Source organism: Micromonospora sp. WMMD714 (assembly GCF_029581315.1).
Classification (GTDB): domain Bacteria; phylum Actinomycetota; class Actinomycetes; order Mycobacteriales; family Micromonosporaceae; genus Micromonospora; species Micromonospora rifamycinica.
In genome coordinates this window covers 4,137,527-4,195,197 of the sequence record NZ_CP120744.1, presented here as the reverse complement: position 1 = coordinate 4,195,197, position 57,671 = coordinate 4,137,527, and the positions used below count along the sequence as shown (strand labels likewise).

Here is a 57,671-nt window from a genome sequence, read left to right as displayed (position 1 = left end):
AACCGAGCGGGTGACCCAACGCGATCGCCCCGCCGTTGACGTTCACCCGCTCCAGGTCGGTGTCGTGCTGCTGCGTCCAGTTGAGCACCACGCCCGCGAACGCCTCGTTGACCTCGACCAGGTCGAGGTCGGCCAGGGTCATGCCGGCGTGTGCCAGCGCCCGGCCGGTCGCCGCCACCGGCCCGTCGAGCAGGTAGTACGGGTCCGCTCCGGTGACCACCTGGGCGACCAGCCGCGCCCGGGGCCGCAGCCCCAGCGCGCGGGCGTGGGCGCGGGACATCCACAGGATCGCCGACGCGCCGTCGGAGACCTGCGAGGTGGTGCCGGCGGTGTGCACCCCGTCGGGCACGTTCGGCCTGAGCGCGGCCAACCCCTCCAGGGTGGTCGCGCGCAGCCCCTCGTCCCGGTCGACCCGGCGCGGGCCGGCGCGGTCGTCGTCGCCCGGCACCGGTGCGTCGATCCCGACCACCTCCCGGTCGAAGTGTCCGGCCGCCCAGGCCGCCGCCGCGCGGGCCTGGGAGAGCACCCCGTACGCGTCGACGTCGGCCCGGGTGAGGCCCTGCCGGGCGGCGATCCGCTCGGCACCCCCGAACTGCGCCTTCGGCGGGTCGTCCCACGGGTAGTCGGCGGTCTTGTAGTGACCGGGTCCGTTGTAGAGGTTGACACCGATCGGGACGCGGCTCATCGACTCGACCCCGCAGGCGATGCCGACGCTGATCGCGCCACTGCCGATCAGTGCGGCGACGAGGTGGTTGGCCTGCTGGGCGGAGCCGCACGAGGCGTCCACGGTGGTGCAGCCGACCGCGGGATCCCAGCCGGTGCTCAGCCAGGCGTTGCGGGTGACGTTCAGGCTCTGCTCGCCGGCCTGGGTGACGCAGCCGCCGATCACCTGCTCCACGGCGTCGGGCGGGATGCCCGCCTCGTCGACGACCGCCCGCAGCACGTGCCGGAGCAGCTCGACGCCCTTCAGCCCGGCCAGCGCGCCGCCGCGCCTGCCGATGGGGGTACGGACCGCGGCGACGACCACCGGTTCGCGGTCCGCAGGGGTCACCGCTCCTCCAGGGTGATGGCGAACTTCGGGCAGGCGTTGGCGGCCCGGGTCACCTCCGGCCACAGCTCCTGCGGTGGGTTCTCCTGGAGCACGTAGAGAAAGTCGTCGTCGCGTACCTCGAAGACCGTCGGCGCCTCGGCGGCGCAGAGGCCGTTGCTGTCACAGCTGTCAAAGTCCACACGTACCCGCATCGCGGCCGTCCTCTCCCGGTCCCGGCAACTTGCCTTCCACGGTAGTGCAGGGACTCGTATCTGGAAAATACGAGCATCGTCTTTGCGCAGACCCTTGTGTGTCTTCTGGAGCGTCGCTACGGTGCCTACGGATACCCCAGGTGATCGGCGTACGGGAGGCCCCGTGGCTGTTCGTGAAGGCTTCACCCCCTGGCCGGCGGAGTTCGTCGACCGATACCGCGAGGCCGGTTACTGGCGTGGCGAGGTCCTCGGCGACCTGTTCCGGCCGTGGGCCGACTGGGCCGGTGAGGCCCGTGACCCCGGCCGCGCCGCCGTGGTCACCCGGCACGGCCGGCACACCTACGGCGAACTCGACGCCCGCGCCGACGAGCTGGCGGCGGGCCTGTCCGAGCTGGGCGTACGCCCCGGCGACAGCGTGGTCGTGCAGCTGCCCAACACCGTCGAGTTCCTGGTCACCTGTGTGGCGCTGTTCCGGTTGGGCGCGTTGCCGGTGCTGGCCCTGCCGGCGCACCGCCGGGCCGAGCTGACCTACCTGACGCAGTACGTCGGGGCCGTCGCCCTGGTCACCGGCGACCGGGCGCCCGGAGTGGACCACCGCGCGGTGGCGCAGGAGGTCCGTGACGCCTGCCCCACCTTGCGACACGTGCTGGTGGTCGGTGACCCCGGGCCGTTCCTGGCCTGGTCGCAGGTGCGCGCCCCGGCCCGGGAGCTGCCCCGACCCGACCCGCAGGACGTGGCGTTCTTCCTGCTCTCCGGCGGGACGACCGGGCTGCCGAAGCTGATCCCCCGCACCCACGACGACTACGCCTTCCAGCTGCGCGCCACCGCCGAGGCGATGTCCTTCGACCACCGGCACGCCTACCTCGCGGCGGTGCCGGTCGCGCACAACGCCGCCCTGGGGTGCCCGGGGGTGTTCGGCGCGCTGCGGGTCGGCGGCCGGGCGGTGCTGGCGTCCAGCCCCAGCCCCGACGAGGTCTTCGCGCTGATGACCCAGGAACGGGTCACCCTCACCACCGTCATGCCGGCCGTGCTGTCGCTGTGGGTGGAGACCGCCCCGATCTTCGACGTGCACCTGCCCGAGCTGGTCATCGAGGTCGGCGGGGCGGTCCTGCACCCCGACCTCGCCCGCGCGGTCCGCCCGGCCCTGGGCGCCACGCTCACCCACTGGTTCGGCATGGCCGAGGGGGTGCTCTGCTTCACCCGCCCCGACGACGGCGACGAGGCCGCGGCGACCACCCAGGGCACCCCGATGTGCGCCGACGACGAGTTGCTCGTCGTCGACGCGACCGGCCGGCCCGTCGCGCCGGGCGAGGTCGGCGAGCTGCTGGCGCGCGGTCCGTGCACGCTGCGCGGCTACTTCGCCGTACCCGAGCACAACCGGACGACCTTCACCCCCGACGGCTTCCTGCGGACCGGCGACCTGGCCCGGATCGACCCCGAGGGCCGTCTGGTCATCTCCGGGCGGATCAAGGACGTCATCAACCGCGGCGGCGAGAAGGTGATGGCCGACGAGGTGGAGGGGCACCTGCTCACCCACGAGCGGGTCCGCGCGGCGGCGGTCGTCCCGGTCCCCGACCGGCAGCTCGGCGAGAAGACCTGCGCGGTCGTCGTCGCCGACGGTCCGCCGCCCAGCCTGGTGGAGCTGCGCAAGCTGCTGCGGGACCGCGGCCTGGCCGACTACAAGCTGCCGGACCGGTTGGCGGTGGTCGAGGCGCTGCCGCTGACCAACGTCGGCAAGGTCGACAAGCGGGCGCTGGCCGCGGCGGTCCTCGGCGACCTGACCACCGCCGCCGGTCGGTAACGGCGGCCCGGCATGACGCCCTCCCCCGACCAGGCCCGACCGGCGAGCCTCTGGCTGGACACCCTGCCCGCGTCCCTGCGGACGGTGCGCCCGGCCCTGGCCGGCGAGGCGCGGGCCGACGTGGTCGTGATCGGCGCCGGCTTCACCGGCCTGTGGACCGCCTACTACCTGACCGAGCTGGCGCCACAGCTGTCCGTGCTGGTGGTGGAGGCGGAGCACGTGGCGTACGGGGCCAGCGGACGCAACGGCGGCTGGTGCACCACGGAGATGCCCGCCCTGCTGGCCAACCTCGTACGGCGCTACGGCCCGATGGACGCCATGCGGTTCTACCGCGCCGGCCAGCGCACGCTCGACGAGATCGAACGGGTCCTCGCCGCCGAGGAGGTCGACTGCGGGTGGCGGCGGGACGGCTCGCTCTACGTGGCCCGTACCCCGCCGCAGGTGGCCCGGCTGCGCGCCTGGCAGGACATGCGCCACCAGCTCGGCATCACCGACATGACGCTGCTGTCGGCCGCCGAGACCGCCGAGCGGGTCGGCGTCGCCGGGGCGCTGCTGAGCGGCTTCACGCCGCAGTGCGCCGCGGTGCAGCCGGCGGTCATCGCGGCCGGGCTGGCGCAGGCGGTGGAGCGGCGCGGGGTCACCCTCGTCGAGGGCACCCGGGCGCTCGCCCTGCGCCCCGGTGTGGTGGTCACCGACCGGGGCACGATCCGCGCCCGCAGCGTGCTGTGCGCCACCGAGGCGTACACCGCCGGGCTGGCCGGGCACGCCCGCCGGGTGCTGCCGGTGATCTCCCGGCTGCTGGCCACCGAACCGCTGCCGGAGCAGCGCTGGCGCGCGGCCGGCTGGCGGGACCGGGTCACCGTCGCCGACTCCCGCCACCAGTTCGCCTACTTCCAGCGCACCGCCGACGACCGGCTGCTGGTGGGCGGTCGGGGGGCCGGTTACCGCCCCGGTTCCCGGCCGGACGCCGCCGACGGTTCCGGCGGGCGGGTCTTCGCCCGGCTGCGCGAGTCCCTGGCCGAGAGCTTCCCCGCCTTGGCCGACGTGCCCGTGAGTCACCGCTGGAGCGGGGCGTACGGGCTGCACCGCGACGGCGAGCCGGCGGTGGTGTACGACCGCGACAGCGGCCTCGGTCACGCCGGTGGTTACGGCGGCGAGGGCATCGCGCTGAGCAACCTCGCCGGCCGTACGCTCGCCGCCCTGGTGACCGGGGTGAAACGGCCCGAGACCCGGCTGTTCTGGACCGGGCACCGGTCGCGCCGCTGGGAGCCGGAACCGTTGCGGACCATCGGCGTGCGCGGGGTCAGCGCGCTGGCCACCGTCGCGGACCGGTACGAGGACCGGTTCCGGCGTACGGCGCCGCTGGCGGGGGCCGTCATGCGAACCGTCCTGTGACCGTCTTTCCCGAGAGGAACCCCGTGGCCAACGACGTCGCACCGCCGCTCAACGGCGGCACCCACATCAACCTGACCGTCCGTGACCTCGACCGCAGCACCGAGTGGTACTGCCGGGCGTTGGGGTTCACCGTCGTGCGCGACGCCCGGCCGGTCGAGTCGGGCTTCACCTTCCGCACGTTGCTGCACTCCCGGGCGCTGACCTCGATCGTCCTCGGGCAGGGCGACCGGCCGGTCGCCGAGCCGTTCGACGAGCGCCGGGTGGGGCTGCACCACCTGGCGTTCCACGTCCCCGAGCGGGAGGACCTGCACACCTGGGTGGCGCACCTCGACTCGGTGGGCGTCGAGCACGGCGGGGTGCAGGAGTTGTTCCTGGAGGCCGGGCACGGGGTGTGGCTGCGCGATCCGGACAACATCTGGCTGGAGCTGTACTGGCTCAACGCCGACTACTTCATGCAGCGGATGCGGGAGCACCACCGGGCCCGGCGGGCCGAGCGGGTCGGCGGGCAGCAGTGACGCTGCCCGATGCCGCCGCCCGGCCCCGGATCGCCGCGGTCGACCTGGCCTGCGCCGACGACCCCTATCCGGAGTACGAGCGGCTGCGTGCCCTGGGGCCGGTCCTGCGGGGCGAGTTCGGCCAGTGGCTGGTGGTCGACCACGCCGCGGTCAGCGCCCTGCTCCGCGACGGCCGGCTCGCCAGCCACTTCCCCCGGGAGTTCATCCGGTTGACCCTGGGGGACGGACCGGCCGCCGAGTTCCCCTCCCGCATCGTGCTCACCCAGGATCCGCCGGAGCACACCCACGCCCGCCGGATCCTCGGCCAGGCGTTCGGCACACCCCAGGTGCGGGCGATGACCCCGGCGGTGAGCGCGCTGGTCGACGGGTTGCTCGCCCCGGCCCGCGAGGCCGGTCGCCTCGATCTCGTCGCGGAGCTGGCGGTGCCGCTGCCGGTCACGGTGATCTGCCGGCTGATCGGCATCCCCGACGCTGACCGGGAGGAGGTGCTGCCCCGGGTGATCGACCTGGCCCGGGTCTTCGACGCGGCCAACCTCCGCCCCGACGAGCGCGACGGCGTGGACGCCGCCGTCGCCTGGCTGCGCGAGTACGTGACCGCGCTACTGCGTGACGCGCCGGCCGGCGAAACCACCCTGGCCGGTATGGTCGCGGCGACCCCGCCCGGACAGCGGGGCGACGTCGCGACGATCGTCGACAATCTGCTGTTCCTGTTCCACGCCGGGTTCGAGACGACCATGGGGCTGGTCTCCAACGGTTGCACGGCGTTGCTCAGGCACCCCGACCAGCTGGACCGGCTGCGCCGGGATCCGGCCCTGGTCCGCCCGGCGGTCGACGAGTTCCTCCGGTTCGACTCGCCGATCCAGAACGCGATCCGGGTGGCCCGGGAGCCGATCGAGATCGGCGGCCACAAGATCAGGGCGGGCCGGTCGGTGATGCTGCTGCTCGGCGCGGCCAACCGCGACCCGGCGGTCTTCGACCGGCCGGCGGAGCTGGACCTGTCCCGTGCCCCGAACCCGCACCTGGGCTTCGGCGGCGGCCTGCACCACTGCCTGGGCACCGCGCTGGCCCGGCTGATGGGCGAGCTGACGTTCACCGCGCTCGCCACCGGGTTCCGCGACATCGCGCTCGACGGCGACGCCCTGCGCCGCCAGCACGGAAGCCTGCGCTCCTTCGAGCGTCTTCCGCTGGCCGTCCGCCCCGCGTGACGCGTCACCCGCCAACCCCCGCGACAGCAGTTAAGGAGACCCGCATGGCGCAGTTGTCCACCGAGACGTACTGGCACTCCACCGAACCCACCGAGGTCGGCCCGCCGCTGGACGGCGACGCCTCCTGCGACGTGTGCGTCGTCGGCGCGGGCTACACCGGCCTGTGGGCGGCGCACTTCATCAAGCAGGCCGAACCGGGCATGTCGGTACGGGTGGTGGAGGCGAAGTTCGTCGGCGACGGGGCCTCCGGGATGAACGCCGGGTTCGTGCAGATGACCGCCGGCAAGGTGCTGCGCCGGATGCTCTGGTACTACGGGGCGGAGAAGGCCGGCGGGGTGTACCGGGCGGTCGCCCGGTCGATCCTGGAGATCGGCCGGTTCTGCCGGCAGAACGGCATCGACGCCCAGTACGAGAACACCGGCATCCTCCAGGTGGCCACCGACACCAAGCAGCTCGCCCGGCTGGAGCTGCAGATCAAGCGCGCCCAGCGGGCCGGGGTGACCTCGTTCCGCCTGCTCGACCGGGAACAGGCGCAGGAGCGGATCGGCTCGCCGTCCGTCCTCGGCGCGCTGAAGGTCAGCGGCGCGCTGCTCAACCCGTACCGGCTGGTGCGCGGGCTGGCCCGGGTGGTGCAGGAGCAGGGTGTGCTGCTGCACGAGCAGACCCCGGCGCAGACGGTCGAGAAGGTCGACGGGAAGTGGCGGATCACCACCCCGCACGGCACGATCACCGCCGACCAGGTGGTCGTGGCGACCGAGGCGATGCAGGGGGCGTTCCCCGAGTTGTACGCGCGCCAGATGCCGGTGTGGAACTACCTGCTGGTCACCGAGCCGTTGACGGACGAGCAGCTGGGCCGGGTCGCCTGGCCGGGGCGGGAGGGGGTGGCGAACTCGTTGTCGTTCTCCACCGCGGCCCGGCTGACGGCCGACAACCGGGTGCTCTGGGCCGGCGGCCTGTGGTACATGTTCGGCAACCGGGACACCGATCCCCGCCACCGCCGCAACGACGAGGCGTTCGACAAGCTGGGCGAGTCGTTCCGGGAGTTCTTCCCGCAGTGGCGCGACGTGCGGTTCAGCCACGGCAACGGCGGCCTGATCAGCTGGAGCCACAGCTTCATCCCGCAGTTCGGCCGGACCGACTCGGGCATGGTCTACGGCCACGGGTACACCGGCAGCGGGATCGCGGCCAGCCACACCGGCGGGAAGATCCTGCGTGACCTGGTGCTGCGTCGCCAGACGGAGTTCACGGAGCTGGCGTTCGTCACGGTCAACCAGCCCAAGTTCCTGCCCGCCCCGTTCGGCGACAAGGGCGGCGAGTTCTTCATCTGGCGGCAGCGGGTCGGCGACCGGCTCCCGCTGCTGCTGCCGTACCGGTCGGCGCTGGCACCGAAGCGGTTCTTCGCGCGTCGTGCCGCGTCCGCCGGGCGGGCCACCCCGGGACACGCCGGCGACTGACCGACCCGGCCGTCGACAGCGAACGGGTCGTCGACAGCGAACGGCCCGTGACGCCGACGGGTACGCCGCCCGGCGTCGCGGGCCGCCGGCCGTGCCGGCCGCCGCTCAGTCGGCGGCCGGCACGGCCGGGGTGCGGTGCAGGGTGCGGCTCTGGCCCACCGCCAGGTCCCACAGGTCCTCGGCGGCCCGCCCGCTGGCCTGCCACGCCTGCCGGGCCTGGTGCAGCGGCTCCAGCGGCGCCTCGGCGGAGAGCGCGAAGGTGCCCCAGTGCATGGTGGCCATCCGCTGGGCGGCCAGGTCGCCGCAGGCGCGTACCGCCTCCGCCGGGCTCATGTGCAGCGGCTTCATGAACCAGCGGGGCAGGTACGCGCCGACCGGCATCAGGGCGAGGTCCGGCGGGCCGCAGCGACGCCCGATCTCGGCGAAGTACGGTCCGTAGGCGGAGTCCCCGGCGAAGAAGACGCGCTGGGGCGCGGCGTCGACGGCCGGATCGGCGTCGGTCGTCAGCATCCACCCGCCCCACAGGCTGCGGCAGCCGTCGAAGAGGGTCCGGCGGCTCCAGTGGTGCACCGGGACGAACTGGAACTCCACCGCGCCGAGGCGGGCGCTCTCCCACCAGTCCAGCTCGGTGACGGCGGTGAACCCGAGCCGGCGGAACCACCAGCCCAGCCCGCCGGGGACCAGCATCAGGACGTGCCGCGGCAGCCGGCGGATGGTCGGCGCGTCGAGGTGGTCGAAGTGGTTGTGGCTGATGACCACGGCGTCCACCGGCGGGAGGGCCTCCCAGCGCAGGCCGGGCGGGGTGAACCGGGGCCGCACCCCGGGGATGCGCCGGGACCAGACCGGATCGGTGAGCACGACGAGGCCACCGATCTGGAGCACGTACGAGGCGTGCCCGACCCACGTCGCTACCACCTCGCCGGGGCCGGCGGGTGGCAGTTCGTCCACGCCGGGGTGAACGGGAATCTGGTCGACCTGGCTGAGATCGGGTCGCATCCCGCCCTCGGCGATCAGCTTGCGGACCGCCGGGGAACCGGGCACCGGATGGGTCAGCCGATCGGCGAAGCTGGCCGGCCAACTCCGTCTGCCACGCTTCTTGGCAAGTATCCTGTCAAAGACGTGATAAACACTCCGCGGATATCTCATCATGCACCCCGATGCTCTCGCCCGCAGACCCTGTACCTGGCAACACTCGCGCCATCAGTTAAGTCCGATCGAGGGTATGCCGAGGCTGGTATTTGCGCTAGCGTCTCTCGCATGTCGGCGACCACACACACCGACAGGCTACATTTGTCCTGTCTGGAGGATATGCCTCACGAGCTGTTCATCGGAGGCAAGTGGACGCCCGCTGACAACCACCGTCTGTTAACGTCGTTTCGTCCCTCTACCGGAGAGACACTAGCGACGGTTGCGCATGCCGGTGCCTCCGACGTGAGCCGTGCCGTCGCCGCGGCGGGGGTCGCCGGTCGGCCCGGCTCCCGATGGCACCGGATGTCTCCGGCCGCCCGGTCGCGCCTTTTGCACCGGATCGGCGACCTCATCCTCGACCACGCCGACCGGCTGGCCATGATCGACTGTCTCGACAACGGCAAGCCGCTGCGGGTGGCCCGGGCCGGCGACGTGCCGGCCGCCGCGGCGGTCTTCCACTACATGGCCGGTTGGCCCGGCCGGTTGAACGGTGAGCACGTCCCGCTCTACACCGGCAGCCCGGAGCGGCACCTCGCGCTGACCGTGCCGGAGCCGGTGGGTGTGGTGGCGGCCATCGTGCCGTGGAACTTCCCGCTCTACATGGCGGCGGCCAAGGTGGCACCCGCCCTGGCGGCGGGCTGCACCGTGGTGCTCAAGCCCGCCGAGCAGACGCCGCTGTCCGCGTTGGCGCTGGCCCGGCTCACCCAGGAGGCCGGCCTACCACCGGGGGTGCTGAACGTCGTCACCGGCGACGGCGGCACCGGTGCGGCGCTCGCCGCGCACCCCGGGGTCGACAAGGTCACCTTCACCGGATCGACCGAGGTCGGCCGCAGCATCGTCCGGGCCGCGGCGGTCGACTTCCGCCGGGTGACCCTGGAGCTGGGCGGCAAGTCACCGAACATCGTGTTCAGCGACGCCGACCTGCCACAGGCGGTGGCGGGCGCGGCCCACGCGATCTTCTACAACCAGGGCGAGACCTGCGTGGCCGGTTCCCGGCTGTACGTGCAGCGGCCGGTCTTCGACGAGGTCGTGGCGGGCATCCGGGAACGGGCCGCGGCGATCAGGCTCGGCGACGGTCTGGACCGGGACACCGACATGGGTCCGTTGATCTCCGCGGAGCACCGGGTGCGGGTGCTGTCCTACCTGCGCTCGGCCCGTGACGGCGGGGCACAGGTCACCGGCGGCCACCCGCCGGACTCGCCCGGTTACTTCCTCGCTCCGGCCGTGGTGACCGGTGCCGACCCGCAGGCGCCGGTGGTCCGCGAGGAGGTCTTCGGTCCGGTGCTGGTGGCAGAGCCGTTCGACACGGTGCAGGAGGCGGTGGCGATGGCCAACGACAGCCCGTACGGCCTCGCCGCCGGCGTCTTCACCCGCGATCTCGGCCTGGCGCACCAGGTCGGCCGCCGGCTGCGCGCCGGCACCGTGTGGATCAACAGTTGGCACGTGCTCGATCCGGCGTTGCCCTTCGGCGGGGTGCGGGCCTCGGGTTGGGGACGAGAAATGGGCAGAGCGGGCGTAGACGCCTTTCTCGAAACAAAAACACTGGTCAATGACCTCGGCAGCCACCAGTGGGGGCCGACACCTGCTTCGAGGTGAGCACCGGCCGCGCTCGGCGACCGGGCACGTTGTGGGGAGGCATCGTGACAAGCGAAGAGCAGATGCTCGACATCTGGAAGAACGTTTCCGGTCGCCCGGTGGGGCCGGACACCGACTTCTTCGACGATCTCGAAGGCGATTCGATGGCGGCTGCGGCCATCGTGCACTGGGTGAACATCGTCTTCGGCGTGCAACTACCGATGATCGAGGTTTTCGACCGGCCCACCCCGGCGGAGCTGGCCGGTGTGGTGGACGAACTGAGGGCCGCCGCCCGGTAGCCGGCGCACCGCTCTCCCTCGCCCGGCCACCAGGCCTCACTGGTCGGCCGTACTCCAGAGACTGTCCGGAGCGCACCTCCGGCGGGGCATTCGTACCGCTTCGTTCAACCCGCACCCAGAGGGAACGTCATGGACATCGCCAGATCGGAGCACCACCCCTCCTCCGCCAGCGCCCCACCGGCCCCGCCGCTGGCACCGTCCCGCGCGGACGCCGTGGGCGCCCGTTCGGCGCCGCTGAGCGACCTGCAGTACGCGTACCTGCTCGGCGAGCTGGGCAACTTCCAGCTCGGCGGCCCCGCCCTCTTCTTCGAGGAGTACGCCTGCCAGGAGCTGGACGTCCGGGCGTTCAGCGCGGCCCTGCACCAGCTCATGGCCCGGCACGAGATGCTCCGCGCGTCGTTCGACGAGGCGGGCCTGCTGCACGTCCAGGACGAGGTGCCGGTGCCGCTGACCTACCGGTCACTGCGTGGTCAGCCGGAACAGGTCTGCCGGCGGCTGCTCACCCGCAACCGCGAGCGCTGCTACGACGAGGGGCCACCACGACGCGTCGGGCACGCTCCGTTCGAGATCTTCGTCTTCGCGCTGGACACCCACGTCGTGGTGCAGGTGTGCGCGCGGCTGCTGGCCATCGACGGCTTCTCGGGTGAGATCTTCGCCCAGGAGCTGCGGGCGCTGCTCAACGGTGAGTCCCTGCCCCCGCTGCGGTACACCTTCCGGGAGTACCGCAACGAGTGCGAGCGACGCACCGAGAGCGACGCGCACGAGCAGGCCCGTCGGTACTGGCTGGACCGGCTGGACAGCCTGCCCGCCGCGCCGGAGCTGCCCCGCCGCCGGACGACCAGCGATCCCAGCCCCCGCCTGGTGCGTCGGGTCTTCAAGCTGACCCCGGAGCAGTGGGTCGGCCTGGCCGCGCGGATCAGGAAGAACCGGCTCACCGGCACGATGGTGCTCGGCACGGCCTTCTGCGAGGTGCTGCGGCACTGGTCCAAGAACGCCGACTTCACCATCAACATCATGTACGGCGACCGGCTGCCCTTCCACCCGGAGGTCGACAAGCTCATCGGCAACTTCAGCAGCACCCTGCTGATGGAGTGCCGGCAGAGTCCGGGCGACACCTTCCTCGACCGGGCCCGCACCTGGCGGCGGCAGCTGCTCCAGGACATGGCGCACTCGTCCTTCGGCGGGGTCTCCGTCATCCGGCAGCTCAACCAGCGGACGGGCAACGCCCGCAACGCGCTGATGCCGGTGGTCTTCACCAGCATGCTCGGCGTCGGGGAGCCGGACAGCGGGGTCTTCCTGGAGCACCTCGGCTGGCAGCGGCTGGAGGGCCGGGTGCGTACCCCCCAGGTCGCGCTGGACCACCAGGTGTTCGTGGCCGGCAACGCCCTCGTCACCACCTGGGACAGCGCTGACGACCTGTACCCGGCCGGCATGATCGACGACATGTTCGCGGCCTACCGGTCCCTGCTCGTCCGGCTGGCCACCGAGGACGCGGCGTGGGAGACGGAGTCGTTCGACCTCACCCCGGCGGCCCAGTTGAAGATCCGCGAGCAGGTCAACAACACCGCCGCCCCGGCCCGGGTGGCCACCATGCACCAGCTCTTCGCGGAGCAGGCGCAACGGCAGCCGGACCGGCCCGCGGTGATCGCCGAGGGCCGGGAGATCACCTACGCCCAGCTCTGCGACCGGGCCAACGCCCTCGCCGCGGAGCTGGTCGAGGCCGGGGTCCGGCCGGGCGAGCTGGTCGGCGTGCAGGCGCTCCGCGGGGCACACCAGATCATCGCCCTGCTCGGGGTGCTGATGGCCGGCGCGGCGTACGTGCCGGTCTCGCCCCAGTGGCCCCGGCGTCGGCGTGAGCAGGTGGTCGAGATCTGCGGACTGCGGGTGCTGCTGGCCGACCGCAGCGTCCAGGGTGAGGAACCGTACCCGGGCGCGCGGACCGTCGACATCGCCACCGCCGTCGCCCGGCAGGACGGCGCGGCGGCTCCGGCGGTGGAGGTCAGCCCGGACTCGCTGGCGTACGTCATCTTCACCTCCGGCACCTCGGGCACGCCGAAGGGCGTGATGATCTCGCACGGCAGTGTCGTCAACACCCTCGTCGACATCAACGAGCGGTTCGGGCTCAGCCCCCGCGACCGGGTGCTCGCCGTCTCCGACTACACGTTCGACCTGTCGGTGTGGGACGTGTTCGGGATGCTCGCCGCGGGCGGGGCGGTGGTCGTCCCGACCGCCGGGCAGGAACGGGAGGTCACCCACCTCTACGAGCTGTGTCAGGCCACCGGGGTGACGGTGTGGAACAGCGTGCCGGCCTACCTGGCGATGTTCGTGGAGTTCGTCCGCACCAGCGGTCGGCCCCCGCTCGGCGAGCTGCGGCTGGCGATGGTCAGCGGCGACTGGGTGCCGATCAACCTCGGCGCGGAGCTGGCCGAGATCGCCCCGCACGCGGCGTGCGCCAGTCTCGGGGGTGCGACCGAGGCGTCCATCTGGTCCAACTACCACCCGGTGCCGGTGCGGGTGCCGTCGCACTGGATCTCGATCCCGTACGGCCATCCGCTGCGCAACCAGCGTTTCCAGGTGCTCGACGCCCGGCTGCGGGACCGCCCCGACTGGGTGCCCGGCGAGCTGTTCATCGGCGGGCGCGGCCTCGCCGTGGGCTACCTGGGCGACGAGGAGCTGACCGCCGCGTCGTTCCTGGTGCACCCGCGGCAGCAGGAACGGATCTACCGCACGGGTGACTGGGCCCGCTACTGGCCCGACGGCACGCTGGAGTTCCTCGGCCGGGAGGACCCGCAGGTCAAGGTCAACGGCTTCCGGGTGGAGCTCGGCGAGATCGAGGCCGCGCTGCTGGCGCACCCGGCGGTCAGCGACGCGGCCGTGGTCACCCGTACCGACGGCCGGGCCGTGTCGCTCGTCGCCTTCGTGGCCTCGCCGGAACCGGCCGGCGAGTTGGTCCCGCAGCTGACCGAGCACCTGACGTCCCGCCTGCCGGGCTACATGGTGCCGCGCAGCATCGACGTGGGGCAGCGACTGCCGCTGACCGCCAACGGCAAGGTCGACCGGCGGGAGCTGACCGAGCGGGCGGCCGGCGTGGGGGCGGCCCCGCAGGTCGGCGACGACGCGCCCCGCACCGACACCGAGCGGAGCCTGGCCACGGTGTGGCAGGAGCTGTTGGAGGTGCCGGAGGTCGGCCGTTCCGTCGGCTTCTTCGCCTACGGCGGCAGCTCGCTGTTGGCGGCCCGCCTGATGAACCGCATCGAGCAGGAGTTCGGGCGGCGGTTGCCGCTGGCCACGCTCTACACCTCGGGCACCGTCGCCGAGCTCGCCGCCGTCCTCGACGCCGCCTGCCGCCCGGAGCCGACCCGCAGCCTGGTCGTCCTCTCCGACGACGGGCAGCGTCCGCTGGTCCTGGTCCATCCGGTCGGCGGTGACCTGCTGTGCTACCGCCCCCTGGTCGCCGAGCTGGGCGAGCGGTACCGGGTGCTGGGCCTGACCGCGCCGTCCCCGCCGCAGCCGGGGGTGACCATCGAGGAGCTGGCCACCCGCTACCTCGCGGAGCTCACCGCGGAGCTGGGCGACGAGCCGCCGGACCGGCCGCTCCGGTTGGCCGGCTGGTCGCTGGGCGGCGTGGTGGCGTACGAGATGGCCCGGCAGTTGCACCGGCAGGGCCGGCGGTGCGCGGTGCTGCTCATCGACCCGTGGGTGGGCTGCGGCGGCCACCGCACCGTCGACGACGCGTCCCTCGTCAAGGCGTTCCTGCACAACCTGGTCGGCACGCCGGTGGAGGTGGCCAGCGACCCGTGCGCCCCGAACGCCGCCCTGGAGACGCTCCGCCGGACGTGGGCGTCGCCGCCCCCGCAGCTCAAGGAGCTCACCGCCTGGTCGTACGCCGAGTTGCAGGCGATGTACGGGGTGTTCGAGGCCAACACCCGGGCGCTGCTGCGGTACTCCATCGTCGCCGAGGAGGGGGTGGAGGTGGACGTGGTGGAGGCGTCACGGGGGCTCGTCGGCCCGGCGTCGGGTTACCTGTCGCCGCTGCGGCACGCCGCCGCCCAGCTCCCGGTCCGGCTGCACATGCTGGAGGCCGACCACTTCACCGTGGTCGACGGGGAACACGCCGGGGCGGTGGCCCGGTTGATCGACGACATGCGGTGACCGGTCCGGGCCCGCGACGCCGGTCGTACGCGTCGCGGGCCCGGACCGCCGGTGCGGCGGCGGATCCGTCCGCCCGTAGCCCGGTCGGCGGGGTGCCGCCGGGGGTCAGGCGGTGGTCGTGAAGGCGGTGCGCAGGGCGTCGCGGATACCCGGCCGGGAGCCGAAGACCAGCAGGAAGGTCGCCTCCCGGACCAGCCGCTGGGCGTGCTCGTCGAGCAGGACGGCGCGGCTGCCGGCGGTCACGGCGAGGTTCGCGCTGGCCCGCAGCGCCAGCTCCGAGGCGGCGGCCCGGGCGGCCGGCATGGTCCCGGGGTCGGCCGTGTCGAGACCGTCCCGGGCCGCGTCGAGCTGCGGGCGCAACGTCGGCTCGTCGGCCAGCTCGATCGCCCGGTCGGCGACGCCGAGCGCGAGCGAGCCGTTGAAGCGCAGCGTCGCCGGATCCCGCTGCCGCCACGCCTCCAGCGGCATCTGGTTGGTCACCCGGTCGGCGGGTACGAAGTGCTCGGTGAAGGAGACCGTCACGGTGCTGCTGGCGTTCACCGCCGACATCCGCAGCGGCTCGACGGTGAGGGTGTCGCTGCTCGCGGCGTCCACCAGCGCGAACACCAGGGTGTCGTCGGGCTGCCGGGCCGCCACGTAGATCGTGTCGACCAGCCCCCAGCCGCTCACCCAGGGTGCGTCGCCGGTGAACAGGAAGCCGCCGTCGACCGGCGTGGCCGACAGCGCCGCCGGGCCGGGCCGGACCGCCGCGCCGATCGCCAGCCCGGCCCGGCGGCGGCCGGTGGCCAGCGGCTCCAGCCAGGCCTCCCGGAGCGCGGCGTTGCCGGTGTTGGCCGCCGCCATCACCGCGTTGTGGTGCTGCGCCCAGAGGAACGTGGTGGTGAGGCAGCCGCTGGCGAGGGTCTCGATGGCCCGGCACACGGCGGGGAAGCCCGGCAGGTCGAGGCGGTTGAACTCGGGTGGCGCGGCCAGTCCGTAGAAGCCGCGCTCGGCGAGCAGGTCCAGGTGGGACAGGGGGACACGGTCGGCGCTGTCGACCGCCAGCGCGGCCGGGAAGAACACCTCGTCGGCGATCTCGCGTGCCTGTCGCAGGCTGGTGGACTCGTCGGTCGAAACGGTCATTGCGGTGCCCTCCGTTCGCGTGGCCCCGGGGGGCCGGTGGTGCGGGCCGACGGGCCGGGTGGCCGCGGCGGCTACCACGGTGGCCGGTCGGTCGACCACCGGTACTCGTCTTTGCAAGTATCCTGGCGTGTCTGTCAAAGACGAGGCAGCGCCCCCTATGATGCTAGGACATCTCCCCTGACAGATCACCCATCCGGAGGGCACCGTGGCAGGAGAACCGTCGTTCATCGAGTTTGCCGTTCCGGTTCCGGAACGCACCCGGGACTTCTACGAGGCGCTGTTCGGCTGGAAGTTCACGATGCTCACCCACGGGTCGTACATCGAGATGCCGGGCGCACCCGCGGGCCTGGAGGCCGGCTCCCACCCGGACACCGACCCTCCGCACATCATCGTCTACTTCGCCGTGGACGACCTGGCCGCGGCCGTCGAGCGGGTCAAGGAGCTGGGCGGCGAGGTGGGACCGCTGCGGCCGCCGAGCCCCCAGTACGGCGCGTTCGCCGAGTGCCGCGACAGCCAGGGCGTCGCCTTCGGTCTGCGGGAACGGCCCAAGGCCGACTGACCGACGATCGCGGTGGTGGTCGACGGCGTGCCGTCGACCACCACCGCGGTCATGCCGCACCGGGACGAAACCCGGCGGCGATCCAGGCCGGAACGGAACCCCGCGGCGGACCGGGCCGGGACGCGGACCCGGCGGCGGAACGGGCCGGGACGCGGACCCGGCGGCGGAACGGGCCGCGACGCGGACCCGGCGGCGGAACGGGCCGGGAGGCGGACCCGGCGAACCGGGCCACCGCCGGCCCGAGGGCCACTCAGGACGGCGTGCCCGGCGGGAGCTGCGGGTCGGCCACGACCGCCGCGGCCAGTTCCACGTAGTCCTTGACCAGCCGCCGGGCCCAGTCCGGGGTGAACCGGTCCCGGTCGCACATGAGGACGGCGGTGAGGGTGTCCTGCTGGGGCACGACGACGAACTCCAGCGCGAACCGGCTGCGCTCCAGCTGCGCCTCCAGGTCGTCCAGCTCGTCGCCGCTCATGTCGGCCCTCGGTACGAACGACCCGAGCAGCTGGAACATGACGTCGTCGGTGCGGCCCTCCCCGGTCACCGTCCCCGGCGGCAGCAACTGGGCCGGCAGCTCCTGGTGGCGCAGCCCCTCCATCACCATGTTGCGCACCTGCCGCAGCAGGTCGGTGAACGGCTCGTCGGCGGTCACCCGGCCGCGCAGCAGCACCATGGAGACGAAGAAGCCGACGGTGTCGCGGACCTCCGGGCGGCTGCGGTTGGCGAACAGCGAGGCCACCGTCAGGTCGGACTGGCCGGTGGCCCGGTGCAGCACCAGGTAGAACAGGGCGAGCATCACCGGGAAGACGGTGGTGCGCTGCCGGCGGGCGAGCTGGTGCAGCCCCTGGGTGACGTGCGGGTCGATGGTCAGCTCCACCGACACCCAGGCCGGCTCGTCGGCGCCCCGGGGGACCTCGGCGCGCTCGGGCAGCGCGACCAGCCGTGCTCCGTCGAGCTGCCCCCGCCAGTGGTCGAACAGCGCCGCCGCGTCCGGCCCGGAGATCCGTTCCCGCTGCCAGGCCGCCCAGGTGGCGTACTGCCAGCCGACCTCCGGCAGCTCCTCGCCCCCGTAGAGCGCGCGGAGGTCGCGGGAGAGCAGCGCGTTGGACCAGTCGTCGCTGACGTAGTGGTGCATGGTCAGCACGAAGACGTGGTGCTCGGGGCCCACGGTGATCAGCGTGGGCCGGGTGGGCCACACGGCGAAGTCCACCGCGGTGGACAACTCGGCCACCAGGTGTTCGCGGGCGGCCAGCCGGGGGTCGGCGTGCCCCGAGACGTCCACCTGCCGCAGTTCGACAGGTCGCGGCGGGTTGACCACCTGGACCAGCTGGCGGCGGCGGGCGACGAACGTCGTGCGCAGCGACTCGTGCCGCTCGTGCAACCGGTCCACCGCGCGGCGCAGGGCGACAACGTCGCAGTCGCCGCGCAGGTGCCACACCACCTGCTCGTTGAGTGAGTGCTGCTGCCCCCGGTAGTGGTCCATCAGCCACAGGAGGCGTTGACCAACCGAAGCCGGTTCCTCTCGCATGCCGGCGACGCTACCCCAGCGGACGCGTCGTTACGAGTATTCTGAAGATACTTCGACAGTCTCCGCAAACACTCCTTGACACGAGTTTTGCGGAGCCCGAATAATCGGCTGCGGACGGGGGCGTGCACGCCGTACCGGTCCCGTCGGGAGGCCCCTATGACAGCCGTTCGCGCGCCACGGCTCAGCTTCGACGTCTCGGATCCGCAGCTGCTGGCCGACCCGTTCCCCACCTACGAGCGGCTGCGCCGCACCGGCGCGGTGCTGGCCAACGGGCCGGGGCAGTGGGTGGTGCCCGGCTACCGCGAGGTGGCCGCCCTGCTCAAGGACCAGCGGCTGACCAAGACGCTGCCCGAGCAGTACTACCGCTTCACCGTCGGGGATCCGGAACTCAGCGGCTTCCTGTCCGGGCAGAACCTCGGCCAGCGCAACCGGCTCGCCAGCCGGGTCCTGGTCAGCTCGTTCAGCCCCGGCCTGGTCCGACGGCTCGGCGAGCACATGACCTCGATCGTGGACGACCTGCTCGAACCCGTCCTGGCGGCGGGCCGGACGGATCTGGTCGCCGACCTCGCGCTGCCCTTCCCGCTCACGGTCATCTGCGACCTGCTCGGGGTGCCGCCGGCCGACCGGTCCCTGCTGTGGCCGCACGCGGCGCAGCTGGTGCGGGCCTTCAGCGACGTCGCGTTCGACGGCGACCGCGACACCAGCGAGGCGGTCCGCTCGTTGCGGTGGCTGCGGGCGTACCTCGGTGACCTCGTCGAGGACGGCCCCGGCGGCGACAACCTGCTGACCCGGATGGCCACCACCGAGGCGGACGGGCAGCGGCTGCGCCGCGAGGAGATCGTCGACAACGCCATCACGGTCTTCTACGCCGGTTTCGAGACGTCGATGGGCATGATCACCAACGGCATCGTCGCCCTGCTGGAGCACCGCGACCAGCTCGCCCGGCTGCGCTCGGGCGAGGTCGACACCGCCACCGCGGTCGAGGAGATGCTGCGCTACGAGGCGCCGATCCAGGTGACCATGCGCAGCCCGCTCGAACCGGTGGAGGTCGCCGGTCGGGTCGTCCGCCCCGGTCGGGTGCTCTACCTGCTGGTCGGGTCGGCGAACCGGGATCCCGGGCAGTTCCCCGAGCCGGACCGCTTCGACGTCGGCCGTCGACCCAACCAGCACCTGAGCTTCGGTGCCGGCGTGTACCACTGCCTGGGCGCCGCCCTGGCCCGCGCCGAGGGCGTCGCCGTGTTCGACCGGCTGCTGCGGCGCACCAGCGCCATCGAGTTCGACGGCGAACCGGTGCGCCGGCCGCGGTTCAACTTCCGCACGTACGACCGGGTGCCGCTCGTGGTGCGCCCGGCGTGACGGCGACCAGCAGGCGGGGCCGGACCCGCACCAGGAAGCGAGGACCGCGGTGAATCTGCACGACGACCCGGCCGAGGCCGCGTTCCGCGCGGGGCTGCGCGACTGGCTCCGGTCCCGGCTGCCGGACGACGACCCGTCCCGGTCGTGGAGCACCGACGAGCTGCGCGCGTGGAGCCGCGACCTGGCCGAGGCGGGCTACGCCGGCATCACCTGGCCCCGGGAGTACGGCGGCCGCGGGCTCAGCGCCACCTACCAGGCCATCTTCGTCGAGGAAACCGCCCGAGCGGGGGCGCCGGACCACATCAACATCATCGGCATGAACATGGTCGGTCCGACCCTCATCGCCCACGGCACCGACGCGCAGAAGTCGCGGTACCTGCCCGGCATCCTGTCCGGTCGTACCCTGTTCTGTCAGGGGTTCTCCGAGCCGGAGGCCGGCTCGGACCTGGCGGCGGTACGCACCGCCGCCCGGCGGGCGGAACCGGACGGCTACCTGCTCGACGGGGAGAAGGTCTGGTCGTCCTACGCCCACCTGGCCGACCACTGCCTGCTGCTGGCCCGCACCGGCCCCGCCGAACCGAAGCACCGGGGACTGACCTGCTTCCTGCTGGACATGCGGGCGCCCGGGGTGAAGGTGTCGCCCCTGCGGCAGCTCAACGGCGACACCGACTTCAACCAGATCGTCCTGGTCGACGCGCCGGTCGGTGACGCCGACGTGGTGGGCGAGGTGGGCCGGGGCTGGTCGGTGGCGCTGTCCACGCTGGCCCACGAGCGGGGCACCTTCGGGATCACCCTCACCGCCCGGTTGGTCGCCCAGTTCGACCGGTTGCTGCGCCTGGTGCGCGAGGCCGACGCCGCGGGCGACCCGGCGGTACGCCGCGAGCTGGCCGTGCTGCACGCGCGGTTGCAGGGGCTGCGGTACACCGGCTACCGGTCGCTGGCCACGCTGCGCCGCTCCGGCGAGCCCGGCGCCGAGGCGTCGATCCTCAAGCTCGAATGGTCGCTGCTGCACCAGCGGGTCTGCGCGCTCGCGCTGCGGGTCCAGGGTCCGGCCGCGCTGCTCGACGGCGCGGACGCCGCCTGGCAGGGGTACTGGCAGCGGCAGCGGCTGCGCAGCAGGGCGAACACGATCGAGGGTGGCACCTCCGAGATCCTCCGCGGGATCGTCGCCGAGCGCGTGCTGGGCCTGCCCAGATCCCGCCAGTGACCACCGGCCCGCGACGACACGGAGAAGACCATGGACTTTGCCCTCACCGATGAGCAGCAGGAGATCCGGCGGGCCGCGCGGGACCACCTGGAGCGGCGTTATCCGGCCTCGCGGGTGTGCGCCCTGGCGGAGGGCCCCGGCGGGAGCGAGGCGGGGGCCTGGCCGGAGCTGACCCGGCAGGGCTGGCTGGACGACGACCTCGGCATGGTCGAGCTGACGCTGCTGGCCGAGGAGAGCGGGCGGTGCCTGCACCCGACGCCGTGGTGGACGACCGTCGCCCTGGCCGCGCCGTACCTGCGCGCCGCCGGGGAGTCGCTGAGCCTGCCGGCGACCGTCGCCGACGGCGCCCCGGAGGGCGCCGCCCCTCCCGGCGCGGGGACGGTGCGGGCCACCCGGTCGCGGCAGGGCTGGCTGCTCACCGGGCAGGTGCCGGCGGTACCCCAGGCGGGGGCGGTGCGCTGTGTGGTGGTCCGCGCCCACACCGACGAGGGACCGGCCGTCTTCGCCTGCGACACCGGGTCGACCGGGCTGGTCGTGCAGGAGCTGTCCACCCTGGACACGCTGCGTCGGATGGCCCGGCTCCGGTGGGACGACACCCCGGCCCGGCTGCTCGTCGAGCCGGCCGACACCCCGCGGGTGGCCCGCCTGGCCCGGCTGCGCGGCGGGGTGCTGCTGGCCGCCGAGGCGGTCGGGGTCGCGGCGGGCGCACTGGAGATGGCGGTCGCCCACGCCCGGCTGCGGGAGCAGTTCGGGCGGCCGATCGGCAGCTTCCAGGCCGTCGCGCACCAGCTGACCGACGCGTACGTCGACACCGAGTCGGCCCGGTCGCTGGCGTACCGGGCGGCCTGGCTGGTGGGGGACGAGGCGTCCCCGGCGGGCGCGCAGGCGGTCGACGAGGCGGTGCTGGTGGCCCGCGGCGCGGCCGTCCGCACCTGCGAGACCGCCGTCCAGGTCACCGGCGGGATGGGGGTGACGTGGGAGTTCCCGCTGCACCGCTGGTTGCGCCGCGCGCTGTGGCTGGAGGCCTTCCCGGGGTTCGGCGACGATCCGCACGACCGGGTGGCCGAACGGCTGCTGCGGCCCGACGATCCGGGCGAGTTCACCCCGACGACGCCCGACGGGCGCTAGCGTGACGCCTTCCATCGACAACGAGGAGTCCGCAGTGGTCAGCCACGAAACGGTCAGCAGTATCGCCCTGTCGCTCCCCGGAGCGCACCAGTCGGCCCACTTCGACGTGACCGACTTCCGGGTCAACAACAAGATCTTCTGCACCCTGCCCAAGCCCGGGGTGATGGGGATGCGGATCGACGTCGCCGAGCAGGCGGCGCTCATCCACCAGGACCCGGCGACCTTCTCGGCGCCGAACAACAAGTACGGGCAGAGCGGTTGGACGTTCGTCGAGCTGGCGACCGTCGACCCGACGCAACTGCAAGAGCTGATCACCGATGCATGGCGCCGGCTCGCGTCCAGGAAGCTGCAGGCCGAGTTCGACGAGGCCGGTTCCTGACGCCCGCCGCGCGACTCCGGCGGCCAGCGGCCGTCGGCACCTCACGCGAAGGAACGGAGACACCCGTGGGCACCAGGCGCACCATCGACGCCGACTCGATCTTCAAGCTGCTCGAACTCGGCGACTACCTCCTGCCGTACACCATCCGCGCCGTGTGCCTGCTCGGCGTGGCGGACCACCTGGTGGACGGGCCGGTGCCGATGTCCCGGCTGGCCCAGGCGACCGGGACGCACGAGCCGACACTGCGCAAGACGCTGGAGTACCTGGCGACCCGGGACGTGTTCGAGCTGGTCGAGCCGGACGCCGTGGCGCTGACCCCGCTGTCGGACCTGCTGCGCGAGCAGCACCCCTACTCGGCACGCGAGATCTTCCTGTCGCCGGTGGCGTGCACCCGGGCGATGGAGGGCCTCGCCGAGTCGATCCGGACCGGCGGCCCCGCGTTCGACGTGGTGCACGGCCGGTCCATGTGGGACCACCTGCGCGCCCAGCCCGAGGACGGCGAGGCGTTCGACAGGGTGATGAGCGGGGTCACCGGCATGGAGTTGCTGGCGGTGCTGCGGGCCTGCGACTGGCGGCGGTTCGGCAGCATCGTCGACGTCGGCGGCGGCAACGGCGGTTTCCTGGCCAGTCTGCTGCGCCGGGTCCGGGGCAGCCGGGGGGTGCTGTTCGACCTGCCGGGTGTGGTGGCCAACGCCCCCGAGGTGTTCGCCGCCGCCGGGGTCGCCGACCGGGTGGAGGTGGTGGCGGGCAGCTTCCTGGAGGGGCCGATCCCGCCCGGCGGCGACGCGTACGTGCTCAAGCGCATCCTCTACAGCTGGAGCGACGACGAGGTCGTCGGCATCCTCGGCCGGGTCCGCTCGGCGATGAAGCCGCACAGTCGGCTGTTCATCATGGAGGCCGGGCGGCAGGAGGCCGAGGTGCCCGCCCTGGCCCGCCGGATGGACCTGCTCATGCACACCCTGACCGCGGGCGGGGCGCGGACCCTGGAACACCAGGGCGAGCTGCTCGGCCGGGCCGGGCTGGAGCTGGTCCGCAGCGTCTCCACCCCGATGTTCCCGATCATCGAGGCAGCGCCGGCGTGACCGGCCTGCTCGGCTGGCTGGACCGGCCCGACGAGCGGCGCGGCATCCGGTTCGCCGAGCCGGACGGCTCGTGGCGGCTGTGGTCGTACGCCGAGCTGGCGACGCTGGTACGCCGGTACGCGGCGGCGCTGCGCGACGCCGGGGTGGGCGCGGGCGACGTGGTGTCGATCGTGGAGACCACCGGCCCCCGGTTCGTGGGGCTGCTGTTCGGCAGCATGCTGGCCGGTGCCGCCGCCTCGCCGGTGGCACCGCCGCCGCCCTTCGGCGACCGGGAGCGCTGGGCCGGGCACCTGCGGGGCGTGCTGCGGGCCAGCGCGCCCCGGCTGGTCGTGCACGACCCCGCGCTGCCGCTGGTCGCCGAGGTGTGCGCCGGGGAGGGTGTGCCGGCGTCCGACGGCGAGGGGCTGCTCACCGGGGCGGTGGCCGACCGGCGGACGCCGGAGCCGGCCGGGCTGGCCCTGGTGCAGTTCACCTCGGGCAGCAGCGGCCTGGTGCGCGGGGTACGGGTGCCCCATCCGGCGCTGGCGGCCACCGTCGCCGGCATCCAGCGGTGGCTGCGGATGACACCGGACGATCCGACCGCCTCCTGGCTGCCCGTGCACCACGACATGGGGCTGGTCGGCTGTCTGCTGGCGCCGGTGGCCACCGGCTCGGACCTGTGGCTGATGTCGCCCGGCGACTTCGTCCGGCGGCCGGTGCGGTACCTGGAGTGCTTCGGCCTGCGGGGTGCCCGGCTGACCGCGATGCCGGCCTTCGGGCTGGACCACATCGTCCGGCGGGTGCCCCGGGCGGCGCTGGCCGGGATGGACTTCTCCGGATGGCGGGCGGTGATCGTCGGCGCGGAGCGGATCCGGCCGGCGCTGCTGACGGAGTTCGCCCGCTTCACCGCATCGCACGGGCTGCGCCGCGAGGCGCTGCTGCCCGCGTACGGGCTGGCCGAGGCGACGTTGTCGGTGACCGGCGTAGCGCTGGACACCGGTTGGCGGACCGTCACCGTCGAGCAGGGCGCGGTGGTGGGCTGCGGGCGTCCGCTCGCGGACGCCCGGGTGACGGTGGTGGACGACGACGGGCGGGCCGTCGCCGACGGCACGGTCGGCGAGATCGTGGTGCGCGGCCCCGCCGTGGCCGCGGGCTACCTGCCGGCGGACGCCGACGGTACCGCCAGCGGCACCCGGCTGGCCGACGGCGAACTGCGCACCGGCGACGCCGGCTTCCTCGACGACGGCGAGCTGTTCGTGCTGGGTCGCCTCGGCGACGGGGTCAAGGTGCGCGGCCGGATGCTGCTCGCCGAGGACGTCGAGGCGACGGCGACCGCGGCCTGCGGTGCGCCCGCCGGGCGGATCACCGCCCTGCTCGGGCAGGTCGGTGACGCGCCCCGGGTGGTGCTGCTGCTGGTCCGCCCCGAGCCGGGTTGGTTGCCGGCGGCCCGGGCCGCCGCCGAGGCGGTGGCCGAGGGGGTGCCGGTGACGGCGCTGGTCGTGCCGCCGGGTGTGGTGGCGCGGACCAGCAGCGGCAAGCCCCGCCGCCGCCTGATGTGGCAGGACCACCTCGCCGGGCGGCTCGCCGCAGCGGTGTCGACCGCCGTGCCCGTGGCACCGTAACCGGACCGTCAGCGCGGCCGGTCAACGCGGCCGGGCGGTCAGCGCGGCCGGGCGGTCAGCGCGGCCGGGCGGTCAGCGCGGCCGGGCGGTCAGCGCGGCCGGGCGGTGGTCGGTCCGAAGGCCTCGCGGAGGTGGTCGAGCACCTCGGCCTGCCGGTCGATCAGGTAGAAGTGGTGTCCGGGCAGCACCCGGAGGTGGAACTCCCCGGTGGTGCGGCGTCGCCAGTCGGCGACCTCGGGCACGTGCGCCTCCGGGTCGTCGTCGCCGGTGATCGCGGTGACCGGCACCGACAGCGGTGCGCCGAGGGTGGGCCGGTACGTCTCGACGAGGCGGTAGTCGGCCCGCAGGGTGGGCAGCAGGGCGGTGCGCAGCTCCGGGTGCGCCAGCGTCTCGTCGGTGGTGCCGCCGAGGCGGCGCAGCTCGTCCCAGAGCTCCTCGTCGCTGCCGAGGTGCTTGACGCCCGGCCGGTGGTGCTGCGGGGCCGGACGGCCGGAGACGATCAGCCGGCGCGGCGGCAGCCCGAGACCGTGTTCGAGCCGGTGCGCCACCTCGTACGCGACGGCGGCGCCCATGCTGTGCCCGAACAGGGTGAGGTCGTCGCGCAGCAGCGGTTGCAACGCGGCGACGATCCCGTCGACCATCGTGTCCATGTCCGTCACGCACGGCTCGTGGATGCGGTCCAGCCGGCCGGGGTACTGCACCGCCACGACCTCCACGTCGGCGGGCAGCCGGACGGCCCACTGCCGGTAGAAGGTCGCGTTGCCGCTGGCGAACGGGAAGCAGACCAGCCGCCTGGTCGCGGCCGGACGCGGCCGGTAGCGGCGCAACCAGGAGGTGGTCGGCGCGTTCGTCGTCACGAGCCGGCCGCCTTGTCACCGGCGGCGGCGATGGCGGCGATGTCCTCGTCGGTCAGCGGCCGGGGCGGGGTGGAGGAGAGCAGCTCCGGCGGCCCGAGCCGTAGGGTCAGGTCCTGCCACAGCTTGCACAGCGACAGGTGGTGCTGGCCGCGGCGCAACGGGTCCTGCCGCTCCTCGACGGCCTGACGCAGCTCGGTGAGGGCGTGCGCGATGCCCGCCGGCCACAGGCTGCGGAAGATGTGCCGGTACGACGGCACGGTGGCCGGCCCGAGCACCACGGCGCTGGGCGCCTGCGCGTCGTCCGGCATGGTGGCGTAGTGCGGGTCGGCGTTGGGGTCGGCGACCTCGCGGGGGAAGTCGGGGCGGGCCGACCAGACGACCGGTCCGTGGGTGTTGACCAGGGTGAGGTTCCCGGCCTCCGTGCCGATGCTGATCCGGTGCATCAGGTGGGCGTAGTTGTCCGGGTCGGCGGGGTCCATCTGGTTCTGCACCCGGAGGGTGACCGGCACCCCGGCCAGCACCCCGTCGAGGCTGCGGAACGGGATGTCCAGAGAGGTCGCGGCGCGCACCGGCGGGGTCGACTCCGGCAGGTCACCGAAGACGAAGGGGCGCACCCCGCCGAGGGCCTGCCCGAGGATGTCCAGCAGGGAGTACGCGAGCTGGAACCCGGCCGCCGCGTCGACGTAGAGCGGGCGTTGCCGCCGGGTCAGCTCCTGCGCCGCCGCGACGAACCGGCGGACCGGGGCGACGTGGGTGTAGAACGGGTTCAGGTGGTAGACGACCCCGTGCCGACGGGCGGTGCGCAGGTTCTCCGCCAGCTCGTCGTGGTGCAGGGGGTGTTCCTGGAGCACGTGGATGCCCCGGGCCATCAGGGCGCGGGCCAGCTCCGAGCCGCGGCCGCCGAGCAGGCCGCCCCGGATCACCACGCACGCCATGTCGATGTCGTCGGGCAGCTGCTCCGGATCGGTGTACAGCGGTGCGCCGTAGCGGCGGGCGCAGGCCCGGGAGCGTTCACTGCCGGCGGCGACCACCCCGGCCAGCTCGAAGGGCAGGTCCGGGTTGCGGAACGCCTCCAGGTAGACCTGACCGAAGCGGGCGCCGCAGACGACCACCCGGGGACGTTGCCTCACAGTGCCTCCTCCACGTGGCCGCCGACAAAGGCGGCGTCACTGTCGTACACGCTCAGGTCGCTCACCTCGGCGGAGCCGGTGAGCAGGTCGACCGCGAACCGCGGGTCGAGCGCCTCGCCCGCGTGGTGCAGGCCGGCGGGCAGGGTTCCCCCGGTGAGCGCCGCCACGGCGACGGCGGCGAACACGCCGGTCAGCGCGCTGGCGCTCGCGCCGCGCAGCACCAGGGTGCGGGCGTCACCGGCCGCGGTGGTCAGCTCCACCACGATCAGCTGGTACGTCGGCTGCCCGAAGGTGTCGAGTTCGGCGGCGCGGCGCAGGGCCTCGGGGGCGTCCGCACCGCCGGGGGGCTGCCGCAGCACCTGCGCGACGTGCGGGCCGGCGAAGACGGAGTACCAGGTGGCATCGGCGACGCCCAGGCTCCGGGCCACCCGTTCCAGTTCGGTGCTCAGGTAGGGCACGGCGGTGGCCGGTTCGGGGAAGAACGGCAGCTCGACGTCGGTACGGGTGGGCAGTGGCCGCGCGGCCCGGACGCCCCCGGTCAACGCCGCCCCGGCCTGGCCGAACCCCTCCCCCACCCGCAGGTAGTCGGCGGCGGCGGTGGCGGTGAACCGGTCGCGGCCACCGAGGTAGCCCAGCACCGCGCGCGGTGGCGCGGACCCGGTGGCGGCGAGGTGGCGGGGCAGCAGCGCGCTCAGGCCGGGCATCATGCCGGCGCTGATGACGGCGGTCCGCTCCGGCGCTCCCGTCACCAGTGCCCGCACCTGCTCCCACAGCACGTCGTCACCGGCGGCGTCGACGTAGTCGGCGCCGGAGGCGAGCGCCGCCCGGGCCACCCGGTCCTCGACGAGGTGGGCCGGGCCGGCGCAGTTGAGCACGACGTCGCAGCCGGCGCAGAAGCGCTGGAGCGCGTCGGTGTCGGCGAGGTCGAGGGTCTCGACGGTGGGCGGGGCGTCGCCGTCGGCGGACAGCCCGCCGCGCAGCGCGTCGAGGGGGGCGCGGCGGCGGCCGGCGAGACACAGCGCGTGCCGGCGGTGCCGGTGCAGCTCGGTGACGGCGGCGGTGCCGACCGCGCCGGCCGCCCCGACCACGCCGACCACCGGCCGGCTCACCGGGGGCCTCCGCCGACCGGGGGCGACCCGGTGGGGTCGCCGGTGCCGCGCCGGACGCCCCGTCCACCGGTGCCGGGGACCGGGCGGCTCACCGCGCCGGGCCCAACGCGGTGCAGAGCGCGACCGGCTCGGCGGACCAGCGCAGCTGCTCCGCCGACAGGTCCGTCTCGACCACGTCGAAGCTGCCGAGGCAGAGGTCCTCCCAGAACTCGGTCTCCGCGTCCCGGGCCGGCAGCACCACCGTGATGTCCCCGGCGTAGATGGACGGCTCGTGGCGGGCGAGGGCGTCGCGTACCCCGGCGGTCGGCCCGTCCCCGGTGCCGGCCGTGGGGCGGTGAGCGGCGACCAGGCGCAGCCCCTCGACGAGCACCCCGCGTTCGGTCAGGTTCCGGGCCACCTCGACGGCGAGGACCGCCATCGGTCCGTGGGCGAGCAGCTCCACCTGGGGCAGGTCGGCGTCGACGACCGCCTGGGCGTACGCGGCGGCGGCGTTGTCCACCGAGGGCAGCAGGTCCAGCCCCGCGCCGGTGAACACCCAGGCCGGCGCGGCAGGGCGCAGCGCCGCGGCGAGCGGGGCGACCCCGTCGGCCGATCCCGTCTCGTCGGGCAGGAAGATCCGGGGCACGCCGGTGCCCTCGGCGTGCACGGCGACGAGCAGGTCGGCCCGGCGTTGCGGGCCGGTCTCCGTCGCCTGCTCCCCCGCCTCGGCGGCGGCGGTCAGCCACTGCGCGAGCCGGGCGACGGTGGCCAGCTCCAACAGGTTGCGCAGCACCTCGTCGAAGAACAGCTTGCGGGCCAGCGGAATCTCCTCGATGATCCGCCCGGCCAGCTGGGCGGCCACCAGCGAGTCCCCGCCCAGCTCGAACAGGTTGCCGTCGCGCCCGACCGGCGTGCTGAGGGCCTCGCTCCACATCGCGACCAGGTCGCGTTCGAGGTCGGTTTCGGGTGCCACCCCGGCCAGCCCGGTCTGCGCCCGGCTCTGCCGGCGGCCCAGCCGCCCGGCGAGGGACCGGCGGTCGATCTTGCCGTTGTCGGTGACCGGCAGCTCGTCGAGGATCTCCACGGTGCCCGGCACCATGTACTCGGGCAGCACGGCGCGCAGGTGGTCGGTGAGCGTCCGGGGGTGCGTGGGCGCGTGGTCGGCCTTGAACCGGGCGGCGAGCACGCACATGCCCATCCGCCCGACGAAGGTGTCCTCGGCGGGCAGGCAGACGGTGGCGTCCGCGCCGGCCCGGTCGAGGATGTCGCGCCACCGGTCGCGGGTGAGGAAGACCGCCCCGGTCCCGGCGCGGTCGTCGGTGAAGTCGCCGGTGGCGTCGTCCAGGCGGACCAGCAGCTCCAGCGACGTCATGATCTGGTAGTGGTCGCGGGTCATCTCCAGGGCCACCAGCCAGCCGCCGGGGGCGAGCAGCCCGCGCAGCCGCTCCAGGACCCGGTCGACGTCGGCGGTGGTGTGCAGCACGTCCCCCGCGACCACCAGGTCGAAGGAGTTGGGCGCGAGACCCTGCTCGGCGGGGTCGCCGTCCAGGTCGTACAGGCCGAACCGGACGCCCGGCACCTCGGCGAAGCGGGCCTGTGACTTGCCCACGAAGTAGGGCGACAGGTCGGTGCACAGGTAGTCGACGTCCTGTCCGGCGAGCGCGTCGAGGACCGCCGCCGTGGTGCCGCCGCCGCCCGCGCCGACCTCCAGCACGCGCAGCGGGCCGGGACGCCGGGACCGGGTGCCGAGCTCCGCCACGACGGCGCCGGCAGCCCGGTTGGCCCAGCGGTTGAAGACCGCCTCCTCGTAGAGCTGCTCGGAGACGTCGAGGCGGCCCTCGGGGAAGAGCAGCTGGAGCGGATCCTCGTCGCCGCGCAGCAGCGCCGGCAGGTGCCGGATGCTGGCCCGGAAGTAGTCCAGCAGGCGCTCCTCGCCCGGCAGCGCCACCGCGTCCACCGCGGCCCAGGCGGTGTCCAGCGCGTCCGGCGCGACGGTGCCGGTGAGCCGGTAGTGGTCGCCCTCGACGGTCAGCAGACCCTCGGTGACCAGTGCGGCGAGCCAACGGTGCAGCAGCCGGTGGTGCCGGGGCGCGGCCCCGGTGGCGGCGACGACCTCGGCGGCGGTCCGCCGGTCCCCGGGAGTGGTGAACATGCCGGCGCGGCGGAAGGTGTCCAGCATGGCGGGGAGGGCCACCTGGTCGAGCCGGTGGGCGTACTCCAGGTAGCGGTCCGGGTCGACCCCGTCGAGCGCGGCGTCGCCGGCCCGGACCGCGACAGCGGTCAGCCCGGCCACCTCCGGGGCCGGGGGTGTCGCGGTGGCGGGCTGCGCGAAGGCGACGAGCGTACGCTCCAACGGCTGGTCGCCCGCGACCAGTACCGCCGCCGCGGCGACGTCGGGATGACCCTGCAGGGCGGTCTCGATCTCGGCCAGCTCGATGCGGTGGCCACGGATCTTGACCTGGTGGTCCTCCCGGCCGAGGAACTCGATGTCCCCGTCGGGCAGGTAGCGGCCCAGGTCCCCGGTGCGGTAGAGGCGCTCACCGGTGGCCGGGTGCACGATGAACCGCTCCGCCGTGCGCTCGGGGTCGTGCAGATAGCCGCGGGCCAGGCCGGCGCCGCCGATGTACAGCTCGCCGGTGACCCAGTCGGGGCAGGGCCGCAGCAGCGGGTCGAGGACGTGGAAGGTCTGGTTGGCCAGCGGCCGGCCGTACGGGATGCTGGCCCAGCCCTCGCCGACCGTGCCGATCGGGTAGTGGATCGACCAGATGGACGCCTCGGTCGCCCCGCCGAGGCTGACCACCGTCAGGCCGGGCACCTGGGCGCGGATCTGGTCGGGCAGGGCCACCGGGATCCAGTCGCCGGAGAGCATCGCCAGCCGCAGGGTGGGCAGCGCGACCCCGGCCACCCCGAGGTATCCGGAGAGCATCTGGAGTTGGGCCGGGACGGAGTTCCACACCGTCACGCCGTGGGTGGCCACCAGGTCGGCCCAGTGCGACGGGTCGGCCCGCCGTTCGGCGTCGGGGACGACCAGCGCGCCGCCGACGGACAGCGGGCCGAAGATGTCGTAGACCGACAGGTCGAAGCCGAGGTGGGAGAGGCCGAGCACCCGGTCCTGCGGCCCGACGGTGAACCGGGCGTTGATGTCGAGGACGGTGTTCAGCGCCGCCTCGTGGGTGATCATGACACCCTTGGGCGTTCCGCTGGAGCCCGAGGTGTGGATGACGTACGCCAGGTCGGCGGGCTGCGCTCCGCCCGGTTCGGCCGGCGGGTCGGCGGGCGGCACCTCGTCCACCGCCAGCAGGGTCACCCCGGACGGCCACTGGCCGGCGGTCAGGGCGCGGGAGGTCAACACGTGCCGTACGCCGGCACCGGTGAGGATCGTGTCGCGTCGGGCGGCGGGCTGCACGGTGTCCACCGGCACGTACACGGCACCGGCGAGCAGTGCGCCGAGCACGGCCACTACCTGCTCCGGGCCGCGTTCCAGGGTCACCCCGACGAGGTCGCCGGGTGCGCAGCCCGAGGCGACGAGCCGGTCCGCGACGCCGGTGGCGTGGGCGGCCAGGTCGCGGTAGCTCAGGGTGGTGGTGCCGTGGACCACCGCCGGGGCGTCCGGGGTGAGCCGGGCCTGGGCGAGGACCGCGTCGTGCAGCCGGGCCCGGACCAGCGGTGCGGCGGTGGCGTTGACCTCCTCGCGACGTCGGCGCTGCCGCGCCGGCAGCAGGCTCGACGGGGGCCGCTGCCACGCCTGGTCGTCGGTGGCGAGCTGCCCCAGCAGCTGCTCGAAGGCGGCGAACATGTCGTCGACCACGCCGTCGGGCAGTACGCCCTCGCGGACGTCCCAGTTGGTCGACAGCCCGCCGTCACGCTCGGAGTTCTGGCAGTCGATGACGACCTGCGGGGTCTGGCTGATCCCGTAACCGAGCCGTCCCTGGGACACCGACTCCGTGGCGCCGGCCTCGCCGAGGCCGATCGCGCTGGTGAAGACGACGGGGAACAGCGCCGCCTCGGCACCCCGCCGCCGGGTCACCTCCCGCATCACCTCGATGCCGGAGAACGCCCGGTGGTCCATGTCCTGCCACAGCTGGGCCTGCACGGTGCGGGCGTACCGGTCGAAGGTGTCCGCCCCGCGCTGGTCGACGGCGAGCAGCTCCACGCCGGTGAAGTCGCCGACGACGGCGGACACCTGCGGGTGCAGCGGCAGGCGGTTCAGCAGCGTGACGTTGAGGGTGAACGTGGGGCGACGGCTCCACGCGCCGATGACGTGCGCGTACGCGGCGAGCACCGCCCCGGACGGGCTGACGTCGTGCTGGCCCGCGTGCTTGCGCAACCCCTCCCACAGCTCGGGGGGCAGGGTGGTGGCCAGCCGGCGGAACCGGCCCTCGGTCTGCCGGGCGCGGGTGGTGACCGGCAGTTCCGGGCCCGGCGGCAGGTCGTCCACCCGGCGCAGCCAGTAGTCGCGGTCGGTCTCCCGGCGGCCGGCCGACCAGCTCCGCTCGGCCAGCAGGTAGTCCCGGAAGCCGATCTCCAGCTCGGGCAGCGGCCCGGTGTCGTGGTAGAGCCGGTGCAGCTCGTCGAGGATGATCTGGATGCTGACGAAGTCGGCGATCAGGAAGTCCACCGACACGTGCAGCACGGCCTCGTCGTCACCGCGGGTCAGCCGCGCCTCGAACAGCGGCCACACGTCGGGCCGGAACACCCGGTGGTCCATCGCCGAGCGCACCTCGACCACCCCGCGGTCGAACGCGTCACGGCCGCGTCCGCGCAGGTCGTCCACGGCGACCTGGTACTGGTCGACCTGCGGCAGCACCCGCTGCGAGCCGTCGATGTCGACCACCGCCCGGAGCATGTCGTGCCGGGCGATCAGGGTCCGCCAGGCGCGGGTCATCCGCTCCGGGTCCAGATCCGGGTAGTGCAGCTCGCCGTAGCCGTGGCAGGCGACGCCGCCGTAGGCGAAGGTGGAGCCGCGGCCCAGCAGGTACGCCGACTGCACCTCGGTGATCGGGAACGGCTCGTGCCGGTGCTCGGAGTCCGGTACGACGCGCGGCATCCCGCCGTCGGCCAGGTGGGCGAGGATCTCGTCGCGGCGGGCGCGCAGCAGGGTGCGCCGCTCGTCGGTCATGAAACCGGCGGGGGCCCGGAACTTCAGCGCGCCGTCCTCGGCCCACAGCCGCAGGCCGGCCCGTTCGAGGTCGGTGACCAGCCGCTGGACAGGGATGCGGGGGTCGTTGCTCATATGACACCTTCCTCGACGTCTTCGTCGGCTGACGTGCGGAGCTGCTCGTCGACAGCAGCCGCCAGGTCGGCCAGCACGGGTACGGCGAACAGTTGCCGCAGGGTCATGGCGACGCCGAACCGCTGCCGCAGCGTCTCCAGCAGGCGGGTGGCCAGCAGGCTGTCCCCACCCAGGGCGAAGAAGCTGTGTCGGCGGTCGACGACCGGCTGGTCGAGCAGCTGCGACCAGAGCGCTCCGAGGGTCTCCTCGGTCGGTCCCTTGGGTGGCTCGGCGGCGTCGTCGAGCGGGTCGGCGCGCAGCAGCGTGCCGAGTTGTTGCCGGTCGACCTTGCCGTTGCCGGTCAGCGGCAGCCGGTCCACCGTCACGACGTACTCGGGCACCATGTACGCGGGCAGCCGCTCGGCCAGCCAGCCCGCCAGCTCGGGCTCCGTGCCCCCGGTGGCGGGGACGACGGCGAGGCCGAGGTGCTGGCTCGGCGGCTGCCCGACGACCATCGCCACCGCCCGTGCGACGAGCGGGTGAGCCTCGGCTGCGGCCTCGATCTCGCCCAGCTCGATGCGGTGCCCGCGCACCTTGACCTGGAAGTCGACCCGGCCGAGGAACTCCAGTGTCCCGTCCGGCCAGTAGCGGCCCAGGTCTCCGGTGCGGTACCAGCGGCGGTCGTCGTCGTCGACGGAGAACTGCCGGGCGGTCAGCTCCGGGGCGTTGCGGTAGCCCGAGGCCACCCCGGTGCCGCCGATGCGCAGCTCCCCGGGCACCCAGTCCGGGCAGTCCCGGCCACGCGGGTCGGTCACCCGGTAGCGCTGGTTGCGCAGCGGGCGGCCGTACGGGATGGAACGCCAGTGTTCCGGCACCGTCTCGACCTCGTGGGCGTTGGACCAGATCGCGCCCTCGGTGGCGCCGCCGAGGGCGACGAACCGGGCGTGCGGGGCGAACCGGGCCAGCCGGTCGGGAAGGTCCAGGCCGATCCAGTCGCCGGAGAGCAGGGCCAGGCGCAGGCTGGCCGGCGGGTGCTCACCGGCGGCCACGAGCAGCATGTCCAGCAGCGCCGGCACCGAGTTCCAGACGGTGACGTTCCACCGGCTGGCCAGCTCGGCCCAGCGGCGGGCTTCCCGGCGCTCCTCCTCGGCCGGCACGACCAGCGCCCCGCCCGCGCCCAGCAGGCCGAACAGGTCGTAGACGGACAGGTCGAAGTCCAGTGCGGAGACGGCCAGCACCCGGTCGTCCGGCCCGACACCGTACCGGGAGTTGATGTCGGTCACCGTGTTGACGGCGGCCCGGTGGGTGATTTCCACGCCCTTCGGCTCGCCGGTGGAGCCGGAGGTGAAGATCGTGTAGGCGAGGGCCTGCGGGTCGACCGTCACCGGCCCGCGCAGTGCGGGTCCGGCCACGTCGGGGGCCACCGTCGGCAGGTGGTGCACACCGGGCCGGCCCACCACGGCGGTCACCTGCGCCTTGGCGTAGATCCGGTCGCGGCGGGCGGCGGGCTGGTCGACGCTGACCGGCACGTACGACGCCCCGGCGGCGAGCACGCCGAGCACCGCGGCGACCTGGTCCGGTCCGCGGGGCACGGTGACGGCGACGGCGTCGCCCGGTTCCACCCCGGCGCGCAGCAGCGCCCCGGCGATCCGCAGCGCCCGGGTGGCCAGCTCGCCGTAGCTGACCGACGTCTCGCCGTGGGCGACCGCGAGCCGGTCGGGATCGCGGGTGGCGTTGGCGAAGAACGGCCCGTGCAGGGTGTGGTCGGGGGCCGGCGCGTCGGTGGCGTTGACGGCGGCGCGGACCGCGCGCTGCTCCGGCGGCAGCATGTCCGGCAGCGGCCGGTCCCACTCGCCGTCGGCGAGCCAGCACAGCAGCCGGTGGTAGGCGTCGAACATGGCGTCGAGCAGCCCGTCGGGGAAGAGTTCGTCGACGCTGTCCCAGTTGAAGGTGAGGCCGCCGTCACGCTCCATCACCTGGTTGTCCAGCCACACCTGCGGGGTCTGCGAGACGCCCCAGGTCAGCTCGCCGAACGGGAACCGCATGTTGACCAGGTCGGCGGCGACCCCGAGGGCGCTGGTGAACACGATCGGCATGCTCACCGTGCCGCCGTCGCGGCGGCGGGCCAGCTCCCGCAGCACCCACAGGGCGGAGACGTCGTTGTGCTCCAGCCCGGCCCAGAGGTCCTGCTGGAACAGGTGGGCGGTCTCCCGCCACGACCGCCCGGCCGCGCCCCGGTAGCCGACCAGCACCAGCGAGGTGAAGTCGCCGAGGATCGCGCCGATGTCCGGGTGCACGTCGTGGCGCTGGAACATGGTCAGGTTGAGGGTCAGCGCGTCCTGGCCGCTGTAGGCGCTGAGCACCTCGGCGTACGCGGTGGCGAGCACGGCCGCCGGGGTGAGCCGGTGGTCACGGGCGCGGCGGGTGATCGCCGCCCACTGCCGGGGGGTGAGGCTGCGTTCCCGGCGGACGAACCGTGGGGCGACCAGGGTCTCCGGGTCGACGGCCAGCGGCAGCGCGGGGGGCGGGGCGATGTCGTCGAGCCGTCCACGCCAGTACGCCTGAGCCTGCCCGACCACCTCCGGTGGCGGCGTCGCGCCGAGCACGTAGTCGCGGAACGACACGCCCAGCGGACGCAGTGCGGCGTCGGGGTCGCGGTAGAGGGTGGACAGCTCGGCGAAGAAGACGACGATGCTCAGCGCGTCCAGCACGATGTAGTCGAAGCTGAACGCGACGCGGGTGCCGCCGGGGTGCCGGACGGCCTGGATGTCGATCAGCGGCCACCGGGACGGGTCCGGGATCCGGTGGGACAGCTCCTCGCGCAGTGTCGCCAGGTGTTCGTGCCCGTCGTGGACGGTGATGGTGAACGGCGGCACCTCGGGCAGGATCCGCTGGTCGCCGTTGTCGTCGAAGACGGCGCGGAGCATCTCGTGCCGGGCGATGAGGGTGTTGACGGCACGACCCAGCCGGTCGAGGTCGACGTCCCCGCCGTCGAACTCCCAGTACCAGTGGGAGCCGACCCCGCCGAGCGCGAAGTCGTCGGTGCGCCCCATCCAGTACGCGCGCTGCACGTCGGTGGGCGGGAACGGGTCGTGCCGGTGGGCCGGGTCCGCGGTCAGCTCACGCCGTTCGGTGCGGCTGGCCGCCGTGCCCTCGGCGCGCAGCGGCAGGGCGAAGCCGGCCAGGTCGCGGGCGTGGAACAGGTGACGCAGTTCGGCGCCGACGATGCCGGCCTCCCGCAGCCGGCTCAGCAGTCGGGTGGCGACCAGGCTGTCGCCGCCGAGGGCGAAGAAGTTGTCCTCCCGGGACACCTCGGGCACGGCGAGCAGCTCCGACCAGAGGGCGGCCACCGTCGTCTCGACCTCGCCGCGCGGCGGGGTGCCCGCGACGGTGGGCCGGGCGGCGAGCAGCTCGGGGAGCCGGCCGCGGTCGATCTTGCCGTTGGCGGAGAGCGGGAACGCGTCGAGGACCACCACGACGGCCGGCACCATGTACGGCGGCAGCTGGTCGGCGGCCCGCTGGCGGATCGCCTGGGGGTCCGCGTCGGCGCGGACGACGGTGACCGCGGCGGCGAGGCTGGTGCCGTCGACCACGTGGGCGGCGGCGCGGGCGACATCGGGATCACGCTCCAGCGCGGCCTCGATCTCGCCGAGCTCGATCCGGTGTCCCCGGATCTTCACCTGGAAGTCGGTACGCCCGAGGAAGTCCACGGTGCCGTCGGGCCAGTACCGGGCCAGGTCGCCGGTGCGGTACCAGCGCTGCCCCGCGTGCTCGACGAAGCGGTCGGCGGTGCGCTGCGGGTCACCGGCGTAGCCGGCGGCGACCGACCGGCCGCCGATCCACAGTTCGCCGGGCACCCAGTCGGGCCGGTCCCGGCCGTGTTCGTCGACGACCCGCATGAGCTGGTTGCGCAGCGGCACGCCGTACGGCACCGACCGCCAGTGCGGCGGCGGGTCCGCCGGGGCGAGTTGCACGGTGGAGTGGATCGCCGTCTCGGTGGTGCCGCCGAGGCCGTAGAGCCGGCTGTCCGGGGCCAGTCGGGCGAGCCGGCCGGCCAGGTCGAGGCCGACCCGGTCACCGCCGAGTACGGCGAGGCGCAGCGGCAGCGGCTCGTCGTCCGTCGCTTCGGCCTGGGTCAGCAGCAGGTCGAGCAGGGCCGGTACGGACTGCCAGACGGTCACCCGGTGCCGGTGGACCAGGCGGAGCCAGGCGGTCGGGTCGCGGCGGGTGTCCTCGTCCACGGTGACCACGGCACCGCCCCTGCCGAGCAGGGCGAACATGTCGAACACCGAGAGGTCGAAGTCGAGTGCCGAGACCGCGAGGACCCGGTCGTCCGGGCCGATGCCGAACCGTCGTACCAGGTCGTCGAGGGTGTTGCGGGCGGCCCGGTGCGGCACCCGCACGCCCTTCGGGGTGCCGGTGGAGCCGGAGGTGAACAGCAGGTAGGCGTCCTGCCCGGGGTCGACCGTCGGCGCGTCGGCGCGCGGCGGCACCCCGACGGCGGGGACGGTCAGCACCGTCGAGGGGTCGTCCGACCCGGACCCGGCCGGCGCGGTGGTGACCGTGAAACGGGCCCGGGCGGTGGCCCGGATCAGCTCACGCCGGGCGGCGGGCTGGTCGACGCCGATCGGTACGTAGACCCCGCCGGCCCGCAGCACGCCGAGCACGGCCACGATCTGGTCGGGGCCCTTGGGCAGGGTGACGGCGACGGCGTCACCGGGGGTCAGGCCACGGGTGGTCAGCTCGTCGGCGAGCGCCTGGGCGCGGCCCGCCAGGTCGCCGTAGGTGAGCACGCTCGCCGGGTCGGTGCCGGACAGGACCGCCGGCCGGTCGGGCTCGCGGGCCGCGAGGGCGAACACGTCACGGTGCAGGGGCGCGTCGTCGGTGGGGCCGGCGGTGTCGTTGGCCGCCGCCCGCACCGCCGCCGTGTGCGCGGGCAGCGCGACCGGGGCCCGCCCGGACCAGTCGGTGGCCGGGTCCAGCAGCCAGTCGACGATGCCCAGGTACGCGGCGAACATGTCGTCGACGAACCCGTCGGGGAACAGCTCGTCCACGACGTCCCAGTTGAGGTAGAGGCCGTCCTCCCGCTCGGTGATCTGGTAGTCGAGCCAGACCTGCGGGGTCTGGGACATGGTCCAGCCGGGCGTGCCGAAGCAGTCGCGGACCTCGGCGTCGAACAGCTCGCCGAGGCTCAACGCGCTGGTGAAGACGACGGGTGCGCCGACGGGCTGGCCGCTGCGGGCACGGGACAGGTCGCGCAGCACGTCGACCCCGCTGTACGCGGAGTGCGCGGCGTCGCTGCGCAGCCGGTCCTGTTGCCGGCGGACGAGGTCGACGAAGCCGGCCGGGCCGGTCGTGTCGATCTCCAGCAGGATCAGGTTGGTGAAGTCGCCGACGATCTCGCCGACCTCGGGGTGGACGGGGCGGCGGTCGTACATCGGCAGGTTCAGCACGAACCGGCCGGTGCTGCTCCAGGCGGCGAGCACCTCCGCGAAGGCGGTGAGGAACACCATCGACAGGGTGACCCCCGCCGACGCCGAACGCCGTTCCAGGTCGGCCTGCTGCGCCGGGGTGAGCCAGTGGTAGCGGCGGACCACCTGGTGGCTGGTGACGCTGGCCGGGTCGACGGCGGTCGGCAGTTGGGGCGGGCCGGGCAGGGTGTCCAGCCGCTCGCGCCAGTACCCGCGGGCGCGGTCGCGCGCCTCGTCCGGGCGGGCGGCGACGGTGGCCAGGTAGGCGGGGTAGCTGAGGCCGACCGGAGGCGTCCGGCGGTCGGGGTCGCGGTAGAAGGCCGCCAGGTCGGACAGGATCAGGCGGAAGCTGTGCGCGTCGGCGACCAGCATCTCGACGTGCACGTGTACCCGGGTCGCGCCGCCGGGCAGCAGGGACAGCTGGATGTCGAAGGTCTCCGCCTGCTCGACCCGCAGCCGCCGGTGGGACAGCCGGTGCCGCAGCCGCGCCAGCTCCTCCTCGCACCGCGCCGGCGGCAGGTCCCGCAGGTCGTGCACGGTCAGGCCGGGCCACGGGCTCTCCGGCCGGATGCGCTGGGTGCCGTCGGCGTGGAACTCCGCCCGGAGCATCCCGTGTCGCCGCAGCACGGCGCGGACGGCGGCGTCGAGCCGGTCGGGCTCGACGCCGGTGCCGTCGAACTCGTTGTAGAAGTGGGCGCCGACACCGCCCAGCGGCTGCCCGTCGGCCCGGCCCACCCAGTACGCGTGCTGCATGGTGGCCAGGCCGAACGGCGCGGATTCGTCGACCACCACCGGCGGCAGGGGAGCCGGTCGGGCCTCGGTGTGCCGCTCCTCGATCAGGCCCCACCACTGCGCGAGGGTGCGCCATTCGATGAGGGTGCTGAAGGTGACCGGTGCGCCCTGACGGTGCCAGCGGCTGGCCAGCCGCATGAGCGCGATCGAGTCCAGGCCGAGCATCAGCAGATCGTCGTCGTCACCCACCGACGACGGCGGGCAGCCGAGAGCCTCCGCGACGTCTGCCCGCATGCCGTCGAGGGTCAGGGTCGTTTCGGTGTCGGCGGCAGCGTCCAATGTCGCGTCTCCTCGGTAAGGCTCTACCACGTCTCCGGTATGACGTCTCCGGTCGGCTGGCGCTAAGCTATCAGCGACTTTCGACTCGGGTCTAGAGATAGTCGGCAACACTAGGAAAGACTCGCCACGAAGGCGAGGCGGAATACGCCGCCGGACGGGGGGCACGGCGTGGGCGAGCGACTCGGCGGCGACGAGTGCCTGATCTGGCGGTGCCCGGTCGGACCGGTCCCCGAGCGGCTGTCCGCCCTGCTCGACGACGCCGAACGGGCGCGGGCCCGGGCGCTGGGCCACGAGCAGGCCCGGGCGCGCTTCGTCACCGGTCGGGTCACCGCCCGGCTGCTGGCCGCCCGACACGCCGACACGGATCCCCGCGACGTCGTCTTCTCCTCGACCTGCCGGCACTGCGCCGGCCCGCACGGTCGGCTGGAGGTGCACACCCGCACGGGTGTGCTGCACGTGTCGGTGTCCCACTCGGCGGCCCGGGTCGTGGTGGCGATCGCCCGCGACACCGTGTGCGGGGTGGACATCGAACGGGTGGCGTTGCGGGGCGACCGGATCCCGGTCTCGGCGCTGTCCCCGGCGGAGCGTCGGGTGCTCGACGGCCTGCCCGAGCAGCGGCGACTCGCCGGGTTCATCCGGTACTGGACCCGCAAGGAGGCCGTCCTCAAGGCGACCGGGGACGGTCTCGTGCTGTCCCCGGCCGACCTCACCGTCAGCGCCCCTGATGCCCCCGCATCCTTGTTGAGCTGGGCGAACCGCCCACCTCCGCACGTCGAGGTGCACCTGAGCGACCTGGCCGTCGGCGACGGTTACCGGGGCGCGCTGGCCACGCTCGGCCGCCCGCTGACGGTCGTCGAGTGCGATGTCGACCCTTGCGAAAAGGCGAGTCGCCTATGATGTCCACACCGCATGGATGGACTACCCGAGAAGAGGTTTCATGTCGGACCGATCGTTCTCCCCGGTCATCCCCTTCCTGCGCTACCAGGACCCGACCGCCGCCGTCGACTGGCTGGTCGACGCGTTCGGCCTGGAGCGTTTCGACATCACCGAGGTCGACGGCGAGGTGGTGCACGCCGAGCTGAGCTGGGGAGACTCCACGATCCAGCTCGGCGGCGGCGGTCCGCACGACACGCTGGGCATGGTCAGCCCGCGCGACCTGCCGGCCACCAGCGGTGGCATCTACATCTGTGTCGGTGACGCGGCCGACGTCGACAAGCACCACGCCCGGGCGGTGCAGGCCGGCGCCAAGCTGGTCTACGACCTGCACGACACCTCGTACGGCTCGCGTGACTACGGAGCCTACGACCTGGAGGGGCACGTGTGGTGCTTCGGCAGCTACCTGCCCCAGAAAGCCTCGGCATAGGGTTTTCGGCAAACACGCGTAAAGACTTGCCCAGGCGGCGGGTTCGGGCCAAGACTGGCAGGTATGGATGCCTCCGGCCTGCCGCCCCGGTTCGACGCGCTCGACCCCGCCGTCCTGGAAGATCCCTACCCGACCTACGCCCGGCTACGTGAGGCCGGGCCGCTGTGCCGGTTCGGCCCCGGCAGCTGGGGCGTGACCCGGCACGCCGACGTGGTGGCCCTGCAGAAGGACCCCCGGCTGGGCAGCGAGTTCCCCGAGGCGTACCACCACCTGTCGGTGGGCGAGGGGGCCGCCAGCCGCTTCTTCCAGCGCATCATGCTCTACCGCGACCCGCCGGACCACGTCCGGTTGCGGCGGCTGATGAGCGGCGCCTTCACCCCGGCCGTGGTCCGGCGGATGCGCGGCTACATCGAGCGGACCGTGGACGACCTGCTGGCCCCGGCGTTGGACGGCGGCGACTACGACGTGGTACGCGACCTGGCGTACCCGCTGCCCGTGCTGGTGGTGTCGACGTTGATGGGCATTCCGCCCGAGGCGCACGAGGACGTCCGCCAGCACGCCGTCCGGCTCGGGCGGGCGTTCAGCGCGATCGTGCCGGAGCAGGCCCGGGGGGCGGCGCACGAGTCGGTGGAGTGGCTGCGCGCGTACATCGGCGGTCTGCTCGACGAGCGCCGCAAGGCCCCCGGGGACGACCTGCTGTCGACGCTGTTGCAGGTCGACGAGGACGGGGACCGGCTCAGCCACGACGAGATCGTGGACAACACCGTCTTCTCGTTCTTCGCCGGCTTCGAGACGACCGTGCACCTGATCACCAACGGGTTCGCCGCGCTGCTGCGGGCACCGGACCAGTTCGCCCTGCTGCGGGCGAACCCCGGCCTGGTGCCCGGTGCGGTGGAGGAGTTCCTCCGCTTCGAGGCGCCCATCCAGGGCACCGCCCGGCTGGTACGGGAGCCGGTCCGGGTCGGCTCGCGCACCATCCGGGCCGGACGGGTGCTGGTGCTGATGCTCGGCTCGGCCAACCACGACGAGGCGGTCTTCCGCTCCCCCGGCACGCTGGACGTCACCCGTGACCCGAATCCGCACGTCACCTTCGGTGGCGGCGGGCACCTGTGCCTGGGGGCGTTCCTGGCCCGGACGGAGGCACAGGTGGTCTTCGACTGGGTGCTGCGCCGCACCCGCTCGGTGGAGCAGGCCGGCGCGCTGGTCCGGGAGACCGACACGCCGTTCCGGGCCTTCGCCCACGTGCCGTTGGCCGTCAAACCCGGCTGAGCCTCCCGCCGTGGCTCGGAGGGGGCCTGCCCCGGTCGTGGACCGGGCAGGCCTCCCGGGGGGGGTGTGCGCGGGGCAGGCCTCCCGGGGTGTACGCCGGGCACGCCTCCCAGGGTGTACGCCGGGCAGGCCTCCCGGGGTGTGCGCCGCGGGGCCTGGTTCAGGCGGGCGTGGCGGCGAGGATGGTCAGCGTGGCGGTCGGCCGGACGGTGTCCAGCCGCAGCCCGGCACGCTCCAGCAGGACGGCGGTCTCCTCGGCCGTGCGGTGGGTGCCGCCGGTGAGCACCAGCGTGTGCACGTCGTAGAGCTTCGCCACGTCGAAGGTGTCCCCCGGCGGCAGGACGGCCTCCAGCAACAGCAGGCGGCTGTCCGGCCGCATCGCCTCCCGGACCCGCCGCAGCACCGCCACCACCTGGTCGTCGTCGAACCCGGGCAGCACCGTCTTGAGCAGGTACGCGTCCGCACCGCCGGGCAGCTCGTCGAAGAAGCTGCCGGGGACGATCGCGCACCGGTCGCGCACCCCGGCCTCGGTGAGGACCCGGTCCGCCGCCGCCACGACGTGCGGCAGGTCCAGCAGGGTGCCGCGCATCGCCGGATAGCGTCCGAGCAGCCCGGCGAGGAAGCCGCCGTCGCCGCCGCCGACGTCGACCACGTGTGCCAGCTCCCCCCACGGGTGACAGGGCAGCACGGTACGCAGGTGCAGCCGGGTGATCGCGTGCATCCAGCGGTCGACCCGCCGGCTCTCCTGCGGGTTGTCGGCCAGGTGGCTCCAGTAGTCGGTGCCGTGCGCCCGGTCGAAGGCGGCCTCGCCGGTGCGCAGGCTGTGCGGCAGCTCCGCCCAGGCCTGCACGTCGGAGGCGAGCAGGGTGTACACGGCGCGCATCGACATCGGGTGGTCGCTGCGCAGCGGCTGGGCCAGCGGGGTCAGGGCGAACACCTCCGGCTCCGGTTCGGTGAAGATGCCCCTGGACGCCAGCGCCCGCAGCGCCCGGCACAGTGACCGCTCGTGCGCGCCGGACTCGGCGGCGAGTTCGGCCACCGGCCGGGGCCCGTCGGCGAGCAGGTCGGCGATGCCCAGGTCGCTCACCGCCCGGGTGGTCATCGGCACGATGACGTCGGTCAGTTCCGCCAGCCGCATCAGCGACGCCAGGTCCATCGGCGGCCGCTGCCGGACGCCCGTTCGTTCAGCCACCACGCCTGCCCTCCACGAATTGGATCAGATCCAGCCGGACGAGGCCGTCCCGCACCCGGGGGGTCATCAGTCCGATCTGGTCCAGTGCCCGGCCCACCCGGGAGAAGATGGCCTGCCGGTAGGCGACCATCAGCTCGTTGCGGGCGGCGAAGTCGAGTCCCTCGGTCATCGGGATCTCCATGCGTTCCCAGATGTCGCCGAGGAGGAACCGGCGGCGGATCAGGGCCGCGGACTCCAGCACCAGTTCCTCCCGCTCGGTGCGCTCCCGGGAGGTCATCTCGTCGTACAGGCCGCGCAGCGTCAGGACGCCGAACGACACGTGCCGGGCCTCGTCCCGGGCCACCAGCCCGGTGATCTGCTTGATCAGCGGGTCGTGGAAGGTGCTGTGGGCCAGCCGGAAGGCGGCCATCGCCAGCGCCTCGACCATGATCTGCATGCCCAGCGAGATGACGTCCCAGCGGTTGTCCTCGAGGATGTCGGTGAGCAGCAGCTCCAGCGGCTCGGAGATCGGGTACGGCCGCTGGATCTTCTCGCGCAGGTAGCGGGAGAAGACCTCCACGTGGCGTGCCTCGTCGACGGCCTGGGTGGCGGCGTACAGCTTGCTGTCCAGGCCCGAGACGATCTCCACCAGCCGGGCGGCGACCACCATGGCCGCCTGCTCGCCGTGCAGGAACTGGCTGACCATCCACGCCTGGAGCTCCCACCGGAACTCGTCCCAGGCCAGCCGACCCCGGGGGGCGAGCGGCGAGGCGGCGAACCCGGCCATGGCGAAGGCGGAGTCGTCGGGCAGCGGCGACCCGAAGGGTACGTCGAGACGCCAGTCGATCTCGTCGACGCTCCACTGTGCCTGCTTGGCCCGCTGGTAGAGCGACACGGTACGGGTGTCGGAGGGCTCGTAGTCCCAGTTGAGCCGGGCGTCCTGGGTCGAACGCACTACCAACTCGCTCATAGCAGTAAAGACTAGTTCGCCAGACACGCAAAGCCAACGGCAAAGGCTATGGTGCTATCTGTGGAAGCACGCGAGACACCAGCCTCGGTCTCCCAGCGGCTGCTGTGGATGATCAAGCACTACCGGTCGGACTTCGGCGCGCTGAACTGCCCGGTCGTCTGCCGCATCGTCGGTGACCTGGACGGACCGGCGTTGCAGGCGGCGGTCGACGCGCTCGTGGCACGGCACGAGGCGCTGCGGACGACCTTCCACGGCCGCGGCGCTCGTCTCGTACAGCGCGTGCACCCGCCCCGCCCGCAGCCGCTGGTCTGGGCCGACCTGGCGACGGGTGAGTCGCCACAGGTGGCGCTGGCCCGGGACCTCCAGACGCCGATCGACCCCGGGCAGTGGCCGACGCGGGCCAGCGTCTGGCGGGTCGGTGCGACCGAGCACCTGTTCTGCCTGAACCTGCACCACCTGGTCACCGACGCGTGGTCCACCGGCATCCTGCTGCGCGACCTGGTCGCCTGCTACGACGCCGCCTGCGGCGGGGCCGCCGTCCCCGCCCCGCAGGGCTGGCAGATGTCCCGCTTCGCGCAGGCGCAACAGGAGCTGCTGGCCTCGGACCGGCTGGGCCGCTACCAGCGGTACTGGCGACAGCAGCTGGCGGGCAGCCAGATCCCCCGGCTGGACGCGCTCTACCCGGCCGCGGACGCCGACGGCACGGGTGCGGATGCCGACGGCACGGGTGCGGCAGCGCCCCGGTCCGTCGCGGCCGAGCTGCCGGCGGCGACGGTGGCCGGGCTGCGGGAGCTGGCGCGGCGGGAGAAGACCACCATGTTCACGGTGCTGCTGGCCGCCTTCCACACCCAGCTGCACCGCCTGACCGGTCAGCCCGACCTGGCGGTGGCGTCGATGTTCGCCAACCGGTCCCGGCCCGAGGTCCGCGACACCGTCGGCCTGCTCGCCGGCATGGTGCTGCTGCGTGCCCAGGTCGCCCGGCAGAACAGCTTCGCCGAACTGGTACGCCACCTGCACGCCGCGGTGATCAGCGCGTTCGCCTACCAGGACCTGCCCTTCCACCTGCTGCCGACCGGGCTCGTGGACACCGGCGGCGGGCGGGCCGACGACGTGATGTTCAACGTGATGTCGCCGTTGCGGCACGACCTGACCGGCGGCGGGGCGCGGTTCGAGCTGGTCGTCCCGACGGAGATCGGCAGCCGCTTCCCGTTCGAGCTGGCCCTGGCCCCGGTGGGTGAGCACCGGGTGCAGGCCGTGCTGTTCCGCGCCGGCGGATGGGCCGACCCGGCGCTGGGGCAGGAGTTCCTGGCCGGCTACCTGGAGGTGGCGGCAGCGGCGGCGCACCGCCCGGACGCCAGGCTGCCGGCCCGGGGGTAACCAGTCACCGCGACGGTATTGACAGCATCACACGCATCCTGAGAACCTCCCAGAACATACTCGTAAAGGCGCGTGGATAGCAGGAAAGGCAAGTGCACACGGGGATGGCAGGTCAATCCGGGGCGGGTCGACCGGCTCACGGCGGAAGGGACCGTTGATGACACTGCGACTGCACTGGTTCCTGCCATTGCACGGCGACGGTCGGGAGGTGGCCAAGAGCGCGGACGGGGTGGACCGGACCAGGAACATCCGACGGGAGCCGGGGCTGAACTACCTCGGCCAGGTCGCCCAGGCGGTCGACGGGCTCGGCTTCGCCGGCGCGTTGGTGCCGACCGGGCTGTTCTGTGAGGACCCCTGGCTGGTCGCCGCGGCGCTGTCGCAGCAGACCCGCCACATGCAATTCATGATCGCCTGTCGGCCCAGCGCGCTGCCGCCGATGGTCGCCGTCCAGTCGGCCGCGACGTTCCAGCGGCTCTCCGGCGGCCGGCTGATGCTCAACGTCGTCACCGGCGGCGACGCCGACGAGCAGCGACGCTACGGCGACTGGCTCGACCACGGCGAGCGGTACGACCGGACCGAGGAGTACCTCGACGTCTTCCACCGTGCCTGGGGCGGCGAGCCCTTCGACTTCCACGGCAAGCACTACCAGATCAAGGCCGGGATGCTGAGCCGGCCGCACGACGTCCGTCCGACGATCCTGCTGGGTGGCTCGTCCGCGGCGGCGCAACGGGTGGCCGCCGCGCACGCCGACGTCTACCTGGCGTGGGGCGAGCGCCCGGACGGGCTGGCCGAGCTCACCGACCGGGTCACCGAGCTGGCCGCCGAGCGGGGCCGCACCGTCGAGTTCGGCACCCGGTTCCACGTCATCAGCCGGGACACCGCGCAGGAGGCCTGGGCGGTGACCCGCCGGCTGCTCGACGGGATGGAGGCCGGCCGGATCGCCGAGGCCCAGCGACGGTTCCGCCGTACCGAGTCGGAGGGGCAGCGCCGGATGGCCGCCCTGCACGGCGGACGGGCCGACGACCTGGAGGTGTACCCGAACGTGTGGGCCGGCTACGGGCTGGTCCGCCCGGGTGCGGGCGCCGCGCTGGTCGGCAGCCACGAGCAGGTGGCCGAACGGATAGCCGAGTACCACGCGCTGGGCATGAACCACCTGATCCTCTCCGGGCAGCCCCACCTCGAAGAGGCGTACAACTTCGCCGAGGGTGTGGTGCCGCTGCTGCGGCGTCAGGGGCTGCTCGGGCGGGAGGCGTCATGACGCGGGTGGAGACGACACTGCTGCAGGGCAGCCCCCGGGCGGGCTCGCGTACCGCAGGCATCGCCGTCCGGCTGGTGGAGGAGCTGTCGCTCGCCCTCGCCGCGGAGGGGGTCGAGCTGGCCGGGCCGGACGTCGTCGACCTCGCCGACATCGGCGCCGGGCTGCCGTTGCGGGCCAGCCGCAGCGTACCGCTGGGGCCGGAGACCGAACGCGCCCTGGAGCTGGTCCGCCGCCCCGGCCTGCTGGTGGTGGTCAGCCCGACGTTCAAGGGCACCTACACCGGCCTGCTGAAGTTGTTCCTGGACATGCTTCCCCTCGACGGGCTGGCCGGCTGCGTCGCCGTCGGCGCGATGACCGCGGGCTGGGCCAAGCACCGTGGCGCCGGGGACCAGTACCTGCGCCCGCTGCTGACGGAGCTCGGCGCGGTCGCTCCGGTGCCCTGCCTGTCGATCCTCGAAGAGGAGTTCGAGGACGTGCCAGCGGTCGTCGCGGCGTGGTCGCGCCGTTGGGCGCCCGCGCTGGGGGCGGTGGCCCGCCACCTGCGTCACCACGACCTGTCCGCCCCCGAGGTCCATCCGCTGACCGGCGCTCGGGCCTCCTGAGCGCCCCGTTCATCCGTCACGCCAGCGACACAGAGGAGATCGACCATGACCGAGCAGACCGCGCCCGCCCGCCGTACCGAGGAGGAGATCCGCGCCACCGTGGCGGCGGTCATCTCCGACATGGCGCCGAAGGACGGCGTGGTGGTGACGGCGGGTTCCCACCTCATCAAGGACCTCGGCTACCACTCGCTGGCCCTGATGGAGGTGGCGTTCGCCATCGAGGACGAGTTCGACCTCGACCCCATCGACGAGGACACCGCCCGGAAGATCACCACCGTGCAGGCCGTGCAGGACCTGGTGGTCGAGCGGCTCGCGGAGCGCGACGGCTCCTGAGCAGCACGGTGCGGGAGGGTCCGGGCCGCCCGGACCCTCCCGCACCGGCGTCAGCCGGTCAGCCGGTAGAGCCGGTGGAAGCGGTCGGTGACGGCGAGGATCGTCATCCCCGAGAAGCCCGCCCGGGTGGCCAGCTCGCGCACCATCCCGGGACGCAGCACCGTGCCGGTGCCCGTGGAGTCCTCGCCGGTGCGGCTCGCCGGCAGGCAGTGCAGCACGCTGGTGCCGTACTGGAAGCGTTCCACGTCGTCGCCGGGGGCCGTGAAGGCCGGCGCGACCTTGGCATCCATCACGAGCACGGCCCCGTCGGCGGCCCGCAACTGCCGGCAGGCCCGGAGCACGGCGACCGGTTGCGACACCTCGTGCAGCGCGTCGAAGAGGCACACCAGGTCGTAGCCGCCGGCCAGCTGGGGGTCGGCGGCGTCCCGGCAGGCGAAGCGGACCCGGTCGGCCACACCCGCGTCGGCGGCATGCCGCTCGGCCTGCCGCAGCGCGGCCCCGTCGAGGTCCAGGCCGGTCACCTCGGCGTGCGGATACGCCCGCGCGAGCGCGATGCTCGACCAGCCGGTGCCGCAGGCGACGTCGGCGATGCGCCGGCCGGGCGTGCCGAGCCGGTCGTGCACGTCCGGCACCTGCTCGGCGATCCAGCCGGCGAGCTGGTGGGCGAAGAGTGCCCGGTTGGCGCCGGAGTGGCCGTCGCGCCAGTCGACGCCGAACACGTCGTCGGGCACACCCGCGCCGCTGCGGTAGGCGGCCACGAGCTCCGGTAGGGCGGCGGCGACGCCGCCGAGGGGCAGCACGGCGAGGGAGGCCAGGGACATCGGATCGTCCGAGACCGTGAGGACGGCGGCGTGCCCGGCGGGCAGCCGGTACCCGCGGCGGTCGGCCGGCGCCCGCACGTCGTCGGTCTCCACGATGCCGCAGACGGCCTGCTGCTCCAGCCACTCCCGGGCGTACCGGGGGGCGACGTCGGCGGCGCGGGCCAGCTCGTCCGGGGTCATCGGCCCCGGCGCGGCGGCCAACGCCTCGTACAACCCGAGCTTGACCCCCAGGTACGCCGAGAGGAGTTCCTGCGTGGCGAGGAGAGACTTCCACATTCTCATCGCGAACACGTGTGTCTGCGGGTCAGACACTGTCATGAGACACCTCCCCGATCAGCGCAACCTGTGTTTCCAGAGTGTCTACAGACAACACTCCCATGCCTGTTGCACGATACAGGTAGACAGTAGGATGGTCATCGGTCGTTTCCGAGCCGCCCGCAGTGGCGGAGCAGGCTCGGCTCGGCACTCGTACCGCACGCCAGACCGGAGGGCGAGGATCGCATGACGACGTGGCAACTGGTCCGTGATCTTCTTCCGGAGGTCGCCAAACACGCCGACGAGGTGGAGCGGCTCCGCGGGCTCCCGGACCCGCTGTACGACGGGCTGCGGGCGGCGGGGTGCCTGCGCATGCTCGCGCCGGTGGCGCACGGCGGCGCCGGTCTCAGCGTGCCGGACACGCTACGGGTCATCGAGACCCTGGGCACGGCGGACGGCTCGGTCGCCTGGCTGGTCGGCCAGGTCGCGTTGTCCCAGCTCATCATCGGCTGCGCGGCGGAGGAGACGGTCGCGACGATCTTCGCCGACGGGCCGGACGTCTACGCGGCCGGCTCGGTGGCGCCCAAGGGCAGGGCCACCGAGGTCGAGGGCGGATGGCGGGTCTCCGGTCAGTGGCCCTTCGTCACCGGCTGCGAGCGCGCCGACTGGGTCTACCTGAACTGCGTCCTGGTCCGGGGGCGCGCGGTGGCGGTGGCCGACGGCCGGCCCGCCACCCGGATCATGCTGCTGCCCGCCGCGGACGTGACCGTCGTCGACACCTGGCACACCCTGGGCCTGCGCGGCACGGGCAGCCACGATCTGGCCGTCTCCGGCGGCTTCTGCCCCGACGAGCGGGCGGTGACGCTGGCACCCGGGACGGCGGGCGCGGACCGGGCGGCGATGAGCATCGCGCAGTCCAGCCTCATCATCGCCGCGGCCGCGACGGGCATCGCCGAGGGGGCGCTGCGGGACGTCGTGGAGCTGGCGGCCGGCGGTAAGCGGCCGGCGCTCAGCGCCACGCGGCTCGCCTCCTCGACCACCTTCCAGGAGCGGCTGGGCGAGGCCCGGATGGTGGCGCAGGCGGGCCGGGCGCTGCTCTACGACCAGGCCGGACAGGAGTGGGGCGAGGTCGCGGGCCCGGACGCGGCGGTGCGGCGGGCACAGGTCCGGGCGGCGGCCGCGCAGGCGACCGCGCTGGCGGTACGGGCGACCGACACGGCCTTCGAGCTGGCCGGCGGGACGGCGGTGTACGACTCGTCTCCCCTGTCCCGGCGGCTGCGTGACGCCAACACCGCTCGGCAGCACTTCGTGGCCAGTCGCCACTCGTACACGGCCTTCGGCGCGCACCTGGTCGGCGAGGGCGGCGACGGCGGTCCGCTGTGACGGGTGGTGGTGCGGTGCCTCACTTGGCGCTGGGGATGACACCCTTGCGTCGGAGCCGGGTGATCCACCCCTGCGCCGTGTGGGTGGGCACGCCGTAGTGCTGGGCGACGCCGATGACGGTGCGGTTCTTGACGTAGATGTCCTTGAGTTCGCTCGGGTCCGGCATGCGACGGTAGGCGCGGTCGGACTTGGCCGCCCGGCTCGGCGTGGTGACACGGTAGGGTGCCGTGGTCTCCACGCCTTCGGTCGAGGCGACGACGGCTCTGGGCCGCTTCGCGGCGAAGGCCTGCATCAGCAGCTCCAGGTCGACCTGGAGCAGGTCGGCGGCGCCGAGCTTGACGTCGTCCGCGACGCGTACGGTCAGCTCCTTGATGTAGACCTGACCCTCTTCGGCGAACACTCGCATGGTGGTGCGGGAGGCATCCTCTCCCGCGTCTTCCTGACCGAGTACCGGGGTGATCGTGACTATGTATTGAGCCATCGTCTCTGTCCCTCTTCCCTGACCAACAGCCGGTGTCTGCAAGACGCCAAGACACAATCTAAAACATGGCTTGTTTGGTTGGCCCTTCAGGCATGCACACAGCACGCCCACGACGGCCCTAAGTGACACTAACCTAACAGAAGGTCACCTTCAGGACAACCATCGATATTGATGGTTGTCAGGAAAACACTTCACGTATGAGCGACACCAGAAAACCACGTCCCGAAGTCTCCTCCTGTCGTTGGGATCACGTATCGGTGGCGGCGCTCACACCGACATCCACACGTTCTTCGGTCGGAGGAACTCACGCAGGCCGGCGACGCCGCCGATCCGCCCGGAACCACTCTGCTTCACTCCGCCGAACGGCGCCGACGGCATCAGACCCGGTGCCCCGTTCACCCACACGCTGCCGGCCGCCACGACCCGGCTGACCCGGTGGGCACGGCGCAGGTCGTTGGTGTGCAGGTACGCTCCCAGGCCGTACCGGGTGGCGTTGGCCAGCAGCACCGCCTCTTCCTCGGTGTCGAAGCTCGACACCGCCAACACCGGTCCGAACACCTCCTCCTGGACGAGCTCGCCGTCGCCGTCGGCGTCGACGAAGACCGTCGGCTCCACGAAGAAACCGTCGGCGAGATCCCCGCCACAACGCCCGCCGCCGGTCAGCAACCGCGCCCCGGACAGCCGGGCACGGTCGATCACCCCGACGATCCGCTCACACGCCCGCCGGGAGACCACCGGACCCATCACGGTCGTCTCGTCGGCGGGGTCGCCCACCCGGATCCGGCGCAGCCGCGAGGTCAGCGTCTGGAGCACCTGCTCTCGGACGGCCGAGTGCACCAGCAGCCGGGTGCCGTTCGCACAGCCCTGTCCCGACAGGGCCACCACGCCGCTCATCGCGTACCGCGCCGCCGACCGGAGGTCGGCGTCGTCGAAGATGACGTGCGGCGACTTGCCACCCAGTTCCAACGCCACCGGGGTCAGGTGCCGGGCCGCCTCGGCGAGCACCTGCCGGCCGGTGGCCGCGCTGCCGGTGAAGTGCACCTTGTCGACGCCGGGGTGCCCCGCCAGGGCCGCTCCCGCCGGCGGTCCCCCGGGCACGACCACCACCACGCCCTGCGGCACCCCCGCCTCCACCGCCAGCTCGACGAACCGCTGGCCGACGAAGGGCGCCAGCTCCGACGGCTTGACCACGACGGCGTTACCGGCCGCCAGCGCCGGCCCGAGCAGCTGTGCCATCGACATCAGCGAGCCGTTCCACGGGATGATCCCGGCCACCACGCCGTACGGCTCGTCGAGGGTGTAGTCCAGGCTGCGGCCGGGCCAGGTGGGCACCACCTCGCCGCCGATCTTGTCGCACCACCCGGCGTAGTACCGCACGTGGTCGGCCGCCAACGCCGGCATCCGCCGGGCGAGCTGCATCGGCAGGCCGATCTCCAGGCTCTGCAGCGCGGCGAGGGGTTCGGCGTGCACGAGCAACAGGTCCGCCAGCCGCAGCAGCGTGTCGCGCCGCACCTCGGCCGAGCTGTCCCGCCACCCGGGCAGGCTTTCCCGGGCCAGGGCTACCGCCTGGTCGATCTCGGCCGGCCCGGCGAGCACCACCTCGGTCGTCGGCCGCCCGGTCGCGGCGTAGACGTGTTCCGCCCGGCCGCCCGAGGACTCCACCACCCGGTCCCCGCCGATCCACAGTGCCGGCTCGGGCACCAGGTGGGTGGGGGGTTCGCTCATTCCCATCGTGTGCTCCTCGCGTCGGCATCACCGGTCGTACGTGTCTTTGCAGAATCCCATAAAAGACTCGTAGGACACTAGCGGGCATCTCTGATAGACACTCCTACACGCCGCAGATAGCCTGTCTCTCAGCAACCGAAGTGGCAGCGGTGTCCGCGCTGGTCGCCCCCCTTCCCAGCCGGCCGAAACCCGAAAGAACGATCATGGAAGGTACGCGAATGACACCACCGAGGACGCGACCGTCCCCCAGTCCCGCGGAGACGCCTGCGACGCCGGCCGCGGAGCCGGCCGCCGAGCCGGCTCCGATCGCCGGCCGGGCGCGGGCCATCGCGCTCTTCGCCGTCCTGGTCGGCCTGCTGCTCGACCTGCTCGACATCGTGATCGTCAACGTGGCCCTGCCGACCATCCAGGAGGACATCGGCGCCACCGGCTCGAACATGCAGTGGATGGTGGGCGGGTACGCCCTCGCCTTCGCCACCATGCTGGTGACCGGTGGCCGGCTGGGCGACATCTACGGCCGTAAGCGCATCTTCATCATCGGCATGATCGGGTTCGCCACCGCCTCGCTCATCGCCGGCATCGCCGACAACCCCGAGCAGCTCATCCTGGCCCGCTTCTTCCAGGGCGGCATGGGCGCGCTCATGGTCCCGCAGGTGCTGTCGATCCTCCAGGTCATGTACCCGCCGGCCGAGCGGGGCCGGGCCTTCGCCGGGCTGAGCGTGGTCTTCGCCGTCGGCACGGTGGCCGGCCCGATCGTGGGCGCCCTGCTCACCGCCGTCAACGTCGCCAACCTCACCTGGCGCACGGTCTTCCTGGTGAACATCCCGATCGCCGTGGTGTGTCTCCTGATCACCGCCAAGCTGGTCCCCGAGTCCAAGGGCAAATCCGCCCAACGCCTGGACGTCACCGGTGCCGCCCTGGTGGGCATCGGCATGCTCCTGCTGGTGTTCCCGCTGATCACCGGCCCGGAGCAGGGCTGGCCGGCGTGGACCCTGGTCAGCCTGGCCGCCTCGGTCGTGACCTTCGCCGTACTGGTCGCGGTGCAACGCCGACGCACGGAATCCCCGCTCATCCCGATGTCGCTGTTCTCCCACCGTTCCTTCCGGGGTGGCCTCGCCGTCTCGCTGTTGTTCATGAGCGGCGTCATGCCGTTCTTCCTGGTCAACACCCTCTACCTGCAGTTCGGGCAGGGCTTCTCGGTGATCAAGGCGGGCCTGATCGGCATCATGTGGGGCTTCGCCGTCCCGCTGTTCACCGCCATCTCCGCCCGCCGCATCACCCCGAAGATCGGCCGGCTCGGCCTGCAACTCGGACTGACCATGCTGATCGCGTCGATGGTCATCCTGATCACGGTGATCAACCAGGTCGACGCCGCCAATCCCTGGGCGCTCGCCCCCGGGCTCGTCCTCGGCGGCGCGGGCATGGGCATGACCTTCGCTCCGCTGCTCACGTACACCCTCAACGACGTGCCGCTGGACAGCGCGGGCGCGGCCTCCGGGGTCTTCAACACCGTGCAGCAGATGGGTGCCGCCATCGGCATCGCCCTGAGCAGCATGGTCTTCTTCATCGCCCTGGCGGTCCAGTCCTCCGCCGTCGGCGACGACCTGCAGAACACGGTCCGGGACGAGCTGACCGCCCGGGGGGTGCCGGTGGCGACGGCCGAGTCCGCCGCCGACGACGCCCGTTCCTGTCTCACCGAACGGATCAAGGCCGCCAACCCGATCGCCGACCTGGACGTCTGCCGCGCCGTGTCGTCGCAGTCCGGCGCGGACGTCGCCGACCGGCACGACGAGCTGCAGTTCACCGCGAACCGCACCGCGTACCAGGAGGCCACGGTACGCGCGCTGGTCTACCAGATCGTCGTGTTCGCACTGGCCATCGCCGCGAGCTTCCTGCTCCCCCGCCGCGTCGAGCACCGGGGCTGAGCCCCGCCCGCCCCGGGTCCGCCGCCGAACCCGGCGGCGGACCCGGGGGACGTGGCGGAACCCGGGACGGCGGTAGAGACTCGACGACACCAGCCACGACGACGGAACGGACACGTGACGAGACACGTGTGCCGAGGGGGTCACCATGCTCGAGCCCGTACCACGTTTCGCCCCACCCGGGGACCGGCTCACCTACCACCACAGTGAACGCCGGGTCCGGGGCAGCATCGGTGACGTCGTCGTCGTGGACAGCCGGCGGCCGATGCTCGTCTGGGAACCCGGCCTGCCGGTGCCCTTCTGGGTCTTTCCGCTGGCCGACCTGGTCGGTGCGACACTGCGGCCCGCCGCCCAGCCCCCGGACCCCGGCACCCGGGCCGGGAGCAGCTTCCACGACCTGGCCGTCGGCGGGCTGACCCTGCACAACGCCGCGTGGACCTACCCGGGGGACCTCTTCTCCGAGACCGTGTGCCTGGCCTGGCGGGAGTGGTTCGGCCAGGGCATCGAGCGGTGGTACGAGGAGGACGAAGAGGTGTTCGTGCACCCCCGGGATCCGTTCTCCCGGGTCGACGCGGTGTCCAGTTCCCGACACGTGGTGGTGAGACACCGGGACGTCGTCCTCGCCGACACCCGCCGCCCGGTGCTCCTCTTCGAGACCGGCCTGCCCACCCGCTACTACATCCCGGCGGACGACCTGGCCCGGGAGTTGCTGATCCCCTCGGACCACCACACCCGCTGCCCCTACAAGGGAACCGCCTCGTACTGGTCGCTGCGCGACGTACCCGGACCGGCGGGGCGCTCCATCGCCTGGTTCTACCCCGAGCCGCTGCCCGAGGTGGCCAACATCGCCGGACTGACCGCGTTCTACCCGGAGCGGGTGACGATCCTGGTGGACGGCGAGTCGGTCAGCCCGACCACCGCGCTGCCGTGACCGGCGTCACGGGGACGCCCGAGACCTTCCGGCCCGGCGGGCACCCGCTCCCGGCGTCCCCGGCGTCCCCGGCGTCGCTCCGGTCGACGGTTCCCCGACCGGGCGGACCGCCCTCCGCCCGGATCACTGGCCGGTGCAGGCGTCGGTGACGGTCGCGGTCCAGACCTCGGGGTGGGTGGACCAGAAGTCGTGCGGCACACCCGGAACCGTCGAGAACCTTCCCCGCGGCACGAGTGCGGCGAGCTGTGCCAGGGGCCACGACGGGCGGATGTCGTCGCCGGCCGCGATGAAGTGCATCGGCACGGCGCAGGTAGCCAGCCCGCGCCACAGGTCCGGCCGGTGGATCCACTCGGTGAACGACTCCCCCAGCGCGGCGTGGACCCCGGGTACCCAGGCGATGTCCACCACCGGTTGGGACGCCCGACCGGCCTCGTACGCCGCCAACCAGGTCCGGTCGCACTGCGGTCCCCTGCCGGCGACGCTCACCACCGCGGCCACCGCCCCCGGATGGTCGACGGCGTAGCGCACCGCGAGGTCACCACCCCACGAGTGGCCGAGGACGGTCCAGGTGGCGACACCGACCTCGACACGGATACCCTCAAGATCGGCGATCGCCTGTTCCATGGTGTGCGGACCACCGGCCGACCGGCCGACACCGCGAGGCTCGGGGTACCAGGCCCGGTGACCCCGCGGCGCGAGCCCGTCCCTCTCCAGGTACTGCACGCAGCCCGGACCACCGCTCAGGACGACGACGTCCGGCCCTCGACCGGTGACCCCCACGTGCAACGCCGCCGATCCCACCTGGACCATCCGGGGCTCCATGCCCGGGAACGCTAGTGCCTGGACACACCGCGTGTCGATGGGCTCCGCGTCGTCGGGAAACTCCGTCGCCCCGGCACCCGCGTCCCGGCGACAATGCTCACCAGAAGGCGGACAGGCGATGGGGCGAGGGGCACGGCTGGAATGGTCCAACGGTTGGGCGGGCGTAGCTGGCCGGTGTTGATCAGCACGGTGCAGCTCGGGTGCCACCGGTACCGGATCGTCCGGCCGGCAAGGGCACCGAGGTTCGCCGGTCTCTACGAGGGGCGTCTCGGAGCCCAGTTCTGCCTCGACAAGGACACTGCCGCGACCTTAGCCCTGGCCTGGGGCCTGGCTGGCCGGTCGCCACACACGATCGTCTACCTTCCGCTCCGCCACCGGGAGCCGCCCGTCGACCATGCCTGGGGACGTCCGCTCGACATGGTGCTGCTGCACCACCGTCTCGCGTTCCCGCCGTCACGATGGAAGCAGGTCCGCTCCCGCCTCGGGGCCGGCAGGCCGCACACCGTCGTGCTGTCCGACCGCGCATGGCCGTCGCGGTCGGTCGGCGACCACCGGAAGACCCGGCACCACGGGTTTCGTGATCATCTTCGGTGGGACGTCGCCGCCGACACGTTGGTGCTCACCGGCAGCCGCGAGGCGTTCGAGCTGGAAGCCGACCAGGTCCGCGCCCTGGCCGAGGAGTGTCCCGCACACCGCGCCCGCGCCCCGGAGACACACTGCTGCGCCGAGATCGGTATGGGCGTGAACCGATGCCCTCCCCACCAACGGCGGCCGTACGCCACACTGCACGCTGAGTACTCCTCCACAACCTGAGCCACCCCGGAGACAGCTGCGACACGCCTCCGGCGGCGGTCGCGGACACCGCGGTCGGTCGAGGCGGCGGGCCGGTCCGGCTCGCTCCAGCTCGGCCTGTCCGGCGCGGCTGTCGACCGGTACGTCGACGACTGGACTGTCGCCGTCACGGACATCAGCCCCGCCGTCGAACGGATCCGGGACCTGCTGCACCGGGGCGACGACCGGGCCGCCGCAGCCTCCCTGCCCGTCGAGCAGGCCTATCCGCTCCCGGAGCGCATCGCCGCCCACCTCGACGCGAGCCCGGCGCCCGCCTCCGACGAGGAGCCAGGGCAGCGACCCGGACGGTGACAGCCGGGGGACGACGGATCACCGCCGCCCTGTCGCACCCGATCAGCACACTTCTCTGACCAGGCTTTCGACCGCGTCGGCCAGCTCGGAAACCTCCCGACGGCCGTCGAGTTCCACGGTGGCGCCACGTCGCAGCAGCGGCTCTACGGTGTGCACGTACCTGGCGATCTCCGCGCGCTGTTCAGGCGTCCTCCCATAGGGGTTGCTCCGGTGGGCGACCCGTCGGAGAAG

The 57,671-nt window shown here is 73.3% G+C and carries 43 protein-coding genes and 1 pseudogene (2 of these 44 running past the window's edge); 27 read left to right on the top strand and 17 right to left on the bottom strand.

Annotated elements, in window-relative coordinates; translation table 11 throughout:
* Positions 1-1,051, bottom strand: partial view of a steroid 3-ketoacyl-CoA thiolase gene (locus O7625_RS18305; RefSeq protein ID WP_282340145.1) — the 5' portion only. It extends 125 nt beyond the left edge of the window; only the first 1,051 of its 1,176 coding nucleotides appear in the window; its start codon is at positions 1,049-1,051; its stop codon lies off the left edge, out of view.
* Positions 1,048-1,242 (bottom strand): ferredoxin, encoded by a 195-nt coding sequence (locus O7625_RS18300; protein WP_067310326.1) that lies wholly within the window; start codon positions 1,240-1,242, stop codon positions 1,048-1,050. Before O7625_RS18300 ends, O7625_RS18305 begins: the two co-directional genes overlap by 4 nt.
* A 163-nt stretch (positions 1,243-1,405) precedes the next feature.
* On the opposite strand from O7625_RS18300, the gene O7625_RS18295 reads away from it, so the two are divergent.
* From O7625_RS18295 to O7625_RS18275, 5 genes are read left to right on the top strand one after another with little or no spacing between them, the layout of a single operon-like run.
* The gene (locus tag O7625_RS18295; protein WP_282340142.1) at positions 1,406-3,043 is read left to right on the top strand and encodes an AMP-binding protein; all 1,638 of its coding nucleotides are present in this window, start codon (positions 1,406-1,408) and stop codon (positions 3,041-3,043) included.
* A 12-nt stretch (positions 3,044-3,055) separates the two neighbouring features.
* Positions 3,056-4,438, top strand: a complete 1,383-nt coding sequence (locus O7625_RS18290) for an FAD-dependent oxidoreductase (protein ID WP_282340140.1) — start codon at positions 3,056-3,058, stop codon at positions 4,436-4,438.
* 23 nt (positions 4,439-4,461) lie between these two features.
* Positions 4,462-4,953, top strand: coding sequence for a VOC family protein (locus tag O7625_RS18285; protein WP_067310336.1), 492 nt, complete (start codon positions 4,462-4,464; stop codon positions 4,951-4,953).
* Complete coding sequence (locus O7625_RS18280) at positions 4,950-6,158, top strand: cytochrome P450 (RefSeq protein WP_282340136.1); 1,209 nt, start codon at positions 4,950-4,952, stop codon at positions 6,156-6,158. The genes O7625_RS18285 and O7625_RS18280 overlap by 4 nt, the downstream gene beginning before the upstream one ends.
* Before the next feature lie 44 nt (positions 6,159-6,202).
* Positions 6,203-7,612: an FAD-dependent oxidoreductase gene (locus tag O7625_RS18275; RefSeq protein ID WP_282340134.1), complete on the top strand. Its 1,410-nt coding sequence runs from the start codon at positions 6,203-6,205 to the stop codon at positions 7,610-7,612.
* A 105-nt stretch (positions 7,613-7,717) separates the two neighbouring features.
* Here the strand turns inward: O7625_RS18275 and O7625_RS18270 are convergent, their stop codons facing one another.
* Positions 7,718-8,653 (bottom strand): MBL fold metallo-hydrolase, encoded by a 936-nt coding sequence (locus O7625_RS18270; protein ID WP_282340133.1) that lies wholly within the window; start codon positions 8,651-8,653, stop codon positions 7,718-7,720.
* Positions 8,654-8,656: 3 nt separating this feature from the next.
* Here O7625_RS18270 and O7625_RS18265 point away from each other — a divergent pair, with 3 nt between their 5' ends.
* The 3 genes from O7625_RS18265 to O7625_RS18255 all read left to right on the top strand — a co-directional run bounded on the left by O7625_RS18265 (position 8,657) and on the right by O7625_RS18255 (position 14,826).
* Entirely contained in the window at positions 8,657-10,396 is a 1,740-nt protein-coding gene (locus O7625_RS18265; RefSeq protein WP_348773955.1) for an aldehyde dehydrogenase family protein, read from the top strand.
* 44 nt (positions 10,397-10,440) lie between these two features.
* Positions 10,441-10,674: an acyl carrier protein gene (locus tag O7625_RS18260; protein ID WP_089004283.1), complete on the top strand. Its 234-nt coding sequence runs from the start codon at positions 10,441-10,443 to the stop codon at positions 10,672-10,674.
* A 129-nt stretch (positions 10,675-10,803) separates the two neighbouring features.
* Positions 10,804-14,826 (top strand): amino acid adenylation domain-containing protein, encoded by a 4,023-nt coding sequence (locus O7625_RS18255; RefSeq protein WP_282340130.1) that lies wholly within the window; start codon positions 10,804-10,806, stop codon positions 14,824-14,826.
* Between the two features lie 105 nt (positions 14,827-14,931).
* Here the strand turns inward: O7625_RS18255 and O7625_RS18250 are convergent, their stop codons facing one another.
* A complete protein-coding gene (locus O7625_RS18250) occupies positions 14,932-15,948 on the bottom strand; it encodes an acyl-CoA dehydrogenase family protein (protein WP_067302590.1) in 1,017 nt (338 codons plus the stop codon).
* 205 nt (positions 15,949-16,153) lie between these two features.
* Between O7625_RS18250 and O7625_RS18245 the strand changes: the two genes are divergently transcribed.
* A complete protein-coding gene (locus O7625_RS18245; protein WP_067302586.1) occupies positions 16,154-16,507 on the top strand; it encodes a VOC family protein in 354 nt (117 codons plus the stop codon).
* A gap of 250 nt (positions 16,508-16,757) precedes the next feature.
* On the opposite strand, the gene O7625_RS18240 is transcribed toward O7625_RS18245, so the two are convergent.
* On the bottom strand, positions 16,758-18,032 hold the full coding sequence (locus O7625_RS18240) for a condensation domain-containing protein (RefSeq protein WP_282340127.1): 1,275 nt from the start codon (positions 18,030-18,032) through the stop codon (positions 16,758-16,760).
* A gap of 156 nt (positions 18,033-18,188) precedes the next feature.
* Between O7625_RS18240 and O7625_RS18235 the strand changes: the two genes are divergently transcribed.
* The 6 genes from O7625_RS18235 to O7625_RS18210 all read left to right on the top strand — a co-directional run bounded on the left by O7625_RS18235 (position 18,189) and on the right by O7625_RS18210 (position 24,785).
* Complete coding sequence (locus O7625_RS18235; RefSeq protein WP_282340126.1) at positions 18,189-19,388, top strand: cytochrome P450; 1,200 nt, start codon at positions 18,189-18,191, stop codon at positions 19,386-19,388.
* A 49-nt stretch (positions 19,389-19,437) separates the two neighbouring features.
* A complete protein-coding gene (locus O7625_RS18230) occupies positions 19,438-20,595 on the top strand; it encodes an acyl-CoA dehydrogenase family protein (protein ID WP_067302574.1) in 1,158 nt (385 codons plus the stop codon).
* A 30-nt stretch (positions 20,596-20,625) separates the two neighbouring features.
* On the top strand, positions 20,626-21,723 hold the full coding sequence (locus tag O7625_RS18225) for an acyl-CoA dehydrogenase family protein (protein WP_282340124.1): 1,098 nt from the start codon (positions 20,626-20,628) through the stop codon (positions 21,721-21,723).
* A 1-nt stretch (position 21,724) separates the two neighbouring features.
* Positions 21,725-22,102, top strand: coding sequence for an MmcQ/YjbR family DNA-binding protein (locus tag O7625_RS18220; protein WP_329008642.1), 378 nt, complete (start codon positions 21,725-21,727; stop codon positions 22,100-22,102).
* Between the two features lie 65 nt (positions 22,103-22,167).
* On the top strand, positions 22,168-23,184 hold the full coding sequence (locus O7625_RS18215) for a methyltransferase (RefSeq protein WP_282340122.1): 1,017 nt from the start codon (positions 22,168-22,170) through the stop codon (positions 23,182-23,184).
* Positions 23,181-24,785 (top strand): AMP-binding protein, encoded by a 1,605-nt coding sequence (locus O7625_RS18210; protein ID WP_282340121.1) that lies wholly within the window; start codon positions 23,181-23,183, stop codon positions 24,783-24,785. Before O7625_RS18215 ends, O7625_RS18210 begins: the two co-directional genes overlap by 4 nt.
* Before the next feature lie 89 nt (positions 24,786-24,874).
* Here O7625_RS18210 and O7625_RS18205 read toward each other — a convergent pair whose 3' ends face one another.
* The 5 genes from O7625_RS18205 to O7625_RS18185 all read right to left on the bottom strand — a co-directional run bounded on the left by O7625_RS18205 (position 24,875) and on the right by O7625_RS18185 (position 39,569).
* The gene (locus O7625_RS18205; protein WP_282340119.1) at positions 24,875-25,642 is read right to left on the bottom strand and encodes an alpha/beta fold hydrolase; all 768 of its coding nucleotides are present in this window, start codon (positions 25,640-25,642) and stop codon (positions 24,875-24,877) included.
* Positions 25,639-26,772: a Gfo/Idh/MocA family oxidoreductase gene (locus O7625_RS18200; RefSeq protein WP_282340117.1), complete on the bottom strand. Its 1,134-nt coding sequence runs from the start codon at positions 26,770-26,772 to the stop codon at positions 25,639-25,641. The genes O7625_RS18205 and O7625_RS18200 overlap by 4 nt, the downstream gene beginning before the upstream one ends.
* On the bottom strand, positions 26,769-27,881 hold the full coding sequence (locus O7625_RS18195; RefSeq protein ID WP_282340115.1) for a saccharopine dehydrogenase NADP-binding domain-containing protein: 1,113 nt from the start codon (positions 27,879-27,881) through the stop codon (positions 26,769-26,771). Before O7625_RS18195 ends, O7625_RS18200 begins: the two co-directional genes overlap by 4 nt.
* Positions 27,882-27,969: 88 nt before the next feature.
* Entirely contained in the window at positions 27,970-33,093 is a 5,124-nt protein-coding gene (locus O7625_RS18190) for a non-ribosomal peptide synthetase (protein ID WP_282340113.1), read from the bottom strand.
* Positions 33,090-39,569 carry a non-ribosomal peptide synthetase gene (locus tag O7625_RS18185; RefSeq protein WP_282340111.1) on the bottom strand — a complete coding sequence of 2,160 codons (6,480 nt, stop codon included), beginning with the start codon at positions 39,567-39,569 and terminating at the stop codon, positions 33,090-33,092. The genes O7625_RS18190 and O7625_RS18185 overlap by 4 nt, the downstream gene beginning before the upstream one ends.
* Before the next feature lie 213 nt (positions 39,570-39,782).
* Here O7625_RS18185 and O7625_RS18180 point away from each other — a divergent pair, with 213 nt between their 5' ends.
* The 3 genes from O7625_RS18180 to O7625_RS18170 all read left to right on the top strand — a co-directional run bounded on the left by O7625_RS18180 (position 39,783) and on the right by O7625_RS18170 (position 42,246).
* Positions 39,783-40,511, top strand: a complete 729-nt coding sequence (locus O7625_RS18180; RefSeq protein ID WP_282340109.1) for a 4'-phosphopantetheinyl transferase superfamily protein — start codon at positions 39,783-39,785, stop codon at positions 40,509-40,511.
* Between the two features lie 40 nt (positions 40,512-40,551).
* Complete coding sequence (locus O7625_RS18175) at positions 40,552-40,977, top strand: VOC family protein (protein ID WP_282340107.1); 426 nt, start codon at positions 40,552-40,554, stop codon at positions 40,975-40,977.
* Positions 40,978-41,040: 63 nt separating this feature from the next.
* A complete protein-coding gene (locus O7625_RS18170) occupies positions 41,041-42,246 on the top strand; it encodes a cytochrome P450 (protein WP_067302548.1) in 1,206 nt (401 codons plus the stop codon).
* A 160-nt stretch (positions 42,247-42,406) separates the two neighbouring features.
* On the opposite strand, the gene O7625_RS18165 is transcribed toward O7625_RS18170, so the two are convergent.
* Together O7625_RS18165 and O7625_RS18160 are read right to left on the bottom strand one after the other, a co-directional pair.
* A complete protein-coding gene (locus O7625_RS18165; RefSeq protein ID WP_282340106.1) occupies positions 42,407-43,438 on the bottom strand; it encodes a methyltransferase in 1,032 nt (343 codons plus the stop codon).
* A complete protein-coding gene (locus O7625_RS18160) occupies positions 43,431-44,387 on the bottom strand; it encodes a ferritin-like domain-containing protein (protein WP_282340105.1) in 957 nt (318 codons plus the stop codon). Before O7625_RS18160 ends, O7625_RS18165 begins: the two co-directional genes overlap by 8 nt.
* A 60-nt stretch (positions 44,388-44,447) precedes the next feature.
* Between O7625_RS18160 and O7625_RS18155 the strand changes: the two genes are divergently transcribed.
* From O7625_RS18155 to O7625_RS18140, 4 genes are all read left to right on the top strand, one after another.
* Positions 44,448-45,764, top strand: a complete 1,317-nt coding sequence (locus O7625_RS18155) for a condensation domain-containing protein (protein WP_282340104.1) — start codon at positions 44,448-44,450, stop codon at positions 45,762-45,764.
* 157 nt (positions 45,765-45,921) lie between these two features.
* Entirely contained in the window at positions 45,922-47,022 is a 1,101-nt protein-coding gene (locus O7625_RS18150) for an LLM class flavin-dependent oxidoreductase (protein ID WP_282340103.1), read from the top strand.
* Positions 47,019-47,624 (top strand): NAD(P)H-dependent oxidoreductase, encoded by a 606-nt coding sequence (locus tag O7625_RS18145; protein WP_282340102.1) that lies wholly within the window; start codon positions 47,019-47,021, stop codon positions 47,622-47,624. The genes O7625_RS18150 and O7625_RS18145 overlap by 4 nt, the downstream gene beginning before the upstream one ends.
* A gap of 45 nt (positions 47,625-47,669) precedes the next feature.
* Positions 47,670-47,957: a phosphopantetheine-binding protein gene (locus tag O7625_RS18140; RefSeq protein ID WP_067302530.1), complete on the top strand. Its 288-nt coding sequence runs from the start codon at positions 47,670-47,672 to the stop codon at positions 47,955-47,957.
* Positions 47,958-48,007: 50 nt separating this feature from the next.
* Here the strand turns inward: O7625_RS18140 and O7625_RS18135 are convergent, their stop codons facing one another.
* Positions 48,008-49,096 carry a class I SAM-dependent methyltransferase gene (locus O7625_RS18135; RefSeq protein WP_282340101.1) on the bottom strand — a complete coding sequence of 363 codons (1,089 nt, stop codon included), beginning with the start codon at positions 49,094-49,096 and terminating at the stop codon, positions 48,008-48,010.
* 183 nt (positions 49,097-49,279) lie between these two features.
* Here O7625_RS18135 and O7625_RS18130 point away from each other — a divergent pair, with 183 nt between their 5' ends.
* Complete coding sequence (locus O7625_RS18130) at positions 49,280-50,416, top strand: acyl-CoA dehydrogenase family protein (protein ID WP_282340100.1); 1,137 nt, start codon at positions 49,280-49,282, stop codon at positions 50,414-50,416.
* Between the two features lie 19 nt (positions 50,417-50,435).
* On the opposite strand, the gene O7625_RS18125 is transcribed toward O7625_RS18130, so the two are convergent.
* Complete coding sequence (locus tag O7625_RS18125) at positions 50,436-50,822, bottom strand: hypothetical protein (protein WP_231932714.1); 387 nt, start codon at positions 50,820-50,822, stop codon at positions 50,436-50,438.
* 342 nt (positions 50,823-51,164) lie between these two features.
* Positions 51,165-52,622, bottom strand: a complete 1,458-nt coding sequence (locus tag O7625_RS18120) for an aldehyde dehydrogenase family protein (RefSeq protein ID WP_282340099.1) — start codon at positions 52,620-52,622, stop codon at positions 51,165-51,167.
* Positions 52,623-52,840: 218 nt separating this feature from the next.
* On the opposite strand from O7625_RS18120, the gene O7625_RS18115 reads away from it, so the two are divergent.
* Together O7625_RS18115 and O7625_RS18110 are read left to right on the top strand one after the other, a co-directional pair.
* The gene (locus O7625_RS18115) at positions 52,841-54,547 is read left to right on the top strand and encodes an MFS transporter (RefSeq protein ID WP_282340098.1); all 1,707 of its coding nucleotides are present in this window, start codon (positions 52,841-52,843) and stop codon (positions 54,545-54,547) included.
* Positions 54,548-54,692: 145 nt separating this feature from the next.
* The gene (locus O7625_RS18110) at positions 54,693-55,475 is read left to right on the top strand and encodes a DUF427 domain-containing protein (protein ID WP_282340097.1); all 783 of its coding nucleotides are present in this window, start codon (positions 54,693-54,695) and stop codon (positions 55,473-55,475) included.
* Positions 55,476-55,598: 123 nt separating this feature from the next.
* Here the strand turns inward: O7625_RS18110 and O7625_RS18105 are convergent, their stop codons facing one another.
* Entirely contained in the window at positions 55,599-56,285 is a 687-nt protein-coding gene (locus tag O7625_RS18105; protein ID WP_282340096.1) for an alpha/beta hydrolase, read from the bottom strand.
* Positions 56,286-56,714: 429 nt separating this feature from the next.
* On the opposite strand from O7625_RS18105, the gene O7625_RS18100 reads away from it, so the two are divergent.
* Positions 56,715-57,110 (top strand): hypothetical protein, encoded by a 396-nt coding sequence (locus O7625_RS18100; protein WP_282340095.1) that lies wholly within the window; start codon positions 56,715-56,717, stop codon positions 57,108-57,110.
* 81 nt (positions 57,111-57,191) lie between these two features.
* Positions 57,192-57,440: pseudogene (locus O7625_RS18095) on the top strand (DUF4291 family protein); the annotation flags it as partial.
* Positions 57,441-57,482: 42 nt separating this feature from the next.
* Here the strand turns inward: O7625_RS18095 and O7625_RS18090 are convergent.
* Positions 57,483-57,671: the 3' end of an AAA family ATPase gene (locus tag O7625_RS18090; protein ID WP_282340094.1), read on the bottom strand. It continues 258 nt past the right edge of the window; 189 of the gene's 447 nt are visible here — the last part of the coding sequence; its start codon lies off the right edge, out of view — the gene reads right to left on this strand; the stop codon is at positions 57,483-57,485.

Excerpts from the sequence above, each read along its gene's own strand:
- O7625_RS18300 (WP_067310326.1), bottom strand. The coding sequence starts at position 1,242 with ATGCGGGTACGTGTGGACTTTGACAGCTGTGACAGCAACGGCCTCTGC.
- O7625_RS18290 (WP_282340140.1), top strand. The coding sequence starts at position 3,056 with ATGACGCCCTCCCCCGACCAGGCCCGACCGGCGAGCCTCTGGCTGGAC.
- O7625_RS18275 (WP_282340134.1), top strand. The coding sequence starts at position 6,203 with ATGGCGCAGTTGTCCACCGAGACGTACTGGCACTCCACCGAACCCACC.
- O7625_RS18265 (WP_348773955.1), top strand. The coding sequence starts at position 8,657 with ATGGGTCAGCCGATCGGCGAAGCTGGCCGGCCAACTCCGTCTGCCACG.
- O7625_RS18255 (WP_282340130.1), top strand. The coding sequence starts at position 10,804 with ATGGACATCGCCAGATCGGAGCACCACCCCTCCTCCGCCAGCGCCCCA.
- O7625_RS18250 (WP_067302590.1), bottom strand. The coding sequence starts at position 15,948 with ATGACCGTTTCGACCGACGAGTCCACCAGCCTGCGACAGGCACGCGAG.
- O7625_RS18240 (WP_282340127.1), bottom strand. The coding sequence starts at position 18,032 with ATGCGAGAGGAACCGGCTTCGGTTGGTCAACGCCTCCTGTGGCTGATG.
- O7625_RS18235 (WP_282340126.1), top strand. The coding sequence starts at position 18,189 with ATGACAGCCGTTCGCGCGCCACGGCTCAGCTTCGACGTCTCGGATCCG.
- O7625_RS18225 (WP_282340124.1), top strand. The coding sequence starts at position 20,626 with ATGGACTTTGCCCTCACCGATGAGCAGCAGGAGATCCGGCGGGCCGCG.
- O7625_RS18190 (WP_282340113.1), bottom strand. The coding sequence starts at position 33,093 with ATGAGCAACGACCCCCGCATCCCTGTCCAGCGGCTGGTCACCGACCTC.
- O7625_RS18185 (WP_282340111.1), bottom strand. The coding sequence starts at position 39,569 with ATGCGGGCAGACGTCGCGGAGGCTCTCGGCTGCCCGCCGTCGTCGGTG.
- O7625_RS18175 (WP_282340107.1), top strand. The coding sequence starts at position 40,552 with ATGTCGGACCGATCGTTCTCCCCGGTCATCCCCTTCCTGCGCTACCAG.
- O7625_RS18170 (WP_067302548.1), top strand. The coding sequence starts at position 41,041 with ATGGATGCCTCCGGCCTGCCGCCCCGGTTCGACGCGCTCGACCCCGCC.
- O7625_RS18160 (WP_282340105.1), bottom strand. The coding sequence starts at position 44,387 with ATGAGCGAGTTGGTAGTGCGTTCGACCCAGGACGCCCGGCTCAACTGG.
- O7625_RS18150 (WP_282340103.1), top strand. The coding sequence starts at position 45,922 with ATGACACTGCGACTGCACTGGTTCCTGCCATTGCACGGCGACGGTCGG.
- O7625_RS18145 (WP_282340102.1), top strand. The coding sequence starts at position 47,019 with ATGACGCGGGTGGAGACGACACTGCTGCAGGGCAGCCCCCGGGCGGGC.
- O7625_RS18140 (WP_067302530.1), top strand. The coding sequence starts at position 47,670 with ATGACCGAGCAGACCGCGCCCGCCCGCCGTACCGAGGAGGAGATCCGC.
- O7625_RS18135 (WP_282340101.1), bottom strand. The coding sequence starts at position 49,096 with ATGACAGTGTCTGACCCGCAGACACACGTGTTCGCGATGAGAATGTGG.
- O7625_RS18130 (WP_282340100.1), top strand. The coding sequence starts at position 49,280 with ATGACGACGTGGCAACTGGTCCGTGATCTTCTTCCGGAGGTCGCCAAA.
- O7625_RS18125 (WP_231932714.1), bottom strand. The coding sequence starts at position 50,822 with ATGCGAGTGTTCGCCGAAGAGGGTCAGGTCTACATCAAGGAGCTGACC.
- O7625_RS18120 (WP_282340099.1), bottom strand. The coding sequence starts at position 52,622 with ATGAGCGAACCCCCCACCCACCTGGTGCCCGAGCCGGCACTGTGGATC.
- O7625_RS18115 (WP_282340098.1), top strand. The coding sequence starts at position 52,841 with ATGACACCACCGAGGACGCGACCGTCCCCCAGTCCCGCGGAGACGCCT.
- O7625_RS18110 (WP_282340097.1), top strand. The coding sequence starts at position 54,693 with ATGCTCGAGCCCGTACCACGTTTCGCCCCACCCGGGGACCGGCTCACC.
- O7625_RS18105 (WP_282340096.1), bottom strand. The coding sequence starts at position 56,285 with ATGGTCCAGGTGGGATCGGCGGCGTTGCACGTGGGGGTCACCGGTCGA.
- O7625_RS18100 (WP_282340095.1), top strand. The coding sequence starts at position 56,715 with ATGGTGCTGCTGCACCACCGTCTCGCGTTCCCGCCGTCACGATGGAAG.